Source organism: Shewanella sp. BF02_Schw, assembly GCF_014596695.2.
Lineage (GTDB): Bacteria > Pseudomonadota > Gammaproteobacteria > Enterobacterales > Shewanellaceae > Shewanella.
The window spans coordinates 1-46204 of the sequence record NZ_JABKAW020000011.1 but is presented as its reverse complement, the minus strand read 5'-3'; the positions used below and the strand labels follow the sequence as shown (position 1 = coordinate 46204).

The following is a 46204-nucleotide window of genomic DNA, read 5'->3' as shown; positions in this document are numbered from 1 at the left end:
AGTGTTTTGAAGCACTTAATTCAACCTGACTCAGTAACCGCTTGCGCTGTCTGCCGTGTCAGTGGATGCGCATTATAGGCACCACACGGTTTTGCGCAAGGCCTTTTTTAATAAAAAAGGATCGCTTGGCGATCTTTTCACCAAAAGCGATCCTTTTTCGTATTTTAAGCGACTTTATGACGGTTTATTGTACTTCTTTAGCGTTCTGGCGGAACTGTTCAAGGAAAGTCACCACATTTGAATCGTCCCAATCGACATACGAACGAACATAAGCCACCAGCTCACCTTGTTCATTTAAGATAAATGTTGCAGGTATCGTATCAAGCGGGAAGACATCACGTAGTTGTTGTTGCGGATCGAAATACGAATTAAACCGGCCTAATCCAAGAGACTCTAAAAATGGTTGCACAATAGTCACAGCTTCAGCATCAATAGAAATAGGCAGTAGAGCAAAATGTTGTGCATTTAGAGTTTGATTTAATCGATCGAGTGCTGGAAGTTCTCTAACACAAGGTGGACACCAAGTAGCCCAAAGATTCACAACAACCACTTTACCTTTATATTGTTCAAAGTTAACCGACTGACCAACAAGATCAGTAAAATCGACTAGCGCAATTGGGAATGGTTGCGGCAATATGTTTATGCGATCGAGTGTTGATTCAGTGGTTTGCTTGGCCGCAGCCTGCATGCCTGGGTATGCATTTACCGGACCTGCTGTCCCCATAAGAATGAGACTAGTGAAAATAAACGCAAACCACTGTTTCAAAGTTAATACTCCAATCGGTTACTTAGTTGTCTTACTACGATTTAATAACGCATCTAACTCAGCTTGTTGCTCTGTTGACAAGGTTGTCGATTCAGATGCCTGTATACGTTGCTTACGCACAAAGATAAAACCAATAAAGAGACCTAAAACAAGTAACCCAAATGGACCAAGCCATAGAATATAAGTTTTCGAATCTAACTTTGGATTGTATAAGACAAAATCGCCATAGCGGCTGGTCATAAATTCAATAATCTCTGAATCTGACTTACCATTATCGACCATCGTATACACTTCAAGACGTAAATCTTGCGCAACTGGAGAGTTTGAATCGACTAAGTTTTGATTTTGACATTGCGGACACCGTAATTGATGCGCTAGTGACAATGCTCTTTGTTGATTATCTGCCGATTGAAATTCATAAGTATCAACAGGTGTCGCCATTACCGTCAGAGTAAAAAGTAAACTCGTACAAGCCACCATCATTTTAAATATGAATTTCATTACGATGCTCCATCGACTTTAGCTTCAGCTTGTAATTGCTGGATCATTGGATACAAGGTTTGTGTCCATACCGTTTGATCTATAGGACCGGCATAGCGATAACGAATAATACCGTTATGGTCGACTATAAAAGTTTCCGGTGCTCCATATACTCCAAGATCAAGACCTAAGCGGCCATCTTTGTCAAAGATGTTCACTGTGTATGGATCACCTTGAGTAGTTAACTCCTTAACAGCTAATGCTCTCTCGTCACGATAGTTGATACCATATATAGGTAACAAGTTACGTTTAGACAGCATCATCAAATAAGGATGCTCATACTTACATGCTGGACACCAAGTTGCCCAAAAGTTCAACATAGACACTTTTGCTGGAAGATCTTTCTCAGTTAACACTTCACTAGGCACTTCTAAGCGCTCAAGTTGGAAAGCCGGAACTGGCTTTCCTTCTAATGCAGAATCAAGCACCTTAGGATTGAGAAATAATCCTTTGTATAAAAACACGCCCATACCCAAAAATATAACCAAAGGTATAAACAGTACAAACTTCTTCATAATGTCTCCGAGTATATTAAGCAGTCGCTAATTTTGCTTTTACTGCTTCATCTGTCGCAGCTTGCTTTACACGATAACGCTTATCGGATGCTGCCAGGAAGCCACCAATCATCATAAAGATTGATCCAAACCACAACCAACGTACAAACGGTTTGTAATTAAGACGCACCGCAAACTCGGTTAAACTAATGGGATCACCCATAGTGACATATAAATCGCGGAATAATCCCCAATCAATACCCGCTTCAGTCATATCCATAGTCCGTACATTGTATTGACGACGGTCAGGTTTGAGTAAAGTGATAAATTCATCATCTTTGTAAATCTCAATCTGACCTTGTTGAGCGGTATAGTTAGGACCGACAACATTTTTAGTTTCTAAATACTTAAATGTGTAACCTGCTAGTTCTTGGCTGATACCTGGGCCCATACGGACGCTTTTTTCAATCGAATAGTTAGAGACAATAGTAGCCCCCATTACCGACACAGCAATACCAAAGTGAGCGAAGAGCATTCCCAATTGACTACGGCCAATTCGATTAAGACTAATACCACCTTCTTTATCGCTCACCATATTATAAGCAGCGCGAAAAGTGGATAGCATGATCCATGCTGTAGCAGCCACACCACACATCACCCAAGCATTAAATTGGCCACCAGCAATAAATGGAGCAGCGACACCGGTAACTAATGCAATAATAGCTGGAATAAGTAACTGTTTTTTAATTTCGCCTGCTTTAGATTTCTTCCAGCGAATAATTGGACCAATACCCATAAAGCCAAATAGCACTAATACGATAGGTACAAATACAGCATTAAAATATGGAGGTCCGACGGAAATCTTGCCCATGCCTAATGCATCTATCAATAAAGGATAAAGCGTACCCAGCAACACAGTACCTGCAGCAACAGTGAGTAACACATTACAGATTAGCAACATGGTTTCTTTCGATTTAAGCTCAAATCGTGCTGGACTGCTCATTTCACTGGCTCGGAAAGCAAACAGAGTTAACGAACCACCAATGGCAATACCTAACAACAGCAAGATAAACAAACCACGACTTGGATCTGCTGCAAATGAATGCACTGACGTAAGCACACCAGAACGTACAATAAAGGTGCCGAGTAAACTTAATGAGAAGGCAAAGATAGACAGCAATACAGTCCAGTTACGGAATGCCCCACGCTTTTCCGTCACAATTAATGAGTGCACTAAAGCAGTACCGACTAACCAAGGCATAAATGATGCATTTTCAACTGGGTCCCAGAACCACCAGCCGCCCCAACCTAATTCGTAGTAAGCCCACCAAGAACCAAGTGAAATACCGCCAGTTAGAAATATCCATGCCGCTAATGTCCATGGACGACTCCAGCGTGCCCAAGCAGAATCAAGTCTGCCACTCATGAGGGCTGCAATAGCAAAGGCAAAACAGACTGAAAAACCCACATACCCTAGATACAACATTGGTGGGTGGAAGATTAAGCCAACATCTTGCAACATTGGATTTAAATCTCGCCCTTCTAGAGGAATAGGAAATATCCGTTCAAATGGACTTGATGTAAGGATCATAAATAAACTGAAGCCAACAACAATCATCGCTAAAACAGATAACACCCTTGCGGTAAAGACTTCTTCTAAGCCCTTACTAAATAGTGCTACTGATGCAGTCCATACAGACAACGCGAATACCCAGAATAATAATGAACCTTCATGACCACCCCATACCGCCGCAATTTTAAAGAATATTGGTAGTTGAGAATTAGAGTGATGGGCGACATAAGCCACAGAGAAATCATCAACAGCAAAGCTGTACCCTAGTGCTATAACGGAGAGACTGATGAAAAAAAACATTCCGTATGTCAGTGGCCAGGCATAGCGAACAAGATACTGGTCTTTACGTGCGGAACCATATAACGGCACGCTAGCTAGCAGTAAGGCAAAAGCCAAACCGAGAATTAGCGAGAAATGTCCAAGTTCTGGAATCATGGGTATTCCTTAGTCTAAAAAAATTAGCGGATCTGAAACAAACAAATCACGACAGTACTAATTAATGCGATGAAACTAATATACGCACATTAGCTTAAACGAATTTTAACGCATTTTAGAACTTGCTATGACATATGTCTGCCATTTTCGTACAAAATTGGGTCACCAGTCTCATTATGAACACCGATTCAACCAAAACGAATTTTTTTGGCAACTTGTCTGACAGTATTACTGATATAAAGTTTCGCTATTAGTTAGTCAAACCATTCAATCTGTGAACCAGTACGCAACTATCAGGATTTGGATTCATATCTTCCTTATATTACTATTCAATTAATAATCTTTACGTATAATCGAAGTTCCAAGCACTGCGGTAAATGCCGCTTTCTCTGTTAACCTAAAAGTGAATATTGACATAATGACCACATTTTGGATTTTTATTGCGCTTGTCGTACTCATCGGCCTAATCATGATTTGGGTTCCACACTTTCGCCAAACAAAACTGTTACAAGCCGAAGAGTCTGGCGTTCGTAGACAAACTAACCTTGAACTTTTTGCTGAGCGGTTAACAATTCTTGAAAAAGAATTACATGACGAGCTTTTGGATCAAGTCGAATTCGAAGCATTAAAGAAAGAATTAGAGATAAATCTACTTCAGGACATGCAACAAAAAGGTGATGACTCCCTTGATGTAGAAATTAAATCAAAAAACGCATTATGGCCTGCTTTTATGACCTTGTGCTTATTGGCTGTTTCCGGTTACCTATATCAACACTTAGGTGCTTATAACGAATTAGCCAATCCTCCTCAAGCAAGCAACCCTCATCAAGGCATGGATCCGGCGCAAATAATGTCGCAACGGGTACAAATGATGGAAGCAAAAGTGCAGGCACAGCCAGACGATAGCCAAGCTTGGTTTAGCCTTGGTCATGCTTATATATCTGCCAACCAATATGATAAAGCCATTGGCGCATTTGATAAGGTAATGGAACTCGTCGGCACGCAAGCTGAACTCCTTGGGCCTAAAGCGACTGCGCTATACTATAAAGCAAATCAGCAGATGTCGCCGGCGATTCAAGCTGTGATTGATCAATCTTTAGCGTTAGACCCACAAGACCCCTCTACACTACTTCTTGTTGGCATGGATGCATTCTTTACCGCTGACTACAACAAAGCTATCAATGCTTGGCAGATGATCTTAGACAGCGATCGAGATGATGTTGATAGAACAGCATTAATGAATGCAATTGAATCTGCAAACATGCGCCTTAATGAAGGTTCGGCAATGCCTAATGGTGATTCAACTCAAAAGCCAGTAGTTACGAGCAATGCGAAGACAGTCGCAATTGAAGTTTCTATTGCTCCAGAATTAGCAGACAAAGTGGCCGATAGCGATACTGTGTTTATTTTCGCACGAGCAACGCAAGGTCCAAAAGTACCGTTAGCTGCAACTAAAATCAGTGCTAGCAGTTTACCTGCAACAATCACATTAGATGATAGTACTTCAATGGGTGGCGATGTCACACTGAGCTCAGTACAAGAAGTCGAAATAATTGCGGTACTGTCAAAAAATGGCAGCGTGAAACCGCAACCTGGAGACCTAAAGGGTACCATTAAAGCCATTAAAGTGGGTGATAATGCTGCACTAACTCTGGATACCTTAGTGCAATAGTATTGTGTAATATTAGTGATGTTCTCAGTTAGCATCACTGAAATTAACCCATAAAAAAACCGGCTATAAAAGCCGGTTTTTTGATTTAGTTGAAAACTACTTAGACATAAACTGAATTGCGTTTTTGTAATCTTCATCGGTACAGTCAGTACACATACCACCTGGTGGCATTGCGTTTAAACCAGACTTAACCGAACCAACTAAGGCATCTAAACCTTTTGCTAGACGTGGTTCCCATGCCGCAGCGTCATGAACTTTAGGCGCTCCGGCCACACCCATGCTGTGACATACTTGACACGCTTTATTGTAAATAGCTTCACCTTCTTGAGCAAATACATTTGCAGACAAAGTTAAGGCAGCTACTGCAGTCATTGCTAACAATTTTTTCATATTCATCGTTCCTAATTGCAAATATACAAAGCTTAACGCTGCCCTTTGATTTAGAAGGCAGACTCATTTTTAGCAACGATAGATTACTACAATTAGCAAAAAAACTCATCTTTTTGTGATAACAATCTCAGCTTAGCCTCTAAATCGAGACAATCTGTGTAGTTCAGGTAATATATTAGTAATCGATGAAAAAGTTCAAACTAAATTCATAATTTTGGAACCATATCAAATTGCTAGCACTTAATCAGTGACAAAGCTAAACCGATAAAAGTGTTTGTGTTAATATCTTTTCGAATTCATCCTCAAGTAAAATAAGAGGGATAAGTGACCATATCAAACCAATCACAAGTGCTATTAAGTGCCAACGAATTAACCTGTATTAGGGAAGAGCGCATTCTATTTGATGGACTGAGTTTTAATATCAATGCAGGGGATATTGTCCAGGTTGAAGGTCCTAATGGTGCCGGTAAAACCAGTCTTTTACGTATTATTGCTGGTTTGTCACGTCCCTATGCCGGTGAAGTTGAATATAATGGTGAAAACATCAATCGCTGTAGAGACGAATTTAATCACGACTTACTCTATCTCGGGCATTTAGCGGGTGTGAAAAGCGAGCTAACAGCAGAAGAAAATCTTAACTTCAATTTAAGAATTAGTGGCTATGATAATTTCGATACCACTGAAATTTTGGCGAAAGTCAATTTAACCGGTTTTGAAGAAGCACTAGCAGGTCATTTATCTGCGGGACAACATCGACGTACTGCATTAGCAAGATTACAACACAGTAATTGTAAAATATGGATCCTCGACGAACCTTTTACCGCAATTGATAAAAAAGGTGTAGAAGAATTAGAGCAACTTTTTATTCAACATGCTGAATCGGGTGGATGTGTAATATTAACCACACATCAGGATATGAGCATTATTAGTGATGCCATACTACGTAAAATCACTCTCGACTATCGCTTTGTATAAGGTATTTGAATGAAACGAGGAATCAGTTACACCACAGCATTCATGACGCTTTTGCAACGTGATTTAAGAATTGCCATTAGACATCGAGGTGATATTTTTAACCCGCTGTTATTCTTTATTTTAGTGGTCACTCTTTTTCCTTTAGGAATTGGACCAGAACCTCAAGTGTTGACTAGAGTAGCACCTGGTATTATCTGGGTAGCAGCCTTACTTGCATCTATGCTGTCATTAGAACGTTTATTTAAAGCAGATTACAACGATGGCAGCTTAGAACAAATGCTACTGAGCCCACAACCGTTAGCATTAATGGTTCTGGCCAAAGTTCTAGCACATTGGATACTTACTGGTGTGCCTTTAATTCTAGTCGCACCATTACTCGCTGTACTGTTGCATTTAGAAGACAATAGTTACGGTGCATTGATGTCGACTTTAGCATTAGGTACACCGATATTGTCGTTACTTGGTGCGATAGGTGTTGCACTGACTGTAGGACTTCGCAAAGGAGGAGTCCTGCTAAGTTTACTTATTCTACCTTTATATATACCTGTACTTATTTTTGCCACTAGTGCGATTGATGCTGCAGGACTGAATATGGCTTATGATGGTCAACTTGCGATTCTTGCCGCAATGTTGGTCGGTTCTTTAATCTTGGCACCTTTCGCAATTGGCGCCTCTTTACGTGTGAGCACAAACTAATGTGGAAATGGTTACATTCTTACGCAGACCCTGAACGGGCATATAAACTGTCAGGCACTTTGTTGCCTTGGTTTAGTATTCTAGCAATATTACTCGTTGGAACAGGCAGTATTTGGGGTTTATTATTTGCCCCGACAGATTACCAACAAGGTGACAGTTACCGAATCATCTTTATCCATGTACCTGCTGCATCGATGTCAATGGCTGCATATATGGGTATGGCAGTAGCTTCATTTATTGGCTTAGTTTGGCAAATAAAATCGGCAGACTGGGCCGCGGCAGCTATCGCACCTATTGGTGCAGTCATTACCTTTATTGCCTTACTAACAGGTGCTGCATGGGGTAAACCTATGTGGGGAACTTGGTGGGTATGGGATGCACGCTTAACCTCTGAACTGGTATTACTGTTTCTCTACCTTGGGGTTATATCACTGTATGCATCATTTGAAGATAAAGTCCTCGCGGCTAGAGCTTCTGGAATTCTGGCGATTGTCGGCGTAATTAATATACCCATTATTAAATATTCCGTTGATTGGTGGAGTAGTTTACATCAGCCATCAACCATTAGAATCACAGAAAAATCGACGATGTCGACCGATATGTTATACCCACTGTTAATTAATATTTTCGGGTTTGGGATGATGATTGGAGCGATAACCTTGATCCGCTATAGAACAGAGATCCTTGCTCGCAATGGCATGCGCCCTTGGGTGAGAGACTTAGCAACCGCAGAGGAGGCAAAATAATGCAATTTGATTCATTTAAAGATTTTCTTGATATGGGCGGTTACGCATTTTATGTTTGGCTATCCTATGGTGTAACGTTCGGCTGTCTAGCCACATTAATAACCCTGAGTATCAGACAAAAACGTAAAGTCCTGATCGAAATTGCTAAAAAGATAACGCGTGAACAACGCCTGAAAGAAACAAGAGGTAATAACCGTGAATCCAAGACGTAAAAAGAGATTAACCCTTGCCGTTGCATTGATTGCGGGCGTTGCTGCTGTTGCATCATTACTATTGTACGCACTAAATTCAAATTTGAATTTATTCTATACACCGTATGAAATTACCCACGGTAAAAACGATACGGGTGTAAAGCCAGAGCTTGGACAACGTATCCGAATCGGTGGCATGGTAACAATGGGATCGATGAAACGCGATCCAGACAGCTTACACGTTGAATTTGCTGTACATGATTCAGCGGGTGGGACTGTATCCGTTACATACGACGATTTATTACCAGACTTATTTAGAGAAGGTCAAGGTATCGTTGCCCAGGGTGTACTGGTTGAGTCAGGAAAACTAGAGGCCACTGAAGTACTCGCTAAGCATGATGAAAATTACATGCCACCTGAAGTTGCTGAAGCTATGGGTCAAACGCATGAAAAACCGACCTATAATCAAAAAGCTCTTGAAGAAAAATAAAGTCTATTTGTAATAAAAAGCCTCTTCGGAGGCTTTTTTTATGAATGAAATTTCAATTGTTATCGACAGATAGTTGCTATTATTTTAGCTACTCATTACGGAGAGGATACTTTGAACATAGGTTTGTAACCTATTGTCAGTTTTACATTAAGATTTTCAGCAAGGATAAGAAACAATGGTGTGACGGTGCAAAAAACCATTATATCCATTTAAGGTAAAATACTGCTTAACTGAAAATGTTGTGTCTCTATTAAAAGTCTGCTTATTTTCCGCGTACTGAACAATGCCAGTCACAGTAAGTCATACCTATAATGAAAGCCTATCGAATTATGAACAACTCTGGTTTCAATAAAACCCTTCTATTTATTGTGTTTCCAGTTTTGATTCAATGATTTTGAACCACAGCACAACGGCTTTAACCTATAGACTAATCCATATTTTCTATTTTTGGCATCAGCTCAATAATGCTAAATAACCTCAATTCAGGTTAATAAGTGAGATAGGTAAGGCAAAATGACAATATTCGGCCTATTTCATATCAAACTTGTCATTTTTTTTAACTAAGCACAGCGGTGCTGTCATTACTAGCCTATTGCAAGTAATGCAATACAGTTGGCAATACAAAGGAGAATTTGATGACCATTTATGATTCCAAGCTGAGGCCAAATAGATAATAGTTAGTTATGGTAAGGCCTATGTAGCATGTCTACACGCCACGGTTAACAATAATGGCATCATATAACCTAGTCATTGAGTATAACTTCAAAGTACGTTAATCAAGTCGAATACGCAGCCTTAACGTGATGTTAAGTAACAGATCCAGCATTGCATTCCCGCCGTCAGCCATATTCCTACATCAATAAAATATTACACATACAGTAAGTGGTTTCGACCAACTCTGTTGAAGGTTCGTTTACAGCTCAAAACCTGTGAACATTGACTTAAATGGAGTAGCCATTGTTGCAAACATAAGAACAACTTTAGCGTCTTGTACTTGGTATTATCGACTTAAGCTTAGACATGGTTAACGTTGCTAATATGTCCTTAATACAAACACAATAATACGATTTTACTAAACAGAGTTGTACGACACATATCGGATCAGAGAATCAAGAAAATGAGTATTGGGTTCATCTCGTTGACCGAGCTGAGATCGATTGTGAAAATAATCAGATACAAGATTACGCATAAATAGTAGACATTTACCAAGTTGTACAATAAATGGATATGGATTGCAGCTAAAAAGATATGATGTTTGAAACAAAGTCGAAGTTAAAAAAAGATAAAAAAAAACCGAGCCTAGGCTCGGTTTTTCGGTGAGTAATTAATTACTCAGCAGCTTCAACTTCAACAGCTTCAGCAGCTTCAGGACGACCTACTAACTCGATGTAAGCCATTGGGGCTTTATCACCGGTACGTAGACCGCACTTAAGAATACGAGTGTAACCACCAGGACGTTCCTGGAAGCGTGGACCCAATTCAGTAAATAACTTACCTACAACTTCAGCGTCGCGGGTACGAGCGAAAGCTAAACGGCGATTTGCAACGCTGTCAACTTTAGCAAGTGTTATTAGAGGTTCAACAACGCGACGCAGTTCTTTCGCTTTAGCTACAGTTGTCTTGATAATCTCATGACGAACTATTGAACAAGCCATGTTACGGAACATAGCTTGGCGATGACTGCTGTTGCGGTTTAGTTGACGACCACTCTTACGATGGCGCATGACCTAATCCTTATAACCTAAATCTGTACTAACCTGAGACTTATAGGTCGTCAGCTAAACTAGCCGGAGGCCAGTTTTCTAGACGCATACCTAACGACAGTCCGCGAGACGCTAAAACATCCTTAATTTCAGTAAGAGATTTCTTACCTAAGTTAGGGGTCTTGAGCAACTCAACTTCAGTGCGTTGTACCAGATCTCCGATGTAATGAATCGCTTCGGCTTTTAAACAGTTAGCCGAACGTACAGTTAGCTCTAAATCGTCGACAGGACGCAGCAAAATCGGATCAAACTCCGGTTTCTCTTCTACAACAGCCTGCTCAGTAACATCACGTAGTTCAACAAACGCATCTAGCTGTTCAGCTAAAATTGTTGCAGAACGACGAATTGCTTCCTCAGGATCGATAGTACCGTTTGTGGTCATATCTATCACAAGTTTGTCTAAGTCAGTACGCTGTTCAACACGAGCGGCTTCAACATTATAAGCAATGCGAGCAACAGGTGAAAAAGAAGCATCAACCAGCAAACGACCGATTGGGCGATCATCATCTTCAGTCTGTGCACGAGCCGAAGCTGGCACATAACCACGACCACGCTCAACGCGGATACGCATGCTGATATCATTGTTACCAGTCAAGTGACAGATAACATGATCAGGATTCACGATGGTAACATCACCATCATGTGTGATATCTGCTGCTGTAACAGGGCCTGTGCCGGACTTGCTTAATGTAAGCAAAGCCTCGTCTTTACCCTCGATGGTCACTGCTAATCCCTTAAGATTAAGCAATATCTCAAGGATATCTTCTTGTACGCCTTCCTTACTGCTGTATTCATGCAGTACGCCGTCAATTTCGACTTCAGTAACTGCACAGCCAGGCATAGACGACAATAGGATGCGACGCAACGCGTTACCTAAGGTATGGCCAAAACCACGTTCTAGTGGCTCTAGTGTAACTTTGGCGCGAGTTGAATTAACCTGCTCAATATCAACGAGACGCGGTTTAAGAAATTCTGTAACAGAACCCTGCATTGTGTCCTCTCTTGTTTGTTAGCTTTACTTAGAGTAAAGCTCGACGATCAGCTGTTCGTTAATATCCGCAGACAAATCGCTACGTTCTGGAACGCGCTTGAAAGCACCTTCCATTTTCGCATTGTCGACTTCTACCCATGTAGGCTTTTCGCGTTGACCAGCCACTTCTAAAGCCGCTTTAATACGAGCTTGAGTACGTGACTTTTCACGGATGCTTACAACATCATTCGCAGACACTTTGAATGACGGAATGTTAACAACACGACCGTTAACCATAACAGATTTATGGCTTACTAGCTGACGTGATTCTGCACGAGTAGAACCGAAACCCATACGATAAACGACGTTATCTAGGCGGACTTCTAAAAGTTGCAACAGGTTTTCACCAGTATTGCCTTTTAGACGTGCAGCTTCTTTGTAGTAGTTACGGAATTGCTTTTCTAGCACACCATAAATACGACGAACTTTTTGTTTCTCGCGTAACTGAATACCATACTCAGACAAACGTGGCTTACGTGCGCCATGTTGTCCAGGTGCAGTTTCTAGCTTACACTTCGAATCGATTGCTCTCACACCGCTTTTTAGGAAAAGGTCTGTACCTTCTCTGCGGCTGAGCTTGAGCTTGGGACCCAAGTATCTTGCCATGATCTTTCTCCAACTATCCTATATACGCAGTGTTATACACGACGCTTTTTAGGTGGACGACAGCCATTATGAGGGATAGGCGTCACATCGGTAATGTTGGTAATTTTATAACCAACAGCGTTCAGCGCACGAATGGCTGATTCACGACCTGGACCAGGACCCTTCACGAAAACTTCAAGGTTTTTAACACCGTAGTCTTGAGCAGCAATACCTGCACGCTCAGCAGCAACCTGCGCAGCGAATGGTGTTGATTTACGTGAACCACGGAAACCAGAACCACCTGAGGTAGCCCATGACAACGCATTACCTTGACGATCCGTAATGGTGACAATTGTGTTGTTGAAAGACGCATGGATATGAGCCATGCCATCTGCAACCTGTTTACGTACGCGCTTACGCGGAGAACGTGACGGAACTTTAGCCATTTTGGTTTACCTTCCCGTTACTTTCTTATTGGCTTACGTGGACCTTTACGCGTACGCGCATTGGTCTTAGTACGTTGCCCACGAAGGGGCAGGCTACGACGATGGCGGAGACCACGATAACAACCAAGATCCATAAGACGCTTGATGTTCATTGAAATCTCACGACGCAAGTCACCTTCTACAGTGTATTTGGCGACTTCTTCGCGTAGGATATCTATTTGAGCTTCGCTCAATTCCTTGATCTTAGCATCTTCAGCAATTGAAGTAGATGCGCAGATTGCTCTAGCGCGTGTACGTCCAATACCAAAAATAGCAGTCAACGCAATGACTGTATGCTTTTGATCAGGAATGTTAATGCCAGCGATACGGGCCACTATGCACTCCTTAAAGTTAAAGGCCATCTGCGAAAAGCCCGAAAGGATACTCGACAGACGACAGATTTGCAAACAATATTTTGGTCAGCCCATTATTGAGCTGACCAAACTTCTTTCTTAGCCTTGACGCTGTTTGTGTTTTGGTTCAACACATATAACGCGTACAACACCACTACGCTTGACGATCTTGCAATTACGGCAGATCTTCTTCACGGAAGCTCGAACTTTCATTTCATCACTCCGTAAAAGCAATCTTATTTTCCAAAGCGGTCTAAATTGGCTTTGTTAACAAGATTAGCTTTCTTCATCACAGACTCATATTGATGGGACATCATATGGGTCTGAACCTGAGCCATGAAGTCCATGATTACGACTACTATAATTAGTAGCGAAGTACCGCCAAAATAGAACTGTACTTTCCACGCAATTAACATGAACTCCGGAATTAAGCAGATAAAGGTAATATACAACGCACCCGCTAAGGTTAAACGTGTCATTACTTTATCAATGTAACGCGAAGTCTGTTCTCCGGGACGGATCCCAGGAATGAATGCACCACTCTTTTTCAAGTTATCTGCTGTTTCACGAGGGTTAAAAACCAACGCAGTATAGAAGAAACAGAAAAAGATGATTGCTGTCGCATACAATAATGAATACAGCGGTTGTCCTGGTGACACAGCTAAAGCGAAATCGCTTAACCATGACATAGACTCATTTTGTCCAAACCACTGAGCCAGTGTACCTGGAAACAAAATAATGCTGGAAGCAAAGATTGGTGGAATCACACCTGCCATATTTATTTTTAATGGTAAATGTGTGCTTTGCGCTGCAAAAACCTTACGGCCTTGTTGACGTTTAGCGTAGTTAACGACGATACGACGTTGACCACGTTCCACAAATACCACTAAATAAGTTACAGCAAATACAATCACTGCGAGCAACAGTAGTACTAATACATTCATGTCACCTTGACGCGCCTGCTCAGCCGTTGAGCCGATGGCCGATGGTAGACCAGCAACAATACCTGCGAAAATTAAAATCGAGATACCATTACCAATACCACGTTCGGTAATTTGCTCACCTAGCCACATAAGGAACATTGTTCCTGTTACTAAGCTCACAACTGCAACAAAGTAGAAACCAAATCCGGGATTGGCCACAAGACCAGGCATCAGATTTGGTAAACCCGTTGCAATACCGACAGATTGCAGCGTACCCAACACGAGTGTGCCATATCTAGTATATTGACTGATTTTCTTACGTCCTGATTCGCCTTCCTTTTTCAATTCAGCGAGTGCAGGATGCACAACAGTCAATAACTGCATAATGATAGATGCCGAAATATACGGCATAATACCCAATGCGAAGATAGAAGCACGCTCTAAGGCACCACCCGAGAACATGTTAAACATGCCAAGGATGGTATCTTTTTGCTGAGCAAATAGCTCTGCCAATACAGCTGCGTCAATACCAGGAATTGGCACGAACGAACCGGCTCTAAAGACGATAATCGCACCAATCACGAACAGAAGACGAGTTTTCAGTTCAGATAAACCGCCTTTCGCGCTTTTTAAATCAAGTCCTGGTTTTGCCATCGACGTATTATTCCTCGATCTTGCCACCGGCAGCTTCAATAGCTGCACGAGCACCTTTGGTTACCTTGAGACCTTTTACAGTCACTGGGCGGTCAATGGTACCTGAAAGAACGATTTTCGCAAACTGGATGTTGCGAGTAATAACGTTCGCATCTTTCAGTGCATTCAAATCGACAACATCACCGTTAACTTTTGCTAGTTCGAGTAAACGAACTTCAGCTGTTACCAAAGCGCGACGCGAAGTAAAGCCAAACTTAGGTAAACGAATCTTAAGTGGCATTTGACCACCTTCGAAACCGACGCGAACACCGCCGCCTGAACGAGACTTCTGACCTTTATGGCCACGTCCCGCTGTTTTACCTAAACCTGAACCGATACCACGGCCTACACGCTTAGGAGCAGATTTAGAACCTGCTGCTGGAGATAGAGTATTTAGACGCATTATCCTAATTCCTCCACCGAAACCATGTAGTACACCTTGTTAATCATACCGCGAACTGAAGGTGTATCTTCAACTTCAACAGTGTGATTAATGCGGCGTAGGCCTAAACCGGTTAAGGTTGCACGGTGTTTTGGTAAACGACCAATGCTGCTTTTAGTCTGTGTGACTTTTAAAGTTTTAGTAGCCATGGTGCATTACCCCCGAATCTCATCAACATTCAGGCCACGTTTTGCTGCGATTTGAGCTGGTGACTTCATGTGCACCAACGCATCGACAGTTGCGCGAACGATGTTGATCGGGTTAGTAGAACCGTATGCTTTTGACAGAACGTTATGAACGCCTGCTACTTCCAATACGGCACGCATTGCGCCACCGGCAATAATACCGGTACCCTGTGATGCTGGTTGCATATAAACTTTTGAACCAGTATGGCGACCTTTAACTGGGTGATGCAAAGTACCTGCATTCAACTCCACTGTTACCATATTACGACGGGCTTTTTCCATTGCTTTTTGAATAGCAGCTGGAACTTCACGCGCTTTACCATAGCCATAGCCAATCTTACCGTTACCGTCACCCACTACTGTTAGTGCTGTGAAGCTAAAGATACGACCGCCCTTAACTACTTTAGAAACACGATTAACTGCAATCAATTTCTCTTGCAGATCGTCTTTTTGCTGAGCTTCTAATTTAGCCATTTTTATAACCCCTTAGAACTTCAGGCCAGCTTCACGAGCGGCATCTGCTAGTGCAGCTACACGACCATGATACTTGAAACCAGAACGGTCGAACGCAACTGTTGCTACGCCCTTCTCGATCGCACGCTCAGCAACAATTTTACCTACTGCTTTAGCCGCATCAACGTTACCGGTACTCTTTAGTAGCTCTTTAACCGCTTTTTCAACGGTTGAAGCAACTGCCAACACCTGAGCTTCAGGATTGATCACCTGAGCATAAATGTGACGCGGTGTACGATGTACAACCAGACGATTCACGCCCAGCTCTTGGATCTTCTTACGTGCACGTAACGCGCGACGTAAGCGAGATGTTTTCTTATCCATATCGCGTTACCTACTTCTTCTTAGCCTCTTTACGGCGTACTATTTCGTCATCATAACGAACACCTTTGCCTTTATAAGGCTCTGGTGGACGATATCCGCGAATTTCAGCAGCAACCTGACCAACAACTTGTTTATCAACGCCCGAAAGCACGATTTCAGTTTGGCTAGGACACTCTGCAGTAACGCCTGCGGGCAGTTTGTGTACTAATGGATGTGAGAAACCTAATGTTAAATCTAAGTCACTACCAGCAATCTTTGCACGGTAACCTACACCAACTAATTTAAGTTTTTTCACAAAACCTTGAGATACACCAACAACCATGTTGTTTACTAGTGCACGTGCAGTACCAGCCTGAGCCCAAGCGTTAGAAACGCCATCGACAGGAAGAAACTTTACTTGTGCATCTTCGATAACAACATTTACCGCATTGTTGATTACTCGAGTCAGACTTCCTTTACTGCCTTTAACAGTTAAGGTCTGTTCGTTTAAAGTCACCTCTACGCCAGCAGGAACAGTGACTGGTGCTTTTGCAACACGAGACATTTCTAGCTCCTTACGCTACGTAGCAGATAACCTCGCCACCCGTGCCATTTTGGCGGGCGGCGCGATCAGTCATCAAGCCTTGAGAAGTGGACACAATTGCGATACCCAGACCGCCCATCACCTTTGGTAACTCGTCTTTACCTTTGTAAATACGAAGACCAGGGCGACTTACACGCTGGATAGTCTCAACGACTGGTTTGCCTTGAAAGTACTTTAACGTAATTTCTAATTCAGGCTTAGCTTCATCTGCTACGGCGTATTCAGTAATGAAACCTTCATCTTTAAGTAATTTCGCAATTGCTACTTTTAACTTAGCTGAAGGCATCTTAACAGATACGTGGTTAGCAGCTTGGCCGTTACGAATACGGGTTAACATATCCGCAATAGGATCTTGCATGCTCATATTAGCTTACTCCGTGACAAGTGCTTACCAGCTGGCCTTACGCAGACCAGGAACTTCACCACGCATGGTTGCTTCACGTAATTTAATACGGCTTAAGCCGAATTTACGTAGAAAACCATGTGGGCGACCAGTTTGATTACAGCGGTTGCGTTGACGCGCAGCGCTAGAATCACGTGGTAGAGCTTGTAACTTAAGTACGGCATCCCAGCGATCTTCTTCAGAAGTTGCAGGGCTGCTGATTATAGCCTTAAGTGCTAAACGCTTTTCAGCATATTTAGCTACGAGCTGCGCACGTTTTGCTTCACGTGCTTTCATAGATGTTTTTGCCATTATGCTACCCTTATTTCTTGAATGGGAAGTTAAAAGCGTCTAACAAAGCACGACCTTCTTCATCATTCTTCGCAGTAGTAGTGATAACAATATCCATACCACGAATTTTATCGATTTTATCATAATCGATTTCTGGGAAGATGATCTGCTCACGCACGCCCATTGCGTAATTACCACGGCCGTCAAACGCTTTAGCGCTTAAGCCTCGGAAATCACGAATACGTGGTATTGCAATGTCAACTAAACGCTCTAAAAATTCCCACATACGCTCACCGCGTAGGGTAACTTTACAGCCAATAGGGTAGCCTTCACGGATTTTAAAACCAGCAACTGATTTACGAGCAACAGTTACAATTGGTTTCTGGCCAGCGATTGCAGTCATGTCACGGAGCGCATGCTCCATAACTTTCTTATCTGCAACAGCTTCGCCCACACCCATGTTTAGGGTGATTTTTTCAATCCGAGGGACTTGCATGACACTGCTGTAGCCGAACTTTTTAGCTAGTTCAGCAACTACAGTCTCTTGATATTTATCATGCAGTTTCGCCATCGTTTACTCCAAATTACTTAACGAGTTCGCTGTTCGATTTAAAGAAACGGACTTTTTTGCCGTCTTCAAATCGGAAACCAACACGATCTGCCTTGCCTGTGGCTTGGTTAAAGATCGCAACGTTTGATGCTTGCATCGGTGCTTCTTTCTCGATAACGCCGCCAGTCACACCCAATTGAGGGTTAGGTTTCTGGTGCTTTTTAACAAGATTAAAGCCTTCAACAATTAACTTACCAGTAGGTAGAACTTGAGAAACCTTACCGCGGCTACCCTTGTCTTTACCTGCTAATATAATTACTTCGTCTTCACGACGGATTTTAGCTGCCATTTGAAGCTCCTTACAGTACTTCTGGTGCCAGCGAGACAATTTTCATGAATTTATCATTACGCAATTCACGTGTCACTGGGCCAAAGATACGAGTACCAATCGGTGCAAGGTTTGCGTTAAGCAATACCGCTGCATTCCGATCGAAGCGAATGACAGAACCGTCTGGACGACGTACGCCTTTCTTAGTACGGACTACCACCGCGTTATATACATCACCTTTCTTCGCTTTAGCGCGAGGAATCGCTTCTTTAACAGAAACTTTGATAATGTCGCCGATACCGGCATAACGACGATGAGAGCCACCCAAGACCTTAATACACTGAACTCTGCGTGCGCCGCTGTTACATGCGACGTCTAGAGTCGATTGCATTTGGATCATTTCAAGTGCTCCGCTATCGTTACTACACAATCCCACTATGGGAGTATATTTGAACCAAATTCAAGTAATAATTTACTCAAAATTGGCGCGCAAGTATAACACACATTTTTGGAATGCATAGCAAAAAAAACAAACGGCCCCAAATACTGGGGCCGTTTACGTTAACCTAATCGAGATTAGGCTTTTGTTACTACTTCAGCTAGTGTCCAAGACTTAGTCTTAGATAGAGGACGACACTGGCTAATAGCCACGAAATCCCCTTCATTACACTGATTAGTTTCGTCATGTGCATGGATCTTAGTTGTACGCTTAATGTACTTCCCATAAATAGGATGTTTCACTTGGCGCTCAATAGCAACAGTAATAGACTTATCCATTTTGTTGCTAATTACTTTACCTTGCAAAGTACGGGCTTTATCAGACATTACACACCTGCCTTAGAAGTAATAATGGTCTTAACACGTGCAATGTTACGACGCACTAGTTTCAACTGATTCGTTTGAGTCAACTGACCAGTAGCGTGTTGCATACGCAGGTTAAACTGCTCACGCAGCAGACCAAGTAATTCAGCGTTAAGTTCTTCAACGCTCTTTTCTCTTAGTTCGCTCGCTTTCATTACATCACCGTCTTAGTTACGAAGGTAGTCTTCAGAGGAAGTTTGGCAGAAGCCAAAGCGAAGGCTTCACGAGCCAACGACTCAGGAACACCATCCATCTCGTAAAGAACCTTACCAGGTTGAATCTGACATACCCAGTATTCAACGTTACCTTTACCTTTACCCATACGCACTTCAAGAGGCTTAGAGGTAATTGGCTTGTCAGGGAAAACTCGAATCCAAATTTGTCCTTGACGTTTAACATGACGTGTCATGGCACGACGTGCAGATTCAATTTGACGTGCAGTTAAACGGCCACGGCCGACTGCTTTCAAACCGAAAGTACCAAAGCTAACTTCAGTACCGTTCGCTAGACCACGGTTGCGGCCCTTGAACATCTTGCGAAACTTCATACGTTTAGGTTGCAGCATAAAAGTTTCTCCTATTTACCACGAGGCTTACGCTTAGGTTGCTGCTTAGGCTCTTCAATAGCAGGTACTAAACCGTCTAGAACTTCGCCTTTGAAGATCCAAACTTTAATACCAATCACACCGTATTGAGTGTGACTTTCTGCGGTTGAATAGTCGATATCAGCACGCAAAGTATGCAAAGGTACACGACCTTCACGATACCATTCTGCACGCGCAATTTCAGCGCCGCCTAAACGGCCGCTCACTTGAACTTTGATACCTTGAGCACCAATGCGCATTGCGTTTTGTACTGCGCGCTTCATAGCACGACGGAACATAACACGACGCTCTAACTGCTGAGCAATAGAGTCAGCAACGAGCTTAGCGTCTAATTCAGGCTTACGGATCTCAGCGATGTTGATTTGAGCAGTAGTACCAGTGATTTTAGACACATAGGCACGTAATACTTCAACGTCTTCACCTTTCTTACCAATCACAATACCTGGACGGGCAGTGTGAATAGTAACGCGGATGCTTTTCGCTGGGCGTTCAATAACAATCTTAGATACTGATGCGGCCTTTAACTTTTCAGTTAAATATTGACGCACTTCCCAGTCGCTGTTCAGATTATTTGCATAGTCTGACTTATCTGCGTACCAGGTAGAGATCCAAGGCTTAGTGATACCCAGACGGATACCATTAGGATGTACTTTCTGTCCCATTGCTCTCTTCTCCTAGCGATCTGCTACAACCACAGTGATGTGACTGGTACGCTTCATGATACGATCAGCGCGGCCTTTAGCACGTGGCATGATACGCTTCATTGTTGGGCCTTCATCTACGAAGACGGCTCCAACTTTAAGCTCATCAATGTCAGCACCTTCGTTGTGTTCGGCGTTTGCGATAGCTGAGTCAAGTACTTTTTTTACTAGTACGGCGGCTTTCTTGGGGCTGAATGTCAAAATCTCGAGTGCCTTAGAAACAGGCAATCCGCGAATTTGATCAGCAACTAGACGGGCCTTCTGCGCAGACGTACGAGCAAAACGATGTTTAGCTAAAACTTCCATCTTATTCCTCCCGTATTAACGCTTCTTCGCTTTCTTATCTGCAGCATGGCCGCGATAAGTGCGAGTTGGTGAAAATTCACCAAGCTTGTGGCCGATCATTTCGTCAGTTACGAACACAGGTACGTGCTGACGACCATTATGGACAGCGATGGTCAACCCAATCATATTAGGGATGATCATTGAGCGACGAGACCAAGTCTTAATTGGCTTTTTGTCTCCCGCTTCCATCGCTTTCTCTACCTTCTTCAGCAAGTGCAGGTCAATGAAGGGACCTTTCTTGAGAGAACGTGGCATGGCGAATCCTCTTACTATTTATTACGACGACGTACGATGTACTTATCAGTGCGCTTGTTGCTACGAGTTTTATAACCCTTAGTCGGCACACCCCATGGACTCACTGGATGACGTCCACCAGAAGTACGGCCTTCACCACCACCATGTGGATGGTCTACTGGGTTCATTGCAACACCTCGAACTGTAGGGCGTACGCCTCTCCAGCGCTTAGCACCTGCTTTGCCTAACTGGCGTAGCATGTGCTCGGCATTACCAACTTCACCAAATGTCGCGCGGCAATCTACTGGAACTTTACGCATTTCGCCAGAGCGAAGACGTAGAGTTGCATAAGCACCATCACGAGCAACAACTTGTACATAAGCACCAGCTGAACGTGCGATTTGAGCGCCTTTACCAGGCTTCATTTCGACAGCGTGTACAACACTACCTACTGGAATGTTGCGTAACGGTCTAGCGTTACCAGTCTTGATTTCTGCATCCAAGCCAGATTGGATTGGGTCGCCAGCTTTCATTCCTTTTGCAGCAAGAATATAACGACGCTCACCATCTGCATACAGTACTAGCGCGATGTGCGCTGTACGGTTTGGATCGTATTCAAGACGTTCAACTTTCGCAGGGATACCATCTTTGTTGCGTTTGAAGTCAACAATACGATAGTGCTGCTTATGTCCACCACCTACGTGGCGTACAGTGATACGGCCAGTATTATTACGGCCACCACTTTTAGTTTTTTTCGCCAACAGGCCAGCAAAAGGTTTACCCTTATGCAGGTCCGTATTCACCACTTTAACTACGTGGCGACGACCTGGAGAGGTTGGCTTACACTTAATAACTGCCATGATAATTCTCCTTTGCTTATTCAGCGCCGCCGACGAAATCGATTTCAGCACCAGCAGCTAAAGTAACATAAGCTTTTTTCCAATCGATACGACGACCTACACGGCCACCGGTACGCTTGGTTTTGCCTTTATTAACTAAAGTGCGAACAGAATCAACTTCAACTTCAAATAGCTTCGCTACTGCAGCTTTAATCTCTGCTTTAGTTGCATCGATGGCTACGCGGAAAACTACAGTGTTGTTTTTCTCAGCAAGCACAGTACTCTTTTCAGAGATATGTGGACCAAGAATAACTTTTAGCAAACGTTCTTCGCGGATCATGCTAGCATCTCCTCGATTTGCTTCACTGCATCAGCAGTAACAAGAACAGTGTTGAACGCAATTAGACTAACTGGGTCAAGACCCGCTACGTCACGCACGTCAACTTTGTATAAGTTGCGAGCTGCTAAGAATAAATTCTCATCAACTTCAGCTGTAACAATTAGAACATCTTCTAAGTTCATTGCTTTTAATTTAGCTTTCAGCTCTTTAGTTTTAGGAGCTTCAACACCAAACGATTCAACAACAACTAGACGCTCTTGACGTACCAATTCAGAGAATATGCTCTTTAGAGCACCACGGTACATCTTCTTGTTAACTTTTTGGCTGTGATCTTGTGTTTTAGCAGCGAATGTTACGCCACCGCCACGCCAGATTGGGCCTTTAACACTACCGGCACGAGCGCGGCCTGTGCCTTTCTGGCGCCAAGGCTTTTTGCCTGAGCCAGTTACTTCCGCACGAGTCTTTTGAGCACGAGTGCCCTGACGCGCGTTTGCAGCATATGCTACAACTACCTGATGAACCAATGCCTCGTTAAAGTCACGGCCGAAGGTAGTTTCGGAAACTTCAAGAGCGCTCTGGGCGTCTTTCAATACCAATTCCATTACTATCTCCTCAGACCTTAAGCTTTAACTGCTGGCTTGATAATCAAGTCACCATTGGTAGCGCCTGGAACTGCGCCGCGTACTAACAACAAGTTACGCTCTGCATCAACACGTACTACGTGTAGATTTTGAGTTGTTACTTGCTCAGCACCCATATGGCCTGACATTTTCTTGCCTTTGAATACACGACCAGGCGTTTGGTTCTGACCGATAGAACCATTCGAACGGTGTGCCAAAGAGTTACCATGTGTCATATCTTGAGTACGGAAGTTCCAACGCTTAACGCCGCCTTGGAAACCTTTACCCTTTGATTGACCAGTAACATCTACTTTCACTGTCTCAGTGAAAATATCAACATTAATTTCAGCACCAACTTCAATGCCTTCGCCTTCACCATCTGCTAAACGCATTTCCCACAAACCACGACCAGCTTCTACGCCGCCCTTGGCAAAGTGACCTGCTTCTGCTTTAGTGATGCGATTGGCTTTTTTGGTACCAGTAGTCACTTGAAGTGCACGATAACCGTCTGTTTCTAAAGTTTTCACTTGAGTAACGCGGTTGCCTGCAATCTCGATTACTGTTACAGGGATTGACGTACCATCTTCAGTGAAGATGCGAGTCATACCCACTTTACGACCAATAAGACCGATAGCCATCTCTCAAACCTCTTCTAAGGATCTCAATTAACCTAAGCTAATCTGAACGTCGACACCAGCCGCAAGATCTAAACGCATTAATGCGTCTACAGTCTTTTCTGTTGGCTCTACGATGTCAACTAAACGCTTGTGGGTACGAATTTCGTACTGATCACGAGCATCTTTATTAACGTGCGGAGAGATCAAAACGGTATAACGCTCTTTGCGAGTAGGTAGTGGAATTGGACCACGAACCTGCGCGCCTGTACGCTTAGCAGTTTCAACGATTTCCGCTGTAGACTGATCAATTAAACGATGATCAAAGCCTTTCAAGCGGATACGGATTCTTTGGTTCTGCATTGACCAGAGCTCCTAAAATGGACATATAAAAAATCACCCTCTAGCTTCTTCCTAATGGAAAAGCAGAGCGAGATGATTTAACCGTTCGACTCCCAATCGGAGTCGCTGTGAAAATGAGTAACCTACTTGGTTAAACATTATAATTTACGCTACACTAGTCAGCGAGTGGGCAATTATACAGATCTTCTTTCTAAGATCAAGCCCATTGTGTAAATAGTCTTCTAAAAGTCTTCTTACAATCAACTGCCGCGCATTTTACACATTTTATGTGTTAATGCTACTAATGATTGTTACTTTTTGGAAATAAAAAAGGAAGCCTAAGCTTCCTTTTTCAGTGTTCACTAAACTCGCTATTACGCGATAATTTTAGCTACAACACCTGCACCAACTGTACGGCCACCTTCACGGATAGCGAAACGTAAACCGTCGTCCATCGCGATTGGGTAAATCAGAGTAACGACCATCTTGATGTTATCACCAGGCATAACCATTTCTACGCCTTCTGGTAACTCAATTGTGCCTGTTACGTCTGTTGTACGGAAGAAGAACTGTGGACGGTAGCCTTTGAAGAATGGAGTATGACGTCCGCCTTCTTCTTTTGACAACACGTAAACTTCTGATTCGAAAGTTGTGTGTGGGTTAATTGAACCAGGCTTAGCTAGTACTTGACCACGTTCTACGTCATCACGCTTAGTACCACGTAATAACACACCACAGTTTTCGCCAGCACGACCTTCGTCAAGTAGCTTGCGGAACATTTCTACACCAGTACACGTTGTTTTAGTTGTTGGACGAACACCAACAATTTCAACTTCGTCTGATACGCGAACGATACCACGTTCAACACGACCTGTTACCACTGTACCACGACCTGAAATCGAGAATACGTCTTCGATTGGTAGTAGGAATGGCTTATCGATGTCACGAGCTGGTTCTGGAATATAAGTATCTAGTGCTTCTGCAAGCTCAAGAATTTTTGCTTCCCACTCTGGCTGGCCTTCTAGTGCCTTAAGAGCTGAACCTTGAATTACTGGTAAATCATCACCTGGGAAGTCGTATTCTGAAAGAAGCTCACGCACTTCCATTTCTACTAATTCTAGTAATTCTTCGTCATCTACCATGTCACATTTGTTCATGAATACGATGATGAAAGGTACGCCTACTTGACGTGAAAGCAAGATGTGCTCACGTGTCTGTGGCATTGGGCCGTCTGTAGCAGCAACTACTAAGATTGCGCCGTCCATCTGTGCAGCACCGGTAATCATGTTTTTAACATAATCCGCGTGACCTGGACAATCTACGTGTGCGTAGTGACGAATTGGTGTGTCATATTCGATGTGAGAAGTATTAATTGTAATACCGCGCTCACGCTCTTCTGGAGCGTTATCGATTTGAGCGAAGTTTTTAACTTCACCACCATAAGTTTTAGACAAAACGGCAGAGATTGCTGCTGTTAAAGTTGTTTTACCATGGTCAACGTGACCAATGGTGCCCACGTTTACGTGAGGCTTAATACGTTCAAATTTAGCTTTTGCCACGATATATTCCTTTCTTTTCAGAAGTGCTCGATTAATTCGAGCAATATAACATTGATGCCGTAACCAATATTAGTTACGAGATTCTATAATCGCTTTTGCAATGTTTTGCGGTGCATCTGCGTACTTCAAAAACTCCATAGAGTATGAGGCACGACCCTGAGATGCAGAGCGCAAATCAGTCGCATAACCAAACATTTCAGATAGAGGCACTACTGCATGGACAAGTTTAACACCTGCGATGCCATCGTCCATACCTTCAATTATGCCACGACGGCGGTTTAAATCACCCACAACATCGCCCATATAATCTTCAGGTGTAGTTACTTCTACTTTCATACAAGGTTCGAGCAACACAGGGGTCGCTTCTAGCGCACCCTTTTTGAAGCCCATAGAACCTGCAATTTTGAACGCCATTTCGTTCGAGTCCACATCATGATATGAACCATCAAACAAACTGACTCTCACATCAAGTACAGGATAGCCGGCTAATACGCCATTCTTCATCTGTTCTTGAATACCTTTGTCAACGGCAGGAATGAATTCACGAGGAACTACACCACCTACAATCTCGTTAACAAATTCGTAGCCCGCACCCTCTTCGAGTGGTTCAATTCTTAACCAAACATGACCAAATTGGCCACGTCCGCCAGATTGACGTACGAATTTACCTTCCACTTCTACTTTAGAACGAATTGTTTCACGGTAAGCAACCTGAGGTTTACCTACGTTACACTCTACACCAAATTCGCGACGCATACGGTCAACGATAATGTCTAGATGCAATTCGCCCATACCAGATATTAGTGTTTGTGCCGACTCTTCATCAGTCTCAACTTTGAATGATGGATCTTCTGCTGCTAATTTTTGCAGCGCAATTCCCATTTTATCTTGGTCTGCTTTTGAACGTGGCTCAACGGCTATGGTAATTACGGGTTCAGGGAAATCCATGCGCTCAAGAATCACTCTGTGATTATTATCGCAAAGAGTATCACCGGTTGTTACATCTTTAAGACCGATAGCAGCTGCAATATCGCCAGCACGTACTTCTTTCAGTTCTGTTCGGTCATTTGCGTGCATTTGCACAATTCGACCTACTCGTTCACGTTTCTGTTTAACAGAATTATAAACACCAGCACCTGATTCAAGTACACCTGAATACACGCGGATAAAGGTCAGTGTACCAACAAATGGATCAGTCGCAATTTTAAATGCTAAAGCCGCAAAAGGGGCATTGTCATCTGGTGGGCGTTTTACTTCATTTTCGCTTTCATCGATACCTGTAATTGCAGGAACATCAATAGGCGCGGGTAAGAAGTCAACTACCGCATCGAGTACCGCTTGCACACCTTTGTTCTTAAATGCAGAACCGCAAGTGGCTAACACGATCTCATTGTTAATTGTGCGCTGACGCAACGCTGTTTTGATCTCGACTTCTGATAACTCACCTTCTTCAAGGTATTTGTTCATCAGTTCATCTGAGGCTTCAGCTGCTGCTTCCACGAGATACTCATGCATTTCTGCAGCTTTTGCCGCTAGATTTGCAGGAATGTCTTCATAAGTGAAGGTCATACCCTGATCTGTTTCAGACCAGTTAATGGCTTTCATCTTAATTAAATCAATAACACCCTTGAAGTTTTCTTCTGTACCAATGTTCAATTGAATCGGCACACAAGTCGCGCCAAGGCGGTTACGAATTTGATTTATTACACGGTCAAAATCTGCACCTGCACGGTCCATCTTATTAACAAACACCAAACGCGGAACGTGGTATTTGTCAGCTTGACGCCATACTGTTTCAGATTGTGGTTCAACGCCTGATGAGCCGCAAAATACTACTACAGCGCCATCGAGTACGCGTAATGAACGCTCGACTTCAATAGTGAAATCTACGTGACCTGGGGTATCGATGATATTAATTCGGTGTTCAGCGAATTGAGCCTCCATTCCGCGCCAAAATGTGGTTACAGCAGCTGAGGTGATAGTAATACCACGCTCTTGCTCTTGTACCATCCAATCTGTCGTGGCGGCGCCGTCATGCACCTCACCGATTTTATGAGACATACCGGTATAGAACAGAACACGTTCTGTTGTGGTAGTTTTACCTGCATCCACATGAGCTACAATACCTATATTACGATAACGCTCAATTGGGGTTGTACGAGCCACTATTTATACCCTCTCAGCTAAAGCTTTTGGCTTTAGCAATATCAACAATATGGAGCGGACCGAAGTCCGCTCCATCATATTACCAACGGTAATGGGCAAAGGCTTTGTTAGCTTCAGCCATGCGATGCACGTCTTCACGCTTCTTAACCGCAGTACCTTTGTTTTCAGACGCATCTAGCATTTCACCTGCTAGACGTAGAGCCATAGATTTTTCACCACGCTTGCGAGCAGCTTCAACTAACCAGCGCATCGCTAGTGCGTTACGACGCACTGGACGAACTTCACATGGTACTTGATAAGTAGAACCACCAACACGACGAGATTTAACTTCGACTGATGGGCGAACGTTATCAAGGGCTGCTTCAAGGATACTTAAATGATTTTCGCTTTTCTTTTCAGCGACAACATCTAGTGCCTTGTAGATAATTTTTTCTGCAGTCGACTTTTTGCCGTCCTGCATAATGACGTTGATGAACTTAGCCAACAACTCACTGTGAAACTTTGGATCTGGTAGGATTTTACGTTGTCCTACAACGCGACGTCTTGGCATATTAATTCTCCGTATGCTTCAGGTATTTCCAAAACTGGAATGTCAAATAAATACTAGCTTGGCCTTACTTAAACGGGATACGTTAAGACTTAGGACGCTTAGCACCGTACTTAGAACGGCCTTGGCGACGTGAAGTCACGCCAGCACAGTCTAATGCGCCACGAACAGTGTGGTAACGCACACCAGGTAAGTCTTTAACACGACCACCACGGATTAGGATTACACTGTGCTCTTGCAAGTTATGGCCTTCACCACCGATATACGAAGTTACTTCGAAACCGTTAGTTAGACGCACACGAGCTACTTTACGTAGTGCAGAGTTAGGTTTTTTAGGTGTTGTAGTGTACACACGAGTACAAACACCACGTTTTTGTGGACACGCATTCAACGCAGGCACATTAGTCTTTTCGACTTTTGGCGAGCGTGGCTTACGTACCAACTGGTTAACAGTTGCCATGTATAGCTCCGAAAGTTGATTTAAGCTCAACAATTAGGTGTGAAAAATCTATATCCCACAATGTTGGGACGCGGAATTTTAGAAAGGTAATGGCTGCCTGTCAAGAAATAGACAACTTTTCGTGCAAATTCCAATAAAAAAGGCGCCATTGGCGCCTTTTTTTAACAAAATACTAACTTAATCTTGGCTACCGGCCAGATTTAGTAGATCTGCTAGGTTCTTTTCAGCTTCGCTTGCGGTTACTGTAGTAGTTTCCACTTTGCCACGAGAGCTTAATACTTTAGCACGTTCTTCGTTACGGGTTTTGTGATAAGCATAACCTGTACCTGCTGGGATCAAACGACCTACGATTACGTTTTCTTTCAAACCACGTAATGGATCGCTCTTACCGCCAACGGCCGCTTCAGTTAACACACGAGTGGTTTCCTGGAACGATGCAGCAGAGATGAATGATTCAGTTGCCAAAGAAGCTTTGGTAATACCGAGTAATTCACGTTCAAACGTTGCAGGTGTTTTACCTTGAGCGATTAGCTCACGGTTAGCAATCTTCACGCGTGATACTTCTGCTTGCTCACCTTCTAAGAACTCAGTGTCGCCTGTTGAAGTGATTAGACACTTACGTAACATTTGACGAATGATAACTTCGATGTGCTTATCGTTGATCTTAACGCCCTGTAGACGGTAAACGTCCTGTACTTCGTTCACAATGTAGTTTGCTACGTTGTGGATACCACGAAGACGCAAGATGTCATGAGCCGCTTCTGGACCGTCTGCAATAACTTCACCACGTTCGACTTTTTCACCTTCGAACACGTTCAAGTTACGCCACTTAGGGATCATCTCTTCATAATGTTCACTACCATCTGCAGGAGTGATCACTAGACGACGTTTACCCTTAGTTTCCTTACCGAACGAGATAGTACCAGAGATTTCTGCAAGAATTGCAGGCTCTTTTGGTTTACGCGCTTCGAATAAGTCAGCAACACGTGGTAGACCACCGGTGATGTCGCGAGTTTTAGACGATTCTTGTGGAATACGTGCTAATGGGTCACCAACGTTGATTTTCGCGTTATCATCTTTCGATACAATCGCGTTACCCGGTAAGAAGTATTGAGCTGGTACTTCAGTACCAGGGATCATTAAGTCATTACCATCGGCATCAACTAAGCGAATTGCTGGACGCAATTCTTTACCGGCTGAAGTACGCGCACCAACATCGAGCACAACGACAGAAGATAGACCCGTTAACTCATCTGTTTGACGCGTCATAGTGACACCGTCAATCATGTCAACGAACTTCACACTACCAGCAACTTCAGAAATAATTGGGTGAGTATGTGGATCCCAGTTAGCGATGATTTCGCCAGCTGCAACTTCACTCTCTTCCAATTTCTCTAAAACTGTACCGTAAGGCACTTTATAACGCTCTTTCTCACGACCTAGCTCATCGATGATGGCTAACTCAGAAGAACGCGATACGATAACGAGCTTACCGTCGATGTTAGAAACATGCTTAGCATTGTGTAACTTCAGAGAACCGGCGTTCTTAACTTGAACGTTGTTTTCTGCAGAAGCTCGAGATGCCGCACCACCAATGTGGAAGGTACGCATGGTTAACTGTGTACCAGGCTCACCGATAGACTGTGCTGCAACAACACCAATAGCTTCACCGTGGTTAATAATATGACCACGCGCCAAGTCACGACCATAACACGCTGCACACACACCGAAGTCTGTGTCACAGGTAATTACAGAACGTACAATCACTTCATCAATACTGTGTTCTTCTAACGTATTACACCATGCTTCATCAAGAAGTGTGTTGCGTGGAGCAAGCACTTCATCAGTACCAGGCTTCATTACGTCAAGAGCAACCACACGACCTAGAACACGTTCACGTAATGGCTCAACAACATCACCACCTTCAATAAGCGGTTTCATTGTAAGACCATGCTCAACACCACAGTCATCTTCGATAACCACTAAGTCTTGTGCAACGTCTACTAAACGACGAGTTAGATAACCCGAGTTAGCTGTCTTCAATGCTGTATCGGCAAGACCTTTACGCGCACCGTGAGTAGAAATAAAGTACTGAAGTACGTTTAGACCTTCACGGAAGTTAGCCGTAATTGGGGTTTCGATGATTGAGCCATCTGGCTTAGCCATCAAACCACGCATACCCGCTAACTGACGGATCTGTGCAGCACTACCACGAGCGCCCGAGTCAGCCATCATATAGATGCTGTTAAACGAAGCTTGTTGCTCAGGTACGCCATCACGGTTAATCACTGTCTCAGTTGACAGGTTTTCCATCATCGCTTTTGAAACTTTTTCGTTCGCGCTTGCCCAGATATCGATAACTTTGTTGTAACGCTCACCGGCAGTAACAAGACCTGACTGGAACTGCTCTTGAATTTCAAGTACTTCAGCTTCAGCGTCTGCTACTAAGGTGTATTTCTCGTCTGGAATAACCATGTCATCGATACCAACAGAGGCACCAGAAATGGTTGCAAAACGGAAACCTGTATACATCAATTGGTCAGCAAAGATAACGGTATCTTTAAGACCTAGTTGACGATAACAAGTGTTCAACAGCTTAGAAATCTGTTTCTTACCCATGTTTTGGTTAACCAAATCATACGATAAGCCTTCAGGCAAAATTAATGATAAAAGAGCACGACCCACAGTCGTATCAATGATACGAGTTGCTTTCGTTCTTTCGCCATCTTCTGCGATGTTCGTTTCAGTAATACGCACTTTAACGCGAGCATGTAGTTCAGCAACACCAGTAGCGTAAGCTTTTTCTACTTCTGACACATCAGCGAATGCCATACCTTCACCGCGACCGTTAATACATTCACGGCTGGTGTAGTACAAGCCTAATACAACGTCCTGAGACGGAGTAATTACTGGCTCACCGTTAGCTGGTGACAAAATGTTGTTGGTAGACATCATTAGCGCACGAGCTTCTAACTGAGCTTCAAGCGTTAATGGTACGTGAACCGCCATTTGGTCACCGTCGAAGTCGGCGTTGTATGCCGCACAAACTAACGGATGCAATTGAATTGCTTTACCTTCAATCAGTACAGGTTCAAATGCTTGAATACCCAGTCTGTGAAGTGTTGGTGCACGGTTAAGCATGACTGGATGTTCACGAATTACTTCGTCTAACACATCCCATACTTCAGCCTGTTCGCGTTCAACCATTTTCTTAGCAGCTTTAATAGTAGTCGCTAAACCACGCGCTTCTAATTTGCCGTAAATGAATGGTTTGAATAGCTCAAGCGCCATCTTCTTAGGAAGACCACACTGATGCAGACGTAAAGTAGGACCTACGGTAATAACCGAACGGCCTGAATAGTCAACACGCTTACCAAGTAAGTTCTGACGGAAACGACCTTGCTTACCCTTGATCATATCAGCAAGAGATTTAAGCGGACGCTTGTTAGAACCGGTAATAGCACGACCGCGACGACCGTTGTCTAATAGCGCATCAACTGACTCTTGTAACATACGTTTTTCGTTACGTACGATAATGTCAGGCGCAGCTAAATCTAACAGACGCTTTAAGCGGTTGTTACGGTTAATCACACGACGATAAAGATCGTTAAGATCAGATGTCGCGAAACGACCACCATCTAACGGCACTAATGGACGTAGATCAGGTGGAAGAACCGGTAATACTTTTAAGATCATCCACTCTGGCTTGTTGCCAGATGTGAAGAATGCTTCCATCAGCTTAAGGCGCTTAGTGACCTTCTTGCGACGGGTTTCAGAGTTAATTGAAGGCAACTCTTCACGCATTTGCTCGATCTGTTCAGCTAAGTTGATAGCACGTAGCAATTCAAGAACTGCTTCAGCACCCATCTTAGCTTCAAACTCGTCACCGTATTCTTCTAACGCATCAAGATACGTTTCTTCGGTTAGCATTTGGCCGCGTTCAAGCGTGGTCATGCCAGGCTCGATCACAACAAATGATTCGAAATACAGTACGCGTTCAATATCACGTAACGTCATATCTAGCATTAAGCCGATACGTGACGGAAGTGATTTTAAGAACCAAATGTGGGCAACTGGGCTAGCCAGATCAATGTGACCCATGCGCTCACGACGCACTTTAGTCTGGGTAACTTCTACGCCACACTTTTCACAAATAACACCACGATGCTTCAAACGCTTGTATTTACCACACAAACATTCGTAATCTTTAACTGGACCAAAGATACGCGCACAGAACAAACCTTCACGTTCAGGCTTGAATGTACGGTAGTTAATGGTTTCTGGCTTCTTTACTTCACCAAAAGACCAAGAACGGATTAGGTCTGGCGAGGCCAAACCAATTTTTATACCGTTAAATTCTTCAGTCTTACTTTGCTGTTTAAGAAACTTTAATAAGTCTTTCACGTTTCTCTCCTGAAGGAGTTAAACCAGGTGCTTTGCTGCTGCAAAGCACCCTTGGTTACCAAACATTGCTTAAGTGCGATGCTTACTCTTGGTCCAACTCGATATTAATACCAAGTGAACGAATTTCCTTCAACAATACGTTGAAAGACTCAGGCATGCCTGGTTGCATCTGATGGTTACCGTCGACGATGTTTTTATACATCTGAGTACGACCGTTAACGTCATCTGACTTAACTGTTAGCATTTCTTGTAGAGTATAAGCAGCACCATATGCTTCAAGTGCCCACACTTCCATCTCACCGAAACGCTGACCACCGAATTGAGCTTTACCGCCCAATGGTTGTTGAGTCACTAAGCTGTATGAACCCGTAGAACGAGCATGCATCTTGTCATCAACTAAGTGGTTCAATTTAAGCATATACATGTAACCAACGGTTACTTTACGCTCAAATTCGTTACCGGTACGGCCGTCACATAATGTCAACTGACCAGACTCAGGTAAGCCTGCAAGAGCAAGCATTTGCTTGATCTCTTTCTCTTTAGCACCGTCGAATGCTGGTGTAGCAATTGGAATACCACCTTTAAGGTTGGTAGCCAAGCGCACAACTTCATCATCAGTAAACGAATCGATATCAACGCGCTGAAGCACGTCATCACCTAATTCGTACACTTGCTTGATGTAACCACGAAGTTCGGCAATTTCACGCTGCTCTTCAAGCATAGCAGTAATCTTATTACCGATACCCTTAGCTGCTGCGCCCATGTGGACTTCAAGTACCTGACCGATGTTCATACGCGATGGTACGCCCAATGGGTTAAGTACGATGTCTACAGGGTTACCTTCTTCATCGTATGGCATGTCTTCAACAGGACAAATCTTCGAGATAACACCTTTGTTACCATGACGACCTGCCATCTTGTCACCAGGCTGGATAGTACGTTTAACTGCAAGGTAAACCTTAACAATCTTCAATACACCAGGAGCCAAGTCATCACCTTGGGTGATCTTACGACGCTTGATTTCAAATGTCTTATCAAAGTCAGCTTTTAGCTCTTCGTGCTGTTCAGCTAACTGCTCTAATTCAGTTTGTTTGGTTTCATCGTCGATAACTTGAATCAATACGTCTTTACGTGGTATCTCAGCTAACTTAGCTTCAGAATAACCCACAGACAGTAACAAGTTACGTGCACGGCCCAATACGCCTTCTTCAAGGATCTTGAACTCTTCGCCTAAGTCTTTACGAGCTTGGCGAACATGCATGTCTTCAATTTCAAGCGCACGTTTGTCTTTCTCAACGCCGTCACGGGTAAATACCTGTACGTCGATGATGGTGCCTTTAACTGAGTTAGGAACACGTAATGAGCTGTCCTTAACATCAGACGCTTTTTCACCAAAAATAGCTCGGAGTAGTTTCTCTTCAGGGGTTAACTGTGTTTCACCCTTAGGTGTCACTTTACCCACTAGAATGTCGCCACCCTTCACTTCTGCACCAATATAAACGATACCTGATTCATCTAGTTTAGATAAAGCAGACTCACCTACGTTTGGAATATCAGCAGTGATTTCTTCGCTACCCAATTTAGTATCACGAGCAATACAAGAAAGCTCTTGGATATGGATAGTAGTGAAACGGTCTTCTTGCGCTACGCGCTCAGAAATTAAGATCGAATCTTCGAAGTTATAACCGTTCCAAGGCATGAACGCGATACGCATGTTCTGACCAAGGGCCAAATCACCTAAATCGGTAGATGGACCATCTGCCAATACGTCACCACGAACCACAGGCTCACCAACAGAACAACAAGGACGTTGGTTAATACAAGTGTTTTGGTTTGAACGGGTATATTTAGTTAGGTTATAAATGTCGATACCGGCTTCACCTGCGTGTAGCTCATCTTCATTTACTTTAACTACGATACGGCTAGCATCAACATAATCAACCACACCGCCACGTTTAGCAGCTACAACCACACCAGAGTCAACAGCAAGAGTACGTTCAATACCCGTTCCGACTAACGGCTTATCAGCACGTAAAGTTGGTACTGCTTGACGTTGCATGTTTGCACCCATCAATGCGCGGTTAGCATCATCGTGTTCTAAGAACGGAATTAATGATGCTGCAACAGAAATAATCTGTTGTGGAGATACGTCCATATACTGAACATCAGCTGCACGCATAAAGGTAGATTCACCTTTGTGACGACAAGCAATTTGTTCTTCTGCCATACGGCCATCAGCATCAACTTCGATGTTAGCCTGAGCAATAACGTAACGACCTTCTTCGATTGCTGATAAGTATTCAACATCATCAGTAATCACACCATCAACCACTTTGCGGTAAGGTGTTTCTAAGAAGCCGTAAGAGTTAGTACGCGCAAAACTTGCTAACGAGTTGATTAGACCAATGTTTGGACCTTCAGGGGTCTCAATTGGACATAAACGACCGTAGTGAGTTGGATGTACGTCACGAACTTCGAAACCAGCACGCTCACGAGTCAAACCACCTGGGCCAAGCGCAGAAATACGACGCTTATGCGTTACTTCTGATAGCGGGTTGTTTTGATCCATAAACTGTGACAACTGTGAAGAACCAAAGAATTCTTTCACTGCCGCAGAAATTGGCTTAGCGTTAATTAAGTCTTGTGGCATAAGCTCGTTTAAATCGCCTAAAGATAGACGTTCACGAACAGCACGCTCAACACGGACTAAACCAACACGGAACTGGTTTTCAGCCATTTCACCAACGCTACGAATACGACGGTTACCTAAGTGGTCAATATCGTCGACTTCATCATAACCGTTACGGATTTCGATGATTTTCTTCATAACAGATACGATGTCTTCTTTAGACAACACACCGTTACCTTCGTCTTCAGCAATCTCAAGACGACGGTTGAACTTCATACGACCTACTTTAGATAAGTCATAACGTTCTTCACTAAAGAATAGGTTTTGGAATAAACCTTCAGCTGCATCTTTGGTTGGTGGCTCACCAGGACGCATCATACGATAGATCTCAACTAGCGCTTCTAATCGGTTAGTTGTTGAATCAATTCGTAATGTGTCAGCAATGTAAGCACCGTGATCAAGATCATTGATAAATAATGTATCAATATTCTTAATACCAGCAAGTGATAGCTTAGCTAAATCTTCTAAGGTAATCTCGCTGTTTGCAGTCACTAACACTTCACCGGTATCTTCATCGATGTAGTCTTGAGCAGCATACTTACCAACAATATAATCTACTGGCACTTCTAGTTCAGTAGTGTTGGTTTTTTCAAGTTGCTTAATGTGACGTGCAGTAATGCGACGACCAGCTTCAACCAATAAAGCGCCTTCAGCATCTTTAATGTCATAGCCAGCAGTTTCACCACGTAGGCGGTCAGGCACAAGTGCCATGACTAATGATTCTTTTTTAATCTTAAACTCAATACGCTCGAAGAATAAATCGAGGATATCTTGAGTAGAATATTCAAGCGCACGTAAAATGATCGTTGCCGGTAATTTACGACGACGGTCGATACGAACGAATAGAGCATCTTTAGGATCAAATTCAAAGTCAAGCCATGAACCACGGTAAGGAATAATACGTGCGTTATACAGTACCTTACCAGAAGAGTGGGTTTTACCACGGTCATGATCAAAGAACACACCTGGAGAACGGTGTAACTGAGACACGATTACACGCTCAGTACCGTTAATAACGAAAGTACCGTTATTCGTCATCATAGGAATATCACCCATGTAGACTTCTTGCTCTTTAATGTCTTTAACAGTGCCAGCAGCAGCTTCACGGTCAAACAACACCATGCGTAATTTAACGCGTAGTGGTGCCGAATAAGTTACACCGCGGATCTGACATTCTTTCACATCAAAAACTGGCTCACCTAGCTTGTAGCTGACATATTGCAGCTCAGAATAGCCAGAAAAGCTCTTGATAGGAAAAACGCTACGGAATGCGGCTTCTAAGCCACGCTCACCCGTAGGGTCATGATCGGTGAACTTCTTAAAAGAGTCTAACTGGATAGACAATAAATAAGGGATGTCCAAAACTTTTGGACGCTTACCAAAGTCTTTGCGAATACGCTTCTTTTCAGAATAGGAGTAAACCATGGGTTTCCTCTGCTTACGAGATGTGACCAAGACTGAAATTAATATTAATTAAATCAGCACGTTTGCCTATCACCCTTGTTGACAAGAACCTAACCAGTAATCTCTGCTAGGGACTGTTAAAACTGGCGACAAAAGGTGAAAAAAATCGCCTGCGCATAAAGCGCAAAAAAGGCCAACGGTTAAAAAACCGTCAGCCTTCACCCAATCACTTGGGTGATGCAAGCTAAATTATAGCTTACTTAACTTCAACAGAAGCACCAGCGGCTTCTAGATCAGCTTTAAGAGTTGCAGCTTCTTCTTTAGACACAGCTTCTTTAACTGCGATTGGAGAAGATTCAGCCATAGTCTTAGCTTCTTTCAGGCCTAAACCTGTAGCGCTACGAAGAGCTTTAATAACAGCTACTTTGTTTTCGCCGAATGAAGTAAGTACTACGTCAAATTCTGTTTGCTCTTCAGCAACAACAGCATCGCCGCCGCCTGAAACTACTGCAGCAGCAGCAGAAACGCCGAATTTCTCTTCCATAGCTTCGATTAGTTCAACTACTTCCATTACAGACATTGCTGCAAAAGCTTCTAACATTTGGTCTTTAGTGATAGACATTAGAAATATTTCCTATTGTTCTGAATTCAATTTTATTAAGCTGCCAGCCTAAAATTAAGCGGCGTCTTGTTTTTGATCGCGAAGGGCGGCCAATGTACGAACGAACTTGCCAGCAGATGCTTCTTTCATAGTCATCATCAACTGAGCTAGTGCTTCTTCGTATGTTGGTAGTTTCGCTAAACGATCAATATCAGCTGCAGGGATAAACATCCCTTCGAAAGCTGCACCTTTAACTTCAAATTTTGCTTGACCCTTAGCGAAGTCTTTTAAAAGACGCGCTGCAGCACCTGGATGCTCGTTAGAGAAAGCTATTAAAGTTGGGCCAGTGAACGTTTCTGCTAGGCACTCAAAAGCTGTACCTTGAACTGCACGACGAGCAAGGGTGTTACGTACTACACGTACAAACACACCATTTTCGCGAGCAGCTTTACGCAGACCGGTCATAGCACCTACAGTTACGCCACGTGAATCGGCAACAACTGCAGAAAGTGCACCTTTGGCAGCTTCGTTGACTTCAGCAACAATTGCCTGTTTGTCTTCGAGTCTTAATGCCATTGGCTTTACTCCTGGATTCTACCTAGGGAATTTTCCCTAGTATTTACCAAATTAAACACTTATGTGTTTAATTACTTACGGTGCAGATTTTCCAGTAAAAAAATTTAGCTGGGGCCTGACACCGTCTACGCTGGAAATTAAGTTAATCTTACGATTAACACCTGCGGTCTTGGACGGAAACCGACTCTAATATACAAAAATTTAAAAACTAATGCATAAAAGCGGCTTCAACCCACAAAGTGCGCGCATTATAGACTAATACGCGCGCTTTGTATATTACTTCGCTTCTTCCAGAGAACTCTGGTCGATAGCAACACCTGCACCCATAGTGGTAGAGATGCTAATCTTTTTCACGTAAATGCCTTTAGCAACTGCAGGCTTAGCCTTTTTCAGTGCTGACACTAACGATTCTAAGTTTTCTCTCAACTGCTCAGTTGTAAAAGTTACTTTACCGATAGTTGTATGAATAATACCGTTTTTGTCGTTTCTGTAACGAACTTGACCCGCTTTGGCATTCTTAACTGCTTCAGCAACGTTTGGCGTTACTGTACCAGTTTTAGGGTTAGGCATTAAACCACGTGGGCCTAAGATTTGACCTAACATACCAACAACGCGCATTGCATCTGGAGATGCGATAACAACGTCAAAGTTCATTTCGCCAGCTTTAACTTTTTCAGCTAAATCTTCCATACCCACTAGTTCAGCGCCAGCAGCGATAGCAGCTTCAGCGTTTGCACCTTGTGTGAATACAGCAACACGAACATCACGACCAGTACCATGTGGAAGTACAGTAGCACCACGCACGTTTTGATCTGATTTACGAGGATCGATACCTAGATTAACAGCTACGTCAACACTCTCAACAAATTTAGCAGTCGCTAATTCTTGTAAAAGTACTACGGCTTCGTTGATGTCATACAATTTTGTTGCATCAACTTTTTCGCGGATAACGCGAGCACGCTTAGTTAGCTTTGCCATTATATTAATCCTCTACTACCAAACCCATTGAACGTGCAGTACCTTCAATTGAGCGAGTCATCGCTTCAATATCAGCACCAGTCATATCAGCAGCTTTAGTTTCAGCAATTTCCTGAACTGCGCTACGCTTGATAGTACCTACTTTTTGAGTATTAGGACGGCCAGAACCTGATTTCAGACCAACTGCTTTAAGCAGTAAGAAAGATGCAGGTGGAGTCTTAGTTTCAAAAGTGAAAGAACGGTCATTATATACAGTGATAACAACAGGAATTGGCATACCTTTTTCGAACTTTTCAGTACGAGCGTTGAATGCTTTACAGAATTCCATGATGTTCACACCTTTTTGACCTAAAGCAGGTCCAACTGGTGGAGACGGGTTTGCAGCGCCAGCTGCTACTTGTAGCTTAATATAAGCTTCAATTTTCTTTGCCATGTCGACATTTCCTCAATTTGGGTTCAAACGCATGTTGGCGACATGCCAATACGCTCCCCTGAAAACAACGGGTGCGAATTATATAAAAATACGCACCCGCAAACAATGTTTATTTTGTAGTTATTTTAATCAGCTTTTTTCAACTTGATTAAAATCTAATTCTACTGGTGTTGAACGACCGAAAATCATCACCGAAACTTTAATACGGTTCTTTTCATAATCGACTTCTTCAATAGTACCGTTAAAGTCAGCAAATGGACCGTCACAAACACGGACAACTTCACCTGGCTCGTACATAATACGATGAGTTGGTGATTCAACAGTGTCTTGAAGGCGTTGAAGAATAGCGTCAGCTTCCTTGTCAGAAATCGGTGCAGGGCGATCTGATGTACCACCAATAAAGCCCATTACACGTGGAATACTTTTGACTAAGTGCCAGCTATCGTCGTTCATTTCCATCTGGACTAATACATAACCAGGGAAAAACTTACGCTCACTCTTACGACGTTGACCTGCACGCATTTCAACAACTTCTTCGGTAGGAACTAAAATCTCACCAAAGTATTCTTCCATATTGTGCATTTTGATATGTTCAAGCAGTGTTTTAAGTACACGGCCTTCATAGCCCGAAAAGGCTTGGATCACATACCATCTTTTTTTCGCTTCTGTAACTTCAGTCATTTTCAGATGCCTATACGCCAGTAATTAAATTGACTACTCGTAACAATATAGCATCTAATCCCCAAAGGATTAATGCCATTACTGCAGTAGCTGCAAGTACTATAAAGGTAGTGTTTAGCGCCTCTTGGCGAGTTGGCCAAACGACTTTACGCACTTCAATATGGGCTTCTCTAGCAAAAGATTGTGCCTGCTTACCCTTGCTTGTCTGCAGTGCAATGATGCCTGCAATAGCGAAGGCAATAATTACCCCAGCAACACGAGCTACAACATTAGCATCTGCATAAAATTGATTGCCTATAACAGCAGTAGCAATTAGCAATGCAGCTATGCCCCACTTAACGATATCCAAAGAATTACTCTGGTTTTCAGTATTTGTTGTCATCGGTTAATTCCGTTACTCACTACGACCTGGGCTTAGCTTGGTAAACAACATATTTACCAAATCCGCATTTCCGAACTTTCCCAGAAAATGCATAAGCACAGGGTCAAAAATCGGCCATAGATTGTATTCTTATTCAGCTTTATTCGCAACAATACAGGCAAAGTAAGAGCAATAAATCAATCAAAAATCGATTTTTGTTACTAACCTCACCCTAAAAATAAAAAAGGAAGCCTAAGCTTCCTTTTTTAGTGTTCACTAAACTCGCTATTACGCGATAATTTTAGCTACAACACCTGCACCAACTGTACGGCCACCTTCACGGATAGCGAAACGTAAACCGTCGTCCATCGCGATTGGGTAAATCAGAGTAACGACCATCTTGATGTTATCACCAGGCATAACCATTTCTACGCCTTCTGGTAACTCAATTGTGCCTGTTACGTCTGTTGTACGGAAGAAGAACTGTGGACGGTAGCCTTTGAAGAATGGAGTATGACGTCCGCCTTCTTCTTTTGACAACACGTAAACTTCTGATTCGAAAGTTGTGTGTGGGTTAATTGAACCAGGCTTAGCTAGTACTTGACCACGTTCTACGTCATCACGCTTAGTACCACGTAATAACACACCACAGTTTTCGCCAGCACGACCTTCGTCAAGTAGCTTGCGGAACATTTCTACACCAGTACACGTTGTTTTAGTTGTTGGACGAACACCAACAATTTCAACTTCGTCTGATACGCGAACGATACCACGTTCAACACGACCTGTTACCACTGTACCACGACCTGAAATCGAGAATACGTCTTCGATTGGTAGTAGGAATGGCTTATCGATGTCACGAGCTGGTTCTGGAATATAAGTATCTAGTGCTTCTGCAAGCTCAAGAATTTTTGCTTCCCACTCTGGCTGGCCTTCTAGTGCCTTAAGAGCTGAACCTTGAATTACTGGTAAATCATCACCTGGGAAGTCGTATTCTGAAAGAAGCTCACGCACTTCCATTTCTACTAATTCTAGTAATTCTTCGTCATCTACCATGTCACATTTGTTCATGAATACGATGATGAAAGGTACGCCTACTTGACGTGAAAGCAAGATGTGCTCACGTGTCTGTGGCATTGGGCCGTCTGTAGCAGCAACTACTAAGATTGCGCCGTCCATCTGTGCAGCACCGGTAATCATGTTTTTAACATAATCCGCGTGACCTGGACAATCTACGTGTGCGTAGTGACGAATTGGTGTGTCATATTCGATGTGAGAAGTATTAATTGTAATACCGCGCTCACGCTCTTCTGGAGCGTTATCGATTTGAGCGAAGTTTTTAACTTCACCACCATAAGTTTTAGACAAAACGGCAGAGATTGCTGCTGTTAAAGTTGTTTTACCATGGTCAACGTGACCGATGGTGCCCACGTTTACATGGGGCTTTTTACGTTCAAATTTAGCTTTTGCCATGGTATTGCCTCAGTCCAATTATCTTGGTGATGAAAACACATATAGTAAAAATCCGATGCATAAAAATGACATCGAATCGATTATTTAGGGTTAGGAAGTTTATTCATGACATGGGATGTTGATAGGCAGATTCGTACTGCCGACCTCACCCTCATCAAGGGTGCGCTCTACCAACTGAGCCATATCAGCGAACAAATTTGGAGCGGATGGCGGGAATCGAACCCGCGTTATCAGCTTGGAAGGCTGGAGTAATACCATTATACGACATCCGCGCAACCTATTTTAGGCTACCTAACTACCTAGAAAGTGGTGGAGGGAGAAGGATTCGAACCTTCGAAGGCTGAGCCGTCAGATTTACAGTCTGATCCCTTTGGCCACTCGGGAACCCCTCCAGAAAAATGGTGCCGGCACCAAGAGTCGAACTCGGGACCTACTGATTACAAGTCAGTTGCTCTACCAACTGAGCTATGCCGGCGTGTCATTTCGGGTTCGGATATTAGGTAAATGTGCCTCGGAGTGCAATAGGAAAATGATAAAAAACCAAAAAAAAGTTTCAAATGACGTTTTTTTACACTCGTTTCACTTAGAAAGAGTGATTTATAAGCAAATGTAATGGGCGATGAAGACAAATGAGGAGCAAACTATTGTCGCCATTTATTCGATAGTGTAATGTGCCTGACCAACCTAGAGGAATGGTTATGAATCCAATTAACTCAATACAAGATGCACTCTACTTTGCTTTTCAGCGCGAGCATTGGGCTGAATTACGTAAATCAGTGCCGCTCACATTGAGTCAGGCTGAATTAGAAAACCTGCGTGGTATGAATGAAAAGCTGTCTTTAGACGAAGTCACTGACATTTACCTTCCTCTCAGCCGTTTACTGAATTTATTTGTCGGCTCAAAACAACAGCGTGGACTTGTTCTTGATAAGTTTCTGGAGCAAAAAGCTTCCCCTGGTCCTTATATCATTAGTATCGCAGGAAGTGTCGCCGTTGGTAAGAGTACCACAGCGCGTATATTACAAACGTTATTGCAACGTTGGCCTGAGCATCCTAAAGTTGATTTAGTCACCACAGATGGTTTTTTATATCCCTTGGCAGACCTAAAACGTAAAGGGTTGCTCCAACGCAAAGGTTTTCCTGAAAGTTACGACATGAAAATGTTGGTAGAATTCATTTCGGCAGTTAAAGCGGGACAGAAAGAGATTCTTGCACCGCTTTATTCACATGTTACATACGATAGATGTCACGACGAGCATCAAGCCATCCGTCAGCCTGATATTTTAATTTTAGAAGGGCTAAATGTGCTGCAAACGGGTTTAGATACCCCAATAGACACAAGAAGGCCATTTGTATCAGATTTTGTTGATTTTTCAATTTACGTCGATGCTGATGAGTCGTTGTTAAAAGATTGGTATAAACAGCGGTTTTTGCAATTTAGAACTGGTGCATTTAGTGATCCAAACTCATTTTTTCATCACTATTCATCTTTAACCGATGATGAAGCGAATGTGATTGCTGCTAATATTTGGGATACCATTAATGGCCCAAATTTATCATTAAACATTCAACCAACACGAGAGCGGGCCCACCTCATTTTGCAAAAAGGCCCCAACCATTTAATGGACCGAGTTTTACTTAGAAAATAATAATATATGAGCCTATTCCTAGGCTCATTTCTGGCATCTACATTACTGCTCTAAGGCTAATTTCACCGCCAAGATAACGTGTAAGCCCTTGCTCGTTTTCAAGCAACAAAGCCCCTTGTTCATCAATACCTCGACAAGTACCGTTAACTGAATTAGGTGCCATTAGCAGTGATACTTCACGGCCAATAAATAAATCAAATTCATTCCAACGTTTTAAGAATGCACCCAACCCTTTCTGCTCAAACAGCTGTAAATCAGCCTTAAGGGTTTGATGTAATTTAATTAATAGCTCCGTTTTATCAGGCATATTCACCAAACTAGACAGATCGTTCCATGGCTGGTCTATTAGCTCCCCCTGCTCTACAGACATACTCATATTGATACCAAAACCAATGACTAATTCTGTTTTATTAGCGGATGAATTACAAACCTCAACTAAAATTCCAGCCAATTTTTTATGATCAAGGTAGATATCATTTGGCCATTTCAGCCCTAACCCCTCAACCCCAAAGTCAGCTAGAGATTTAACAATGGAACAACCAACAACTAAACTTAAACCACTGGCATGACTAATATCATTATTTAAACGCCAAAACATTGAAGCATAAATATGATGAGCATAAGGAGACAACCACTGACGCCCTCTTCGACCTCGACCAGCGGATTGATATTCAGCAATGCAAATATCCCCTGATTTTAATTCAGAGGCATGTCCAAGCATAAAAGCATTAGTACTGGTCGTTTCATCAAAATAAAAACAACGGCCATCAATTCCATTAACAAGATGAGACTCATTTACCAACGACACTGGATTTGCTAATTTGTAGCCTCTTCCTTTCACACTATAAATTTCGATACCATAATCTTTTAATGCATCTATATGCTGATTAATTGCCGCGCGAGTAAGCGATAAAGATTGCGCAATTACCTCACCAGAAACAAAACGTTCATGATGTAAACACGCTAAAATTTGGCGTTTACGTGACCAATGCTCATTCATTTTATTTCAATCTCCCCAACAGAGCCAATAATCCTAGGCTCAGGTTGTAATGTAACCGCAAATTTATCAAAAACCATCTGAATAATGTGTTTCGCTAATTGGCATACTTCATTACCAGTTGCATAACCTAGGTTAACTAACACCAAAGCTTGATCTTGATGGACTGCTGCACCACCGATATTAACGCCCTTTAAACCAGCATGTTCGATTAGCCAACCTGCAGCAAGTTTGTAATGGTTATCAACCTGTCGGTAACCCACTAAGGATCCGTAACGACTTTTAAGTGAGTCATAGTCGTCTGTTGATACAACTGGGTTCTTAAAAAAACTTCCTACATTACCCAATATTTTAGGATCAGGCAGCTTAGATTGACGAACCATACAAACACAATCAAATATTTGTTGCGCCGATACATCTATAGCGTCTAAGTGTTGAAGAGGTCCATAACTTATCACCGGCACCCACTTTTTAGCCAGTTTTAGGGTCACCTCAGTAATAACAACTAAGTTTTTAAGTTGTTGTTTAAAAATGGATTCACGATAACCAAAGTGACATTGTTTGTTATTATAATGTACCAAGTTACCAGTATCGAGTTGTAAAAATTCAATCTTGTGACAATAACGATTAAACTCAACACCATAAGCACCGATATTTTGTATTGGCGCTGCGCCGACAGTTCCAGGGATCAGAGCCATATTTTCTAAACCATAAATATGTTTAGTTAAGCAATATTTAACTAATTGATGCCAATTTTCACCGGCTTGAACCGTGAGATAATAAAAATCATCATCTTCATTAATCGTAATGCCCTTGGTGCTAACTTTAACCACAGTTCCCTGAAAATTGTCAGTAAATACGACGTTACTGCCTCCTCCGAGAATAAGCATGTTCTTCTGTTGTTGATACAACTCAAAACTTATCTTTATTAACTCCTCTTTGCTAGTCACTTCAACTAAAGAGTCGCAATACTGATTAAGGCCAAATGTGTTTAATGAAGTAAGCAAAATAGGCATAGATAGAAAGGCATCGTATTCAGAAATATATTGTTATTGTAGCAGGGAATAGCTAACAAATTAGCATGATTACCGCTAAAAAAGATCACAATCTAAAACGTTGTATCGATTAGTGGCGCTACATACTCTGAGATACATCAGTCGAAATTAACTGATACAGAACTAATTGCTTACGTAAAAATCCAGCTTATTTTATCAAGCCTCGCTCGACTGATTCGACCAATTTGGCCACAAATTATAGACGTAAAAAAACCGTTACGTTAGTAACTGGCTTATCACTATTCTTTCGAGTCAATTAGGCGTCTGAAAATG

At 42.8% G+C, this 46204-nt stretch carries 55 protein-coding genes and 4 tRNA genes; 7 read left to right on the top strand and 52 right to left on the bottom strand.

The features are described from left to right. Positions 1-184 precede the first annotated feature (184 nt). The 4 genes from HNW13_RS23140 to HNW13_RS23125 are packed head-to-tail and all read right to left on the bottom strand — an operon-like array spanning position 185 to position 3808. Positions 185-724 carry a TlpA disulfide reductase family protein gene (locus HNW13_RS23140; RefSeq protein WP_182745079.1) on the bottom strand — a complete coding sequence of 180 codons (540 nt, stop codon included), beginning with the start codon at positions 722-724 and terminating at the stop codon, positions 185-187. A 60-nt stretch (positions 725-784) separates the two neighbouring features. Further along, a complete protein-coding gene (gene nrfF, locus HNW13_RS23135; protein WP_192116509.1) occupies positions 785-1267 on the bottom strand; it encodes a heme lyase NrfEFG subunit NrfF in 483 nt (160 codons plus the stop codon). Then, positions 1267-1821 carry a DsbE family thiol:disulfide interchange protein gene (locus HNW13_RS23130; RefSeq protein WP_011635673.1) on the bottom strand — a complete coding sequence of 185 codons (555 nt, stop codon included), beginning with the start codon at positions 1819-1821 and terminating at the stop codon, positions 1267-1269. The genes nrfF and HNW13_RS23130 overlap by 1 nt, the downstream gene beginning before the upstream one ends. 16 nt (positions 1822-1837) lie before the next feature. After that, a complete protein-coding gene (locus HNW13_RS23125; RefSeq protein WP_101084811.1) occupies positions 1838-3808 on the bottom strand; it encodes a heme lyase CcmF/NrfE family subunit in 1971 nt (656 codons plus the stop codon). A gap of 418 nt (positions 3809-4226) precedes the next feature. Between HNW13_RS23125 and ccmI the strand changes: the two genes are divergently transcribed. Further along, on the top strand, positions 4227-5480 hold the full coding sequence (gene ccmI, locus HNW13_RS23120; protein ID WP_101084810.1) for a c-type cytochrome biogenesis protein CcmI: 1254 nt from the start codon (positions 4227-4229) through the stop codon (positions 5478-5480). A gap of 96 nt (positions 5481-5576) precedes the next feature. Here the strand turns inward: ccmI and HNW13_RS23115 are convergent, their stop codons facing one another. Continuing rightward, on the bottom strand, positions 5577-5870 hold the full coding sequence (locus tag HNW13_RS23115) for a c-type cytochrome (RefSeq protein WP_101084809.1): 294 nt from the start codon (positions 5868-5870) through the stop codon (positions 5577-5579). 324 nt (positions 5871-6194) lie between these two features. Here HNW13_RS23115 and ccmA point away from each other — a divergent pair, with 324 nt between their 5' ends. From ccmA to ccmE, 5 genes are read left to right on the top strand one after another with little or no spacing between them, the layout of a single operon-like run. Further along, positions 6195-6845: a cytochrome c biogenesis heme-transporting ATPase CcmA gene (gene ccmA, locus HNW13_RS23110; RefSeq protein WP_101084808.1), complete on the top strand. Its 651-nt coding sequence runs from the start codon at positions 6195-6197 to the stop codon at positions 6843-6845. 9 nt (positions 6846-6854) lie between these two features. Beyond that, the gene (gene ccmB / locus HNW13_RS23105) at positions 6855-7541 is read left to right on the top strand and encodes a heme exporter protein CcmB (protein ID WP_011635668.1); all 687 of its coding nucleotides are present in this window, start codon (positions 6855-6857) and stop codon (positions 7539-7541) included. Further along, on the top strand, positions 7541-8287 hold the full coding sequence (locus HNW13_RS23100; protein WP_101084807.1) for a heme ABC transporter permease: 747 nt from the start codon (positions 7541-7543) through the stop codon (positions 8285-8287). The genes ccmB and HNW13_RS23100 overlap by 1 nt, the downstream gene beginning before the upstream one ends. Then, positions 8287-8499 (top strand): heme exporter protein CcmD, encoded by a 213-nt coding sequence (gene ccmD / locus HNW13_RS23095; protein WP_011635666.1) that lies wholly within the window; start codon positions 8287-8289, stop codon positions 8497-8499. Before HNW13_RS23100 ends, ccmD begins: the two co-directional genes overlap by 1 nt. Beyond that, entirely contained in the window at positions 8483-8968 is a 486-nt protein-coding gene (gene ccmE, locus HNW13_RS23090) for a cytochrome c maturation protein CcmE (RefSeq protein ID WP_101084806.1), read from the top strand. The genes ccmD and ccmE overlap by 17 nt, the downstream gene beginning before the upstream one ends. A 1328-nt stretch (positions 8969-10296) precedes the next feature. Here ccmE and rplQ read toward each other — a convergent pair. The 45 genes from rplQ to HNW13_RS22865 all read right to left on the bottom strand — a co-directional run bounded on the left by rplQ (position 10297) and on the right by HNW13_RS22865 (position 42705). Beyond that, positions 10297-10692, bottom strand: coding sequence for a 50S ribosomal protein L17 (gene rplQ, locus HNW13_RS23085; protein WP_011635664.1), 396 nt, complete (start codon positions 10690-10692; stop codon positions 10297-10299). A gap of 40 nt (positions 10693-10732) precedes the next feature. Then, positions 10733-11722: a DNA-directed RNA polymerase subunit alpha gene (gene rpoA, locus HNW13_RS23080; RefSeq protein ID WP_011635663.1), complete on the bottom strand. Its 990-nt coding sequence runs from the start codon at positions 11720-11722 to the stop codon at positions 10733-10735. Between the two features lie 24 nt (positions 11723-11746). After that, positions 11747-12367 carry a 30S ribosomal protein S4 gene (gene rpsD / locus HNW13_RS23075; RefSeq protein ID WP_011635662.1) on the bottom strand — a complete coding sequence of 207 codons (621 nt, stop codon included), beginning with the start codon at positions 12365-12367 and terminating at the stop codon, positions 11747-11749. A 32-nt stretch (positions 12368-12399) separates the two neighbouring features. Then, positions 12400-12792: a 30S ribosomal protein S11 gene (rpsK, locus tag HNW13_RS23070; protein WP_011635661.1), complete on the bottom strand. Its 393-nt coding sequence runs from the start codon at positions 12790-12792 to the stop codon at positions 12400-12402. 17 nt (positions 12793-12809) lie between these two features. Then, the gene (gene rpsM / locus HNW13_RS23065; RefSeq protein ID WP_011635660.1) at positions 12810-13166 is read right to left on the bottom strand and encodes a 30S ribosomal protein S13; all 357 of its coding nucleotides are present in this window, start codon (positions 13164-13166) and stop codon (positions 12810-12812) included. A 117-nt stretch (positions 13167-13283) separates the two neighbouring features. Next, a complete protein-coding gene (rpmJ, locus tag HNW13_RS23060; RefSeq protein ID WP_006083579.1) occupies positions 13284-13397 on the bottom strand; it encodes a 50S ribosomal protein L36 in 114 nt (37 codons plus the stop codon). A gap of 23 nt (positions 13398-13420) precedes the next feature. Further along, complete coding sequence (gene secY / locus HNW13_RS23055; RefSeq protein ID WP_101084805.1) at positions 13421-14761, bottom strand: preprotein translocase subunit SecY; 1341 nt, start codon at positions 14759-14761, stop codon at positions 13421-13423. A gap of 7 nt (positions 14762-14768) precedes the next feature. Further along, positions 14769-15203: a 50S ribosomal protein L15 gene (gene rplO / locus HNW13_RS23050; protein WP_011635657.1), complete on the bottom strand. Its 435-nt coding sequence runs from the start codon at positions 15201-15203 to the stop codon at positions 14769-14771. Next, positions 15203-15391, bottom strand: a complete 189-nt coding sequence (gene rpmD, locus HNW13_RS23045; RefSeq protein WP_011635656.1) for a 50S ribosomal protein L30 — start codon at positions 15389-15391, stop codon at positions 15203-15205. The genes rplO and rpmD overlap by 1 nt, the downstream gene beginning before the upstream one ends. 6 nt (positions 15392-15397) lie before the next feature. Beyond that, a complete protein-coding gene (rpsE, locus tag HNW13_RS23040) occupies positions 15398-15901 on the bottom strand; it encodes a 30S ribosomal protein S5 (protein ID WP_011494651.1) in 504 nt (167 codons plus the stop codon). Positions 15902-15913: 12 nt separating this feature from the next. Then, complete coding sequence (gene rplR, locus HNW13_RS23035) at positions 15914-16264, bottom strand: 50S ribosomal protein L18 (protein WP_011635655.1); 351 nt, start codon at positions 16262-16264, stop codon at positions 15914-15916. A 10-nt stretch (positions 16265-16274) separates the two neighbouring features. After that, positions 16275-16808, bottom strand: a complete 534-nt coding sequence (gene rplF / locus HNW13_RS23030; protein WP_011635654.1) for a 50S ribosomal protein L6 — start codon at positions 16806-16808, stop codon at positions 16275-16277. Between the two features lie 10 nt (positions 16809-16818). Continuing rightward, the gene (gene rpsH / locus HNW13_RS23025; protein WP_011635653.1) at positions 16819-17211 is read right to left on the bottom strand and encodes a 30S ribosomal protein S8; all 393 of its coding nucleotides are present in this window, start codon (positions 17209-17211) and stop codon (positions 16819-16821) included. A 24-nt stretch (positions 17212-17235) separates the two neighbouring features. Next, positions 17236-17541: a 30S ribosomal protein S14 gene (gene rpsN / locus HNW13_RS23020; RefSeq protein ID WP_011635652.1), complete on the bottom strand. Its 306-nt coding sequence runs from the start codon at positions 17539-17541 to the stop codon at positions 17236-17238. A gap of 10 nt (positions 17542-17551) precedes the next feature. Next, positions 17552-18091 carry a 50S ribosomal protein L5 gene (rplE, locus tag HNW13_RS23015; RefSeq protein WP_011635651.1) on the bottom strand — a complete coding sequence of 180 codons (540 nt, stop codon included), beginning with the start codon at positions 18089-18091 and terminating at the stop codon, positions 17552-17554. A gap of 13 nt (positions 18092-18104) precedes the next feature. After that, positions 18105-18419, bottom strand: a complete 315-nt coding sequence (gene rplX / locus HNW13_RS23010) for a 50S ribosomal protein L24 (RefSeq protein ID WP_101084804.1) — start codon at positions 18417-18419, stop codon at positions 18105-18107. A gap of 10 nt (positions 18420-18429) precedes the next feature. After that, positions 18430-18798, bottom strand: coding sequence for a 50S ribosomal protein L14 (rplN, locus tag HNW13_RS23005; protein ID WP_011635649.1), 369 nt, complete (start codon positions 18796-18798; stop codon positions 18430-18432). A 176-nt stretch (positions 18799-18974) separates the two neighbouring features. Continuing rightward, positions 18975-19223 (bottom strand): 30S ribosomal protein S17, encoded by a 249-nt coding sequence (gene rpsQ / locus HNW13_RS23000; RefSeq protein ID WP_011635648.1) that lies wholly within the window; start codon positions 19221-19223, stop codon positions 18975-18977. Continuing rightward, positions 19223-19414: a 50S ribosomal protein L29 gene (gene rpmC, locus HNW13_RS22995; RefSeq protein WP_011635647.1), complete on the bottom strand. Its 192-nt coding sequence runs from the start codon at positions 19412-19414 to the stop codon at positions 19223-19225. Before rpmC ends, rpsQ begins: the two co-directional genes overlap by 1 nt. Next, complete coding sequence (gene rplP, locus HNW13_RS22990; RefSeq protein WP_011635646.1) at positions 19414-19824, bottom strand: 50S ribosomal protein L16; 411 nt, start codon at positions 19822-19824, stop codon at positions 19414-19416. Before rplP ends, rpmC begins: the two co-directional genes overlap by 1 nt. Positions 19825-19835: 11 nt before the next feature. Then, the gene (gene rpsC / locus HNW13_RS22985) at positions 19836-20525 is read right to left on the bottom strand and encodes a 30S ribosomal protein S3 (protein WP_011635645.1); all 690 of its coding nucleotides are present in this window, start codon (positions 20523-20525) and stop codon (positions 19836-19838) included. Between the two features lie 12 nt (positions 20526-20537). Continuing rightward, positions 20538-20870, bottom strand: coding sequence for a 50S ribosomal protein L22 (gene rplV, locus HNW13_RS22980; RefSeq protein ID WP_011635644.1), 333 nt, complete (start codon positions 20868-20870; stop codon positions 20538-20540). Between the two features lie 15 nt (positions 20871-20885). Continuing rightward, a complete protein-coding gene (gene rpsS, locus HNW13_RS22975; RefSeq protein WP_006083596.1) occupies positions 20886-21164 on the bottom strand; it encodes a 30S ribosomal protein S19 in 279 nt (92 codons plus the stop codon). 14 nt (positions 21165-21178) lie between these two features. Further along, the gene (rplB, locus tag HNW13_RS22970) at positions 21179-22003 is read right to left on the bottom strand and encodes a 50S ribosomal protein L2 (RefSeq protein ID WP_011635643.1); all 825 of its coding nucleotides are present in this window, start codon (positions 22001-22003) and stop codon (positions 21179-21181) included. A gap of 16 nt (positions 22004-22019) precedes the next feature. After that, positions 22020-22322, bottom strand: a complete 303-nt coding sequence (rplW, locus tag HNW13_RS22965; RefSeq protein ID WP_011635642.1) for a 50S ribosomal protein L23 — start codon at positions 22320-22322, stop codon at positions 22020-22022. Continuing rightward, on the bottom strand, positions 22319-22924 hold the full coding sequence (gene rplD / locus HNW13_RS22960) for a 50S ribosomal protein L4 (protein WP_011635641.1): 606 nt from the start codon (positions 22922-22924) through the stop codon (positions 22319-22321). The genes rplW and rplD overlap by 4 nt, the downstream gene beginning before the upstream one ends. A gap of 17 nt (positions 22925-22941) precedes the next feature. Then, positions 22942-23580, bottom strand: a complete 639-nt coding sequence (rplC, locus tag HNW13_RS22955) for a 50S ribosomal protein L3 (RefSeq protein WP_192116508.1) — start codon at positions 23578-23580, stop codon at positions 22942-22944. Positions 23581-23607: 27 nt separating this feature from the next. Then, positions 23608-23919, bottom strand: a complete 312-nt coding sequence (rpsJ, locus tag HNW13_RS22950; RefSeq protein WP_011635639.1) for a 30S ribosomal protein S10 — start codon at positions 23917-23919, stop codon at positions 23608-23610. Between the two features lie 353 nt (positions 23920-24272). Next, positions 24273-25457: an elongation factor Tu gene (gene tuf / locus HNW13_RS22945; protein ID WP_011635638.1), complete on the bottom strand. Its 1185-nt coding sequence runs from the start codon at positions 25455-25457 to the stop codon at positions 24273-24275. Positions 25458-25526: 69 nt separating this feature from the next. Then, positions 25527-27623, bottom strand: coding sequence for an elongation factor G (gene fusA, locus HNW13_RS22940; protein ID WP_101084803.1), 2097 nt, complete (start codon positions 27621-27623; stop codon positions 25527-25529). Between the two features lie 79 nt (positions 27624-27702). Next, positions 27703-28173 carry a 30S ribosomal protein S7 gene (gene rpsG / locus HNW13_RS22935; RefSeq protein WP_011635636.1) on the bottom strand — a complete coding sequence of 157 codons (471 nt, stop codon included), beginning with the start codon at positions 28171-28173 and terminating at the stop codon, positions 27703-27705. Between the two features lie 82 nt (positions 28174-28255). Next, positions 28256-28630 carry a 30S ribosomal protein S12 gene (rpsL, locus tag HNW13_RS22930; RefSeq protein WP_059746616.1) on the bottom strand — a complete coding sequence of 125 codons (375 nt, stop codon included), beginning with the start codon at positions 28628-28630 and terminating at the stop codon, positions 28256-28258. A gap of 177 nt (positions 28631-28807) precedes the next feature. Beyond that, entirely contained in the window at positions 28808-33034 is a 4227-nt protein-coding gene (rpoC, locus tag HNW13_RS22925) for a DNA-directed RNA polymerase subunit beta' (RefSeq protein ID WP_101084802.1), read from the bottom strand. An 82-nt stretch (positions 33035-33116) separates the two neighbouring features. After that, positions 33117-37148, bottom strand: a complete 4032-nt coding sequence (gene rpoB / locus HNW13_RS22920) for a DNA-directed RNA polymerase subunit beta (RefSeq protein WP_101084801.1) — start codon at positions 37146-37148, stop codon at positions 33117-33119. A gap of 235 nt (positions 37149-37383) precedes the next feature. Beyond that, positions 37384-37749, bottom strand: coding sequence for a 50S ribosomal protein L7/L12 (gene rplL, locus HNW13_RS22915; protein ID WP_101084800.1), 366 nt, complete (start codon positions 37747-37749; stop codon positions 37384-37386). A gap of 54 nt (positions 37750-37803) precedes the next feature. Next, on the bottom strand, positions 37804-38304 hold the full coding sequence (gene rplJ / locus HNW13_RS22910; RefSeq protein WP_011635631.1) for a 50S ribosomal protein L10: 501 nt from the start codon (positions 38302-38304) through the stop codon (positions 37804-37806). Between the two features lie 276 nt (positions 38305-38580). Beyond that, positions 38581-39282 (bottom strand): 50S ribosomal protein L1, encoded by a 702-nt coding sequence (gene rplA, locus HNW13_RS22905; RefSeq protein WP_059746618.1) that lies wholly within the window; start codon positions 39280-39282, stop codon positions 38581-38583. A gap of 4 nt (positions 39283-39286) precedes the next feature. Next, positions 39287-39715, bottom strand: a complete 429-nt coding sequence (gene rplK, locus HNW13_RS22900; RefSeq protein WP_011635629.1) for a 50S ribosomal protein L11 — start codon at positions 39713-39715, stop codon at positions 39287-39289. 129 nt (positions 39716-39844) lie between these two features. Beyond that, positions 39845-40396: a transcription termination/antitermination protein NusG gene (nusG, locus tag HNW13_RS22895; RefSeq protein ID WP_011635628.1), complete on the bottom strand. Its 552-nt coding sequence runs from the start codon at positions 40394-40396 to the stop codon at positions 39845-39847. A 10-nt stretch (positions 40397-40406) separates the two neighbouring features. Further along, complete coding sequence (gene secE / locus HNW13_RS22890) at positions 40407-40778, bottom strand: preprotein translocase subunit SecE (RefSeq protein WP_011635627.1); 372 nt, start codon at positions 40776-40778, stop codon at positions 40407-40409. A gap of 267 nt (positions 40779-41045) precedes the next feature. Next, positions 41046-42230, bottom strand: coding sequence for an elongation factor Tu (gene tuf / locus HNW13_RS22885; RefSeq protein ID WP_101084799.1), 1185 nt, complete (start codon positions 42228-42230; stop codon positions 41046-41048). A gap of 116 nt (positions 42231-42346) precedes the next feature. Beyond that, positions 42347-42419, bottom strand: a tRNA-Ile gene (locus tag HNW13_RS22880). A 9-nt stretch (positions 42420-42428) separates the two neighbouring features. Next, positions 42429-42502, bottom strand: a tRNA-Gly gene (locus HNW13_RS22875). A gap of 35 nt (positions 42503-42537) precedes the next feature. Further along, positions 42538-42622, bottom strand: a tRNA-Tyr gene (locus tag HNW13_RS22870). 7 nt (positions 42623-42629) lie between these two features. After that, positions 42630-42705: transfer RNA gene (locus tag HNW13_RS22865), tRNA-Thr, on the bottom strand. A 223-nt stretch (positions 42706-42928) separates the two neighbouring features. Here HNW13_RS22865 and coaA point away from each other — a divergent pair. Next, entirely contained in the window at positions 42929-43879 is a 951-nt protein-coding gene (gene coaA, locus HNW13_RS22860) for a type I pantothenate kinase (RefSeq protein ID WP_101084798.1), read from the top strand. A 37-nt stretch (positions 43880-43916) separates the two neighbouring features. On the opposite strand, the gene birA is transcribed toward coaA, so the two are convergent. Both birA and murB read right to left on the bottom strand, forming a co-directional pair. Beyond that, a complete protein-coding gene (birA, locus tag HNW13_RS22855) occupies positions 43917-44879 on the bottom strand; it encodes a bifunctional biotin--[acetyl-CoA-carboxylase] ligase/biotin operon repressor BirA (RefSeq protein ID WP_192116507.1) in 963 nt (320 codons plus the stop codon). Next, positions 44876-45892 carry a UDP-N-acetylmuramate dehydrogenase gene (gene murB, locus HNW13_RS22850; RefSeq protein WP_192116506.1) on the bottom strand — a complete coding sequence of 339 codons (1017 nt, stop codon included), beginning with the start codon at positions 45890-45892 and terminating at the stop codon, positions 44876-44878. The genes birA and murB overlap by 4 nt, the downstream gene beginning before the upstream one ends. Positions 45893-46204 lie beyond the last annotated feature (312 nt).

Coding starts and splice junctions, on each gene's coding strand:
- HNW13_RS23140 (WP_182745079.1), bottom strand. CDS start 724: ATGGGGACAGCAGGTCCGGTAAATGCATACCCAGGCATGCAGGCTGCG.
- nrfF (WP_192116509.1), bottom strand. CDS start 1,267: ATGAAATTCATATTTAAAATGATGGTGGCTTGTACGAGTTTACTTTTT.
- HNW13_RS23130 (WP_011635673.1), bottom strand. CDS start 1,821: ATGAAGAAGTTTGTACTGTTTATACCTTTGGTTATATTTTTGGGTATG.
- HNW13_RS23125 (WP_101084811.1), bottom strand. CDS start 3,808: ATGATTCCAGAACTTGGACATTTCTCGCTAATTCTCGGTTTGGCTTTT.
- ccmI (WP_101084810.1), top strand. CDS start 4,227: ATGACCACATTTTGGATTTTTATTGCGCTTGTCGTACTCATCGGCCTA.
- HNW13_RS23115 (WP_101084809.1), bottom strand. CDS start 5,870: ATGAAAAAATTGTTAGCAATGACTGCAGTAGCTGCCTTAACTTTGTCT.
- ccmB (WP_011635668.1), top strand. CDS start 6,855: ATGAAACGAGGAATCAGTTACACCACAGCATTCATGACGCTTTTGCAA.
- HNW13_RS23100 (WP_101084807.1), top strand. CDS start 7,541: ATGTGGAAATGGTTACATTCTTACGCAGACCCTGAACGGGCATATAAA.
- ccmD (WP_011635666.1), top strand. CDS start 8,287: ATGCAATTTGATTCATTTAAAGATTTTCTTGATATGGGCGGTTACGCA.
- rplQ (WP_011635664.1), bottom strand. CDS start 10,692: ATGCGCCATCGTAAGAGTGGTCGTCAACTAAACCGCAACAGCAGTCAT.
- rpoA (WP_011635663.1), bottom strand. CDS start 11,722: ATGCAGGGTTCTGTTACAGAATTTCTTAAACCGCGTCTCGTTGATATT.
- rpsD (WP_011635662.1), bottom strand. CDS start 12,367: ATGGCAAGATACTTGGGTCCCAAGCTCAAGCTCAGCCGCAGAGAAGGT.
- rpsK (WP_011635661.1), bottom strand. CDS start 12,792: ATGGCTAAAGTTCCGTCACGTTCTCCGCGTAAGCGCGTACGTAAACAG.
- rpmJ (WP_006083579.1), bottom strand. CDS start 13,397: ATGAAAGTTCGAGCTTCCGTGAAGAAGATCTGCCGTAATTGCAAGATC.
- secY (WP_101084805.1), bottom strand. CDS start 14,761: ATGGCAAAACCAGGACTTGATTTAAAAAGCGCGAAAGGCGGTTTATCT.
- rplO (WP_011635657.1), bottom strand. CDS start 15,203: ATGCGTCTAAATACTCTATCTCCAGCAGCAGGTTCTAAATCTGCTCCT.
- rpmD (WP_011635656.1), bottom strand. CDS start 15,391: ATGGCTACTAAAACTTTAAAAGTCACACAGACTAAAAGCAGCATTGGT.
- rpsE (WP_011494651.1), bottom strand. CDS start 15,901: ATGGCTAAATTAGAAGCTCAGCAAAAAGACGATCTGCAAGAGAAATTG.
- rplR (WP_011635655.1), bottom strand. CDS start 16,264: ATGGATAAGAAAACATCTCGCTTACGTCGCGCGTTACGTGCACGTAAG.
- rplF (WP_011635654.1), bottom strand. CDS start 16,808: ATGTCTCGTGTTGCAAAAGCACCAGTCACTGTTCCTGCTGGCGTAGAG.
- rpsH (WP_011635653.1), bottom strand. CDS start 17,211: ATGAGCATGCAAGATCCTATTGCGGATATGTTAACCCGTATTCGTAAC.
- rpsN (WP_011635652.1), bottom strand. CDS start 17,541: ATGGCAAAAACATCTATGAAAGCACGTGAAGCAAAACGTGCGCAGCTC.
- rplE (WP_011635651.1), bottom strand. CDS start 18,091: ATGGCGAAACTGCATGATAAATATCAAGAGACTGTAGTTGCTGAACTA.
- rplX (WP_101084804.1), bottom strand. CDS start 18,419: ATGGCAGCTAAAATCCGTCGTGAAGACGAAGTAATTATATTAGCAGGT.
- rplN (WP_011635649.1), bottom strand. CDS start 18,798: ATGATCCAAATGCAATCGACTCTAGACGTCGCATGTAACAGCGGCGCA.
- rpsQ (WP_011635648.1), bottom strand. CDS start 19,223: ATGTCTGATAAAGCCCGTACTTTGCAAGGTAAAGTAATTAGCAACAAA.
- rpmC (WP_011635647.1), bottom strand. CDS start 19,414: ATGAAAGCGAGCGAACTAAGAGAAAAGAGCGTTGAAGAACTTAACGCT.
- rplP (WP_011635646.1), bottom strand. CDS start 19,824: ATGCTGCAACCTAAACGTATGAAGTTTCGCAAGATGTTCAAGGGCCGC.
- rpsC (WP_011635645.1), bottom strand. CDS start 20,525: ATGGGACAGAAAGTACATCCTAATGGTATCCGTCTGGGTATCACTAAG.
- rplV (WP_011635644.1), bottom strand. CDS start 20,870: ATGGAAGTTTTAGCTAAACATCGTTTTGCTCGTACGTCTGCGCAGAAG.
- rpsS (WP_006083596.1), bottom strand. CDS start 21,164: ATGCCACGTTCTCTCAAGAAAGGTCCCTTCATTGACCTGCACTTGCTG.
- rplB (WP_011635643.1), bottom strand. CDS start 22,003: ATGGCAGTTATTAAGTGTAAGCCAACCTCTCCAGGTCGTCGCCACGTA.
- rplW (WP_011635642.1), bottom strand. CDS start 22,322: ATGATCCGCGAAGAACGTTTGCTAAAAGTTATTCTTGGTCCACATATC.
- rplD (WP_011635641.1), bottom strand. CDS start 22,924: ATGGAATTGGTATTGAAAGACGCCCAGAGCGCTCTTGAAGTTTCCGAA.
- rplC (WP_192116508.1), bottom strand. CDS start 23,580: ATGGCTATCGGTCTTATTGGTCGTAAAGTGGGTATGACTCGCATCTTC.
- rpsJ (WP_011635639.1), bottom strand. CDS start 23,919: ATGCAGAACCAAAGAATCCGTATCCGCTTGAAAGGCTTTGATCATCGT.
- rpsG (WP_011635636.1), bottom strand. CDS start 28,173: ATGCCAAGACGTCGCGTTGTAGGACAACGTAAAATCCTACCAGATCCA.
- rpsL (WP_059746616.1), bottom strand. CDS start 28,630: ATGGCAACTGTTAACCAGTTGGTACGTAAGCCACGCTCGCCAAAAGTC.
- rpoB (WP_101084801.1), bottom strand. CDS start 37,148: ATGGTTTACTCCTATTCTGAAAAGAAGCGTATTCGCAAAGACTTTGGT.
- rplL (WP_101084800.1), bottom strand. CDS start 37,749: ATGTCTATCACTAAAGACCAAATGTTAGAAGCTTTTGCAGCAATGTCT.
- rplJ (WP_011635631.1), bottom strand. CDS start 38,304: ATGGCATTAAGACTCGAAGACAAACAGGCAATTGTTGCTGAAGTCAAC.
- rplA (WP_059746618.1), bottom strand. CDS start 39,282: ATGGCAAAGCTAACTAAGCGTGCTCGCGTTATCCGCGAAAAAGTTGAT.
- rplK (WP_011635629.1), bottom strand. CDS start 39,715: ATGGCAAAGAAAATTGAAGCTTATATTAAGCTACAAGTAGCAGCTGGC.
- nusG (WP_011635628.1), bottom strand. CDS start 40,396: ATGACTGAAGTTACAGAAGCGAAAAAAAGATGGTATGTGATCCAAGCC.
- secE (WP_011635627.1), bottom strand. CDS start 40,778: ATGACAACAAATACTGAAAACCAGAGTAATTCTTTGGATATCGTTAAG.
- tuf (WP_101084799.1), bottom strand. CDS start 42,230: ATGGCAAAAGCTAAATTTGAACGTAAAAAGCCCCATGTAAACGTGGGC.
- coaA (WP_101084798.1), top strand. CDS start 42,929: ATGAATCCAATTAACTCAATACAAGATGCACTCTACTTTGCTTTTCAG.
- birA (WP_192116507.1), bottom strand. CDS start 44,879: ATGAATGAGCATTGGTCACGTAAACGCCAAATTTTAGCGTGTTTACAT.
- murB (WP_192116506.1), bottom strand. CDS start 45,892: ATGCCTATTTTGCTTACTTCATTAAACACATTTGGCCTTAATCAGTAT.